This window comes from Halococcus sediminicola, from assembly GCF_000755245.1.
GTDB lineage: Archaea > Halobacteriota > Halobacteria > Halobacteriales > Halococcaceae > Halococcus > Halococcus sediminicola.
Genome location: NZ_BBMP01000024.1, coordinates 56,457 through 114,127, shown reverse-complemented (window position 1 = coordinate 114,127; position 57,671 = coordinate 56,457). Strand labels below are relative to the sequence as shown.

Genomic DNA, 57,671 nt, shown 5'->3' with positions numbered 1-57,671 from the left:
TGGGTCCGGCTGCGAGACCTCCCAAGAACACTCCTCGCTTCCAGTCTCTAACACGAGGAATTCGGGGTTCTGTAGGGTAACGGTCGGGGCGTTATCTAATACTCTCGTCACCTGTCCCGCCCACATCATTACTCGATCTGTTCGGATCACCGACGCAGGGTGCCAACATCCGATTCGTTCGGGGACTGCGTCGGCCGTTTCATCCCATTCTACATGCTCACGTAATCGCCACAGATCGAATGCATCATCGTATTCTTCGTATGGAAAAGTACGCTCGTATGCAGAGAAACAATACAAGCGATTTGCTCGCCGTCCCATGGCAGCGGAGTGGAACACGACCGGATCTTCCCAGGAGAGACTCGCGAGCGCGTGGCGAACAGCGTCTGAAGCCGTACAATCGACTATGACATCTGCTTCGGAAAGATAGGCGGGCATCGGAGTGTTCGGCGCAAACGCCTCATCAATTCCTGTGACCTGCGCATACGGTGCGATTGACTCAAGCCGGTCGGACAGTGCCGTTGCTTTGCCCTGACCGATATCAGCAAGAGAGAGGGTGTGTCTCGCTAAGTTCCCGATCTCGACATCATCCGGGTCAATAACCGTGAGGTAGCGGCAGCCAGCCCGAACCAGATTTTCTGCAACGGCACTACCGAGTGCTCCCGCGCCGATGAGAACGATCTGGCAATCGAAGAACCACTCGTTCATGTGGCCACGACGGGTAAGCTGGTCATGTGACCAATTATCGGACTCTAGCCATTGTATCCTTTCGTCGCTGTCCCTGAACCTTTCGGCGAGTTCACGACCGCGAGAGTTTCTTCGGTGGCTTCCAGGAAGGTCTTGAGGGTCTTCGAATGAGGGTATCTCGATTGGCTTCCAGTGAATGATCTCTGACTCGCCGTCAACTACCTGAGGAATTGGGAAGCCAAGTAACACGATTTTATGCGATTCGTCTTCCAGTACCGGTTGGATACTCGCTCGCAACTCATGTGCTTCGACTGCAGTTCCGCTAAGTAGGGAATCTAACTCTCCCCAACACTCAGGTGTCTCCCAAGGGAACGAAATTGGTATCTCCTCGAGAAGGACCCAAGCAGCGGTGAGCCGGTCAGTAGAATTTTCTCCTACGTATCCTCCCCAGTCGGAGTCGTGCACAACCTCATCATCTCTTTCGAAGTTGTGAGTGGCGTATGTGTTTTCCGAGGTCGGAATATGTCGTAGCTCTACCGTCCCCCACTGCCCGTATTCGCCGTTCCAAGTGTCAAGTCCTGCCTGGCTTTCATTGAAAGCAATTGTCGGTCCTGAGCTACTGATAGTGTTGAAAAAGGGGACCTCAAACGGGTCATCCGGTTCGCGAAGTTCGCCTTTTGAAGCAGCCTGTAACCACTCCAGTGCGCGCTCCATATGCCAACACAGCCGTTCATCCGGTTCAGTAGGTTCGGCGACGGCTCCGACCTGATTGAGGGTATGACCATACCGAGCCACACAGATATCTCCAGTTCTCCACGGGCACTCATCAATTGTAGACGAGTTCAGTCTCTGATGGGGGAACGTCGCTGTGATCGTATTCTCTTCCTGATCCGCTGGGCAAATACCGATACTACCCGCTGGGTACGTTTCTTGCAAGAGAATGTACCAGATCGTCTCCTCGGGCACGTTTGGGTGGTCTGCAAGACCATCAGGATGAAGGTTTACTTTAACGGCCCATTTCCCTCTGTCTTGGTAGTGCTCTGACTCGCTCAGAACCTCAACTCCGGAAAGGCAATCGATTGCATCTACGGCCTCTGTGATTTGTGAGTGGGGCATATTCGATCGAAGAATTCAGCCGAATTGATGATTCGAGGCGTTGTTGACGCCTGACCTCGACCCCACGGATGATGCTTTCTCGCCATCATCATCGGAATCGTCGTTCCCGTGGTACTCTGGGAACATATCTCCGAATAGCTCATGCCAGAGATCCCGGGAATCACTCTTGCTTTGTTCGTCTAACGCTTCCCGCGCCTGAGTAGCGGCGTCGTCGACTTCGCTGTGGAATGCGCTGAATTCCTCACCGGTGTAGTGTTTCAGTACATCATTTTCGGGGTCTGCTGGCAAGCCACGCGCCTGAAGATACGGTACATTATTGTGGTCGGCTTGGACTCTATATCTGTTCGCGATATTCTCTAGCGTCCGTGTCACGCCTTCCGCAACGGTATCGATGTCGTCGGGGCAACAATCACCGATGACATGTTCGAGTGGATAACTGGTGGGTCCTTCGACATCGGGTGTTTTCGTTCGACGCCACCACTTGAGAGCTTTGACGACGTTCACGTAGTGGCCGTCTGTGGCACTATTCTTCTCTAAGGTGAACGCAATTGTCTCGAGAGGATGTGTACTTTCCCACTTGTTATCCTCTCTATCCGGAATCTCAAGTGGTTCATCTCTCCACTCGTCTTCGTCCGAGTTCGCAGACAGGTCAAGTGTTTCAGATATTTCGGATGAATTATTGGATCTTAGACCTGTATCGATATCTAAGGACCCCAAGTTTTCAAGCGTCTCTCGGGTTTCTTCACTGGGTACGGAAGTCAACACGAGGTCTATTTCGACGAGGTCTTCTTCGATCTTGTAAGAGTGGGCATTGGGAGACCACTTGCCCTCGTAGTGTTCATCCAAAAATGGCTCACACTTTGATAGAGCCTCTTTAGCCTCCACACCGTTATCGAGTTCACTTACAAAGACGACGTCGACATCGGATTTCTCGTCTTGTTGTGGCTTTACTGCCGTCCACCGTCGATAGCTGCCTTGCAGAAAGTCCGTGATGTAGATCTCGTCGATCTTATCTGAGTTTCGGAGGTGCTCGCGAAGCGTTTCGTGACCATCTATGTAATCCTCTTTTTGCTTCGTAGGCCGAATTTTCTTCAGAAACCCATCGAACTTTGAGGGTAGCGCTGTCATGGCAGGATCTAACACAATTAGGATGTAAAAGCTTCCGCGAGCGGGGTGAAAGTGAAGCCGGTTCTCCACCCTGATTTCTTTATACTAAAGCGGTGCTAAGCAGCGTGTTATTCGATCCAAATCCACTGCGCTATTCACCAGAGGATTCACTCGTTCTGCACTGTGTCCGAATTTTGATCGGCTTCTTCGAAGGCGTCGGTCATCTGTTTTGCGAGATCACCGGCTTCGATGTGTGAGTAGTGCTCGCGGACTACTTCTTCGGAGTTATCAAGAGCTCGGGCAGCGGCTGCATGCCCTGAAGTGCGGACGAGAACTTCACCTGCACCGCGGCGAGCACCGTGTGGCATCAGATACTCATCGTCATCATCGAGTTCGATGCCTGCCAGGTCACAGAGTCGCTTGAGAACGTGCCGTCCTGCGTCAGTTGTGATGGATGGTGGCGCGACGTCAGCTTTGACGCAAGTCTCGATGAGTGACTGGTCTTCTTTGGTCTCCTCGATTTCCGTCTCGGTGTAGCCACGCTCGGTGAGCGTCTCGGTAATCCGTTGGGAGAGCGTCGGGCGGTGGAAAGAGGGGAAGACCGGCCAATTCGGACTGGGAGCGTCGAGAACGCGCTGGTACGCCTTGAAAGGATAGATCACCGGACCGGGGAGGCCTCGGTCGTCGAGACGCTGCTTTTTCGCGAATACCGTCACGTAGCGGTCCTCGAGGTGAACATCCTCCCAACGGAGTCCTTGCCGGCGCTCATCGCTCTTATCACGGAGAACCTCGGCTCCCCGAACTCCGGAGTACGAAAGGAGATAGACGAGAGCGCGGTCGCGACAGGCCTTGATCGCGGCCTCTCGGTCCTCACCGACGTTGTCGATAGCTTCGCGTGCCTGCTTGTCGACGTAAGAGGTGAGCCGTTGGCGGTCGTCGGCAGACCAAGCCTGCTGGTCACCGCTCTTGTGACCGCCATCATCAGGGATAGGCTCGGTGGCATTACGCCGCTGGGCGACGTTCTCGGCGAGATGCCCTTCACGAACCGCCCAGCCACAGAACGCCGAAACATAGGCGTAGTAGGTCCGGACTGTGCCTGTCGCCCAGCCCTGCCGGGTGAGATGCCGTGCATATTCGCGGAGATGGCCCGACTCTAAGTCCTCGAACGTCGTCACGGCATCCTCGTGCTGAGCAAGGAACTCGACGAAGCGATCGAGCTCTCTACTAGCGTCACTTCGATAGTTCCCGCTCTTCCCACCCTGCCCCTTCCCTTTGTCCGTCAGGAAGTCCTCAGTGACCGCATCGATACGAACCATTCTACACATCTCTCCATTCAATGACCCCAATGCAGTTCTCAGCCTGCGTAACCAGGGTTCTGGCTATTGTCATCGCGTTGGCTGTGGCAGAGGGCGGGGTGGTGGGTAAGTTTACTGGTCCTTATTCAACTAAGCACGAGTAACTATCTATAGATCTAATTCCGCCGATCTCAGCAGTCTGGAGCTTTATAGCGTATGAAACAGCATATATAAACTTCATAATGCAATACAGAATTTTGGCTTGTGGAAGTTGAGACTACAGCAGGTATAGAGGGGCTGTAATGCACGATACCAGAGGAGTAGTTGATTTTTCTAGTAGTCTTAGACCGTAGGGCGCTAAGGAAACAAATACGTAGAAGGAGTATGTCAGTTGATTCCATGCCTGATCGCAACTCAGCGGTCTCAGTCTCAGATAAAAATGCTGTAGTCATCGGTGGAACTACCGGAATTGGACGAGGAATAGCTCACACATTTGCAATGGATGGAGCAAACGTAATCGCAACTAGCCGGTCACCAGAATCAGTCCAAGAAATAACTAATGAGCTGCGGGGCCTCGGTGCTGAAACAGCAGAGGTCACATGCAATGTCCGCGAGCGTCGCTCCATAGAAAATCTGCGAGACGTAGCGTTCGATACGTTTGATACAGTCGATATTGTCGTGAACTCTGCTGGTGACACAGACCATGCATCTTTACTTGAAATGGATGACGCTCAATGGGAGTATGGAATTGATGTATTCTTATCAGGTGTGTTCCGCTCCTGTCAGGTATTCGGCAGAGCAATGGATCAAGGCTCGATCATAAACTCGGCTCTGCACGTTTATATACCCCTTCAAACACTGACGTTACAGACCGTGAATCGGCAATTTCCCGCCATCATCTGTTGTTCGCCTGATTCTCGTGGGACTCGAAACCAACCCAGATCAGACGATTCCCGGCTAACTGAGCTGGATACCATCAGTAATCGAGGAGAGAAACAAGCGCTTCATGGCCTCTGTTCCGCGTTCTGAGCGGTGCTTATAAACGTGCAGAGCCGAGTCATAAACATATCATCGATGTCTGGCCGACAAATCCGTAAAAATCGGCCGGCCTACTGCGCCGCAAAAAGTGGCGTAAATGGACTCACGCGAGCTGCTGCCGAAGACCTCTCACCCGATGTGAGAGTGAACGCTATTGCTCCAGGGTTTGTGAAAACCGAACTGTCTGGTGAAAGGCTAGCAGAAGGGTCATCCATTCGAGAAACCATTGACGAGCGGACACCACTCAATCGAGTTGCTGAACCCGATGAAATCGCAGGTGCTGCTGTGTATTTGGCAAGCGATACCTCTTCTTTCACAACTGGAGAAATAATGACCATTGACGGAGGATATGACAGAGGAGCACTTTGAGGCAGCAACTAGGAGAACTCTTCTACAGAATCAGCGAGGCTGCAGCAGATCGTAGAAGACCACGCTTTATCGATAGCACCTGACGCGGCAAGTATCAACCGTACACTAGCATCTCTTGAGATATTTCCCCCATCTTTGTCGTTTCTCAAAGTTGGTGTTGCCTTGTCCGGATCCCCAATTCAGTGGAGAAATGATCCGCTGGCTAGGGTTCGAGCAGGACTTTGGTGACGCCTTCCTCGCGGTTGTCGAAGCGCTCGTACATCTCGGGGGCCTCGTCGAGGCCCACGCGGTGGGAGACGAGGAAGCTCGGGTCGGCGCGGCCCTCGATGATGAGGTCGCGGAGCTGGCGGTTGTAGGATTTCACGTCACACTGACCGGTACCGAGCTTCTGACCCTTCTCGAACAGCAGGCCGAAGTCGATGCCGAGGCGGCCCTGGGCGGCCATCTCGTCGGGCGCGCCGGGGTCCTCGGGGACGTAGAGCCCGACGATGCCGAGTTGACCCGTGGGGCGCACGGTTCGGATCAGGTTGTTGAGCACGTTCGCGGGGCTCTCGCGGGCGGGATCGTAGGCCCCGTCGGCCTCCTTGTCCGGGTCCACCGCCTGATAGCCCACCGCATCGACGCCCTTGTCGACGCCACCGCCGTGGATCTCCTTGATCTGCTCGACTGGGTTACCCTCCTCGAAGTTGATCGGCGTAGCATCGCAGTGCTCGCGGGCGAGGTCCAGTCGACTGGGTACGCGGTCGACCACGTAGATCTCCGAAGCACCCTGGATCTTCGCGCTGTAGGCGGCCATCAGTCCCACTGGTCCCGCGCCGTAGACCACGATGGACTCGCCCGGTTGGAGGTCGGCAAGTCGGGTGGCGTGCCAGCCCGTCGGGAAGATGTCCGCGAGCAGCGCGAACGAGTCCTCGTTGCTCCCACCCTCGGGAAGTTTGAGCGCGTTGAAGTCGGCGTAGGGAACTCTGAGTTTTTCGGCCTGGCCGCCCTTGTAGGGCCCCATCGCCACGTATCCGTAGGCCCCGCCGGCGAAGCCGGGGTTGACGTTGGTACAGAACCCGGTCTTCCCGTTCTCGCAGTTCCGGCAGTGGCCACAGGCCACGTTGAACGGGAGGACTATCCGGTCGCCTTCTTCGAGGGTGTCGACGCCCTCGCCAACCTCCTCGACGATCCCCATGTTCTCGTGGCCGAAGACGATCCCCGGTTCGGCGGCGGTTCGCCCCTCGTACATATGGAGGTCCGAGCCACAGATACACGAGGTCGTGATGTCGATCACCACGTCGTTCGGGTGTTCGATTTCCGGTTCGTCGACGTCTTCCACTGCAACGTCGTGTGCGCCCTGGTAAACGACTGCTCTCATTGACATTTGTATTACCTCGCTCAGAACGACAAACCGAGTAATAATGGGGCTTTGGTTTCCCATCGATTCAATTATATCTTGATGTGTCCTCGTCTCGACTGCTCTACTAAAGAGTGAGGAAGACTTTTGTTCGCTGGAGAAAAACGATTAGTCGAGCGATCCATGGTAGCAACCATACCCCTCGACGATGCGACGGAGATCATTGCTGCGGCAGAAGAAAAGGCCGAGGAGATCGGCGTCCCATCAGTGGTCACAGTGGCCAACGAGGAAGGAAACCTGATCGCCCAGCACCGCATGGACGGAGCGTGGCTCCCGAGCGTGAACATCTCAACCGACAAGGCCTACACCGCGGCGGGGCTCGAAATGCCCACCCACGAACTCGCCGAAGCCTGCCAACCTGGTGGCTCGCTATACGGCCTTCAGACCACCGATGACGACCAGATCGTGATTTTTGGCGGTGGGTATCCACTCACTATTGACGATGAAGTCGTTGGTGCGATCGGCTCCAGTGGCGGACAGGTTGACGAGGATATGGAGGTCGCGCGCGCTGGTATCGAGAAGTTCGAGGAACTCTTTGAGTAGGTCGACCCGGAGATTCCTCTCGAATTATCGGTGTTCGAGCAGTACCAGCCATCGGACAGTTCATATCAAAGGCTCTCGACCGACTACGGGCGAGGGTAGTTGTTTTCTGCGTTTTCGAGGCGAGTCAGTATCTCGAAACGCTTGCCCAAGGTATCTAGCGTGCTATCCGGCTCCGGATATCGATTGACTCACCCTCTGCGTGTTCGGATGACTCGCTGAGTAAGCCAGTTATGATTCATCTGGAGGGGTGAATTCCGAGAGAACATCCGGGTTTGCGAGATACTCGGGGTCTCGTCCATCAAGCAGCGACGCAATATCGTCGGTTACCATCTCGGCTCCGCGCGCAGGCACTTCCTCGGCTGCGCCCGCGATATGTGGGGTCGTGACGACGTTTTCCATGTCGAGCAGCGAGTGGTCTTCAGGGAGGGGTTCGCCGTCGTAGACGTCGAGTGCCGCGCCTCGCAGTCCGCCCGATTCGAGCTCGGCGACCAGTGCGCGCTGGTCGGTGAGCGCCGCACGGGCGGTATTGACGAAGTACGCGGAGTCTTGCATCATCCCGAACTCCCGTTCGCCGATCATCCCGCGCGTCTCGTCGGTCACGGGGCTGTGGACCGTGATAAAGTCGCTGGTCGTAAGGAGGTCGTCGAGTTCCACTTTTTCGGTATCATACTCCGCCATCGTCTCGGCGTCGATGAACGGGTCGTAGGCGACACAGTCCATGCCGAAGGCCGTTGCACGCGTTGCGACCAGCTGACCGATTGCTCCGAGACCGACGATCCCCAGCCGTTTCCCAGCGAGCTCCGGCCCTTTGAGGTCCATGTACGGTGTTCCTTTTGCGATCCCCCACGTCACGTCCTCGCGCTCACCACCACCCGCAGCGTCGGCCTCGGATTCGCCCGTGTAGACGCCCTCGTGAAGGAGATGATGAGCATGGGGAATACTGCGTGCCACACCAAGGATCATTCCCAACGTCATATCCGCGACACTGATGGCGTTCCGACCCGGCGCGTACACTACGGGGATCCCACGCTCGGTGGCGGCCGCGATGTCGATGTTGGCGTCGGGTCCACCGCGTAACTCACAATAGAGATCTCAGTAGCTATCCGTTGGCCCGAGCCGCCAGAGTTACCCCACGAACCTAACTTTCCGAACACGTGGGGTGACTTTGAGCAGTCAAAGCAGGGTCATGAAACGAAGCTATTCGATTTCTTAGCGATAGCTGTACGGCTGGTGAGGAAATCGAAGTCATTTAGCGAATGGTAGCGGAGTAGTGCTATGGTCACGAAACACGATATCCGGAACGGGATTCGTGGGGGTGTTGGACGATTTAAGCGCGAGGTGACAGCATCGTTCACGAAGGAGGAACTTGGAGCGCTGTGTGCGACACTAGAGATTGCAGATACTACTGACCCAGTTACATCGACGGCGACGATGCGTCAGCAGATCCGCGTTACCGTCGGGCTTGCCGATAGCCGAGAGGATGCGGCCGATGATGCATTTTCGAAGTCTGAACTAAAAGCGATTTCTTCAGCGATTGGGGTTGAGCCTGTTAGTGGCGACGAACCGGATACACTGTTTTGATATCGGCAGGAAGAACAGACAGTTAAGGTCGAGACGATTGCCAGATGCCCGTCAGACTGGGCCATGTTCTATGCATTGAGAGCGCTAGTCTCAACTTCCATCGACTCTGCAAGATGAGACTACAGCAGGTATAGAGAGCCTACAGTGGGCGAAATCTGGGGTATAGTGGATTAAGGAAGTCGACGAATCAGAGTTGAGCGTTCAATTCGTGTTGTTGATCTGGTTAGAATCCCATCTGAGAGGCACGCTGGCGAGAGCTGTGGCTCAAACCACGGCTTCCGACCGAACTACAGAGCGCTATCCGACCCCGGTTCGCTTCTGCAACAATGTTAGTGTATTCTGCGTCGTCGTTGTCGGTGAGCGTCCGTATCCGTCGGTCAGAGCCACCTGTATGAGGAGATAACCGCCCGCCAGATCAGGGATAGCAGACAAGTAAACGCGAAATAGAAAAACCGCAACACGGGATTTTTGAGGTGGGGACAGCCAAAGCTTCCTGATAGACTTAGATCAGGTCGTACTCTTTTTATGACTGTGATACTCGCGAACAGCACTTGCTAGCGCGTTCGGCGCAGTACAGATACCACCAAAAAGTAAATTAGGGTTGGTCTCGATTACAAACCATGGTAGAGGATGACGATAGAAAACTCGCTGATGACCGCCATCCTGAAGAAGTAAAATGTCAACAGTGTAGTCAAGAGTTCGATTGGCAGCTGGACAGGTGCCCGGAGTGCGGCTGGGAAAAGACGGAATGGATTGAAAGTGGGCGATACGGTCTGGGTGGTTCCTACGGAATTGAGAATTCCACTTAATCGCCTTTTAGCTTTCTGGCCTTGTTGAGCCCCTCGCAGATAGCACCTTGCCCAGACACAGTCGCGCCTGTCAGCCGCGCCCGGCGCTGTTCACGGTCGAGTTCGTCAGCTACAATGGGGTCTTCCTCGACGGTAGCGAAAACCCGGTCAGTCGGCCCTTCGACGATTCCGACCTCGGTTGCTTTTTTGAGGTAGTCGGCGAGCGGGTCAGCCGACACGGATACCGCGAAGGAGTCGTCGGCGAGATACACCGACGCCTCGCCCTCCATTCCGTCTGGAAGGTCGATCGCCTCATGAGTGAGATTGACGATCTGCTCCGCGTCAAGGCCGGCATCGAGCAACGTATCGATGGCGTGGTACTGACGACTCATGCGCGCCTTCTCCGCGAGTGTCCGGCGAACCGCTTCGATATCGTCCTCAGCCTCCTCGAAGACCATTTCGAAGTCGAGCCGTTCGTTGACGCCACGATTTATTTCAGTCGCGTGCATGTGGTCTTCGAGTGTGATTGTCGCGGTATCCACTTCCGAGAGGGCTTCGAGCTCATCGCGCGCGCCAGTTGCCATCATCCAAGCGAAGGCTGGTGAACACCATGCGGTCGGCAATACGAGCGTTACCGATACCTTCGAGCCGTCGATCGTAAGGTCGTGAATATACTCGAGATCGACGATCGACTCGTCGAGCTCAGGGTCATCGACACTCTCGAGCCGAGCACGCACGTCATCAGTAGTTGGTTGTTTAGTGGTGGTAGCCATTAGTCTGCGGTGGCACCCCCATACTGATCCTCAAGATCGAATTCAGCGCTAATGGCATCATTGGCCAATTTTTCTTTTTGCTCCTCAATATCGATATCGTAGAGTTCGGCCGCGTTTTCGCCGATGATCTTTTTCTTGACGTCGTGCGTGAGTTCGAGGCCGAACTCGTCGCGCTGTTCAGGGGTAAGTTCAGCCTCCATTACGGCCTCGACGACCCATTCGGGTTCCCAAAGTGCGTAGTCACTTCCAAATAGGAGGTTGTCCTCGCCAACCCAGAAGAGAAGTTCACCGATGATCTCGCCGAATTTCCGGGGGCGGGCGCGAGCCATTGGTGCAACGACCGCTAACCCACCGTAGACGTTGGTCTCCTCGGCTCCGATGTGAGCGAAGTCGTCGAACCGGGGGAAACCGACGTGCTCAACAATGAAATTGAGTTCGGGAAATGAGGTAGCGGCATCGTCGATGTCCCGGACGTCGAATGCGTCACGGTTCAGTGGGCGGATCGTCGGACCTTTGTGGGCGTGTATGTTCTTTATACCGAGTTCAGCACACTTCTCCAGATATTCGAACGAGTCTTCTGAATCAAGCCGCCAGCCCTTCGAGTCACCCTTCCACTCAGCAGTGTAGAGCTTGACCCCTGTGATGTCGTGTTCTTCTTTCTGGCGTTCGAGTTCTTGGAGTCCTGCTTCGCCTTCTCGTGAGTCAAACCGACCATTAAGCACGAACCGGTCTTCGTATTTTTCAGAGAGATCTGCAATGCTCTCGATAGTGTTGAACCCATTCTCGTAAAATTCGTTGAGATACGTGGGCTGAAAGATGGCCATATCGGCGTGGCCATCACGGAACAAGTCCTGAACCATCCGCTCGTCGCTGTACTTTCGGTATTCTTCAATAGTCCACTGTCGTTCTTCGGGAGTGAACGCGGTGTGGTAGTCGTGGAAGCATTGGATGAACTGTTCACCGCCTTCGTGGATGATATTCTCTGGGGTTGCGTCCCAGTCATGAATGTGTGCATCGACGACGAATACGTCCTCTCCGTTATGCTTATACATGGCAGCCCAAATTTCTCCCTTAACGATTATTAGACTTTTGGTGGCTGCAGTGACTACCTACAACTCAAGAATACACTTGGCACCAACTGAAATCTCAGATATCGCTTGCTACTTATTCATACCCTGATAGTAGCTCTAAAGACATGTAATTAGTATTTTAATTACATGTATACTATGATTCGGAGAGTAATGTCTGCCTATTCAGCTGAATTAGCGCGATCGACGAGCAATTCACCGTGTACAGGGAACTGACAGTCGAAGTTACGACCTGAAATGAGTTGACTCAATTAGGCTAACATTTATACTCTTTCTCTATCAATCGTTCATTTGCGATGAAAGCAGCTAGACTCCATGAGTATACTGAGGAGATGAGTAACGCACTTTCAATCGATGATGTTGACGAACCACAAGCCAACACTGCCGATGGAGTGATAGTAGAGGTAGAAGGAGCTGGATGGTGTCAGACGGATAATCACGTTGTCGAAGGTATGTGGGAGCAATATATGCCACAGGACCTTCCGATGACGCTTGGCCATGAAAACGCCGGCCAAGTGGTTGAGGTGGGTGAGGATGTCTCAACTGTCTCAGAAGGTGATTCGGTGATCTGTCATACTGTAATGACATGCGGGACGTGTCGACCCTGTCGGTTAGGAAATGACATGCATTGTAAGAATCTCGCATTTCCTGGGCTCTCAACCGACGGTGGATTTGCCGAATACCTTCGGACTAACGATCGTGCGGTAATTCCGCTCCCAGATGGTGTTGACACTACTGACATAGCTCCTCATGCCGACGCAGGTATCACAGCGTATCATGCAGTAAAGCTCGCCAGTCGCGAACTGAATCCTGGCGACCATGCGGTAGTAGTCGGTGTTGGTGGTCTTGGTCACATCGGACTACAGTGCCTCAACGCAATGAGTCCTGTCAGTATTACTGCAGTTGATATCAAAGAATCAGCGCGTTCACTGGCCAGTGACCTTGGTGCACATCATACTATCGACCCAAGTCAAGAGGACGTTGCTAACATAGTTAATACGCTCACTGATGATGTGGGTGCACACGCAGTACTGGACTTTGTTGGCTCCGACGAAACCACTGGTCTTGGTCCGGAGATCGTTGCTCCTGGTGGAAATCACTACGTTGTGGGCTATGGTGGACATGTTCATCAACCATCTCAAGCACTTGTGAACGGTGACTTTGGATATAAAGGGACACTTGTCGGAAATTACACAGAGTTGCAAGAACTTGTTGCACTTGTTGACCGTGGTGACGTCAACCTTCGCACATCCCGCTATAGCTTAGACGAAATCAATAACGTTGCAGCAAGCCTAGAGCGCGGCGAAATAGAGGGGCGGGCAGTTATCACTCCTTAACAAAATACTCGGCTCTGCACGTTTAAGTCGGAACGCGACGTAGCCGGCAGTGACGGCCGATGCTTCCGATTACGGACTTCCTGTCCTGCACCGATCCGCTGGACGAGTTCGACTCGCTGTCGTATCACCAGACTCATCACGCCAAAACGTACGTGACAGGTCTTGCTGCGGCCCGCAGCAAGACCGTGACCGGGATCGCACGTGAAGTCCTTCCGGCTCAAGGCGACCGAGCACTCAACAAATTCCTCACCGAGTACGACTGGGACGAAGACCGGCTCAACCACGAGCGGTTAGAGGAACTGCAAAAACACGGCGAAACGCGCTGGTCACAGGATGGCTACATCGTCATCGATGACTCGGTGTTCCAGCGAACCGGGAAGGAACTTCCCGGTGCTGGAAAGTTCTACGATCACACCGAGGGAGAACCCGTCTGGGGACAGGACCTCGTCTATGCGTTCTACACCGATGACAAAACCTCCTATCCACTCGCATTTCGCCAGTACGAGAAATCCGACGACGAAGACCAGGACGACGAGGACGAGACGAAGTACGACCTCGCCCGCGAGATGATCTCGGAATTGGAAGAAGAGGTAGGTGTGCCTGCGGACACCTACCTCTTTGACTCGTGGTTCGCCCACGATTCGGACCTGATCAAGCACGTCGAATCCTACGGCAAGGACTGGATCGGACCACTGCGGAGCAACCGGCAGGTGACCTTCGATAACGAGGAGATGCGCGTCGATGCGCTGGAAGAGCGCATCGACAAGGTAGAGCGTGGGATCGACGAAGAAACGTACAAGATCTGGACGAAGACGCTGCCGGTCTCGAAGTTAGGTGAGGTACGACTGGCAATCGCTGAGAAAATCACAGATGACGACGAAGACAATCCGGTCAAGTACCTCGCAACGAACAAGGTCGACGCCCCTACAGCCCATATCATCCGGAGCTATTGCTATCGGTGGCGAATCGAGACATTCTTCGAGGACTCGAAGCGGGATCTCGGCCTTGGAGGCTGCGAGGTTCGTGATTCTGACGGTGCCAGTCGCCACTGGCACCTTCAGATGCTGACCTACAGTCTCCTTCGTCTTGGTCCCGAATCGAGCGTCCCGGAGCGACTCGTCTCGAAAGCCTCGTCGCTCCGAGCACAGCTCGAATACGGCCTCAAAGAGGCGATCTACAACATGTTCTCGTGGGTGCGCGACCAGCCAGATCGTGATCTCGACGGACTGATGGAGGAAATCGACCATCTCTTCCTCCACTCAGAGGGGAGTTTATGAACGTGCAGAGGTGAGCAAAATATTCAGGAAAGAGGACCGCATTGGCCGTATTTCAGAATATGCATCACAGCAACGGTTCGAAATTCTGCACCAGCACTTAGAGTTATGACTGCTCAGGGTCAAAACAATACGAGATAGCACCCACTGAATGGTTAGGAGAGAAGGAGCCTATCTAACGACATTTATAGTCATTCCGCCGTCGACATTCACTGCTTGGCCAGTCACGTTTTCACTCGTGGCGAAATACACGGCAAGTTCTCCCATGTCCTTAGGAGTCTGGTCACGACCAAGCGGCATGAGATTTTGAATGGTTTCATCATAGGGTTCATCTCTACTCGGTGTTAGGACATCCGTCCACATCGGAGTTTCAACAATCCCGGGGCAAATCGCATTGACCGTAATGTCATCCGGTGCTAACTCAAGGGCAAGTGTTTGAGTAAGGCCAATGGAGGCGTATTTTGACGCACAGTAGTGCGCGAGATCACGGAATGGTACCTTACCTGCCACGGAAGCAGTGTTGATAATCGCGCCGTCCTCTTGACTTTTCATTTGTGGGATAACTGCCTGGGCACATAGAAGCTGCCCTTTGACATTCACATCCATTACTGCGTCCCACTCATCCTCATCCATGTCCTCAACTGACGACGCGGTGATTATGCCGGCGTTGGCCGCTAGTATATCTATGCTCCCAAACTCGTTGACCACCGTTTCAGCCATCTGTTGAGTTTGTTCACTATCTGTGACATCACATTCAACAGAAATCACGTTTTGGCCGATTTCTTCGATTTTGTCGATGACCGACTGAGAGCTCTCGTAGCCACCAATGTCAGACGAGCCAGCTTGGTTATGTTCACTTTCGAGTGAATCGACGTCAGCCACTGCAATATCTGCTCCGTGTTGAGCCAATTCGGTAGCGATTCCGGTCCCGATGTCTCCGCCACCACCAGTGATCAGTGCAACCTGTCCTTCTAGGTCGTTTGCATTGCTCGACATAGCAACACCAAAATCTGCCTATAGATATCTGCTCACTTCGAACTTTGGTAATTATCTTAGCCCTGTACTTCGTGATTGGCGTTGTGATGTGCAACGTGTGGCAGCTGACAATCTCTTGTTTCGTGAGACTGTAGACGTTCATCTCGGAGAGCGACCGTCAATCTCAGCCGGCGTGTCTATCGAGATCCATGCGTTCTGCATCGTGCCGGGCGATTGATGGGGACCACTCCGTTGTTGCGTTCATCGCGTTCTCGATAGCTGCGGGACGCGCCTGCTGACCCTACTCTTAGCTATTTTCACCGGCTAAGCACCAGACATGCATTGAATAGCAGATCGCATTCGCTCTAATCGCGGTTTTCATTGGCGAGAAAGGTCACCGTCCGTCGATTTCGCTTGTAGAATCACTCATCCTCCAGTATCTCCAAGTTTGGTTCTATACCAATCCTCCTAGACTGAATTTTTCTTGAAGCCTGATGTTGAGCATGTGGATTCCCCATGCCCAGTAGGCAGCTAGACCAGAGATAATCGCTTTGACTACCAGTCATCCCCGTTCAGATCGCGATAAGAACAAGCCGATTACGCAGGACGGCGCAAATATTACATCATATCCCGCTATATAACTCAGTCAGCTGCTATTCTGGTTCCCCGAAATTTGTACATGAGAAGACCGTTAACCAGCGAATTGCTACTATCGTCATTCATAGTACCTGAAGTCAGGCAGGTAGTTTGCTCATGCACGGCTAGGTTCGAAATCAATACCGAGAGCCTACATCTCACAGATGGCCGTGTATGACAAATTTCGGTAGCCGCTCTCTGGTTACTATCGAAAACACCGGATTGGCTGGAGAAACACCCGGGTCAGCGTGAACTACTGGTCCTCGTCAGCATCCGTTGTCCGGCACCGATAGCAGAGGCCATCTTCGATGTACGCCGACAACATTGATTTCCCGCAATTGTTGCACTCTTCAATCACCTTCGAGTTCTCAGTGATCTCGGATTCTCTCTGACTCATTTGAGGATGAATTCTGTTCTGACGAGGTTTTCGTATGCACGGCGGAATCGCTCCGAAAGCGCCTGATGAGTGATGCCGAGGTGGTTGGCAACTTCATCGCTCGTAGCGCTTCGCGGGATGTCGTAATAACCCATCTCGAACGCCGTGATGAGCGTTTCGTACTGCTGGGCTGTCATCGGGGTGTAGGCCGACGGCTCGCTCCCACTATCGACGCTGGTGATGCTTCGACATTCGGGAGTACAGCCGATCTCCTCCAATGCATCGTATGCGTGAGAAAGTGCGCTCCTGTCGGGCGAGAGCAATCGTAGCTTCCAGCGATCCGAGTTCCCCTCCGCGTTCAAGAGCATGACATCTTCGGTAAGAAGTCGCTGTATCACCTGTCGGGCACGGCCCGTCCACGTCACCCGGTAACGCCACCCCTCTTCGTATGCACCAAATGCCTCGACTCCCGCGACCGTGGAATCGGCCTCAAGTGCGCGTTCGAGCGTGTCTCGGCCGTGTCCCTCTGTTCGAACAACCACGAGTGCATGATCGTCGGGATTTGCGACCGCGGGTTCGAGCATGACTCGTGCATCCGACACGCGCTCGAATATCTCGGCGAGCGCGAACTCCGCGGCCGAGAGTGTGAGCCGTGTGCTGCTCGCGTCAGTGGATATTGGCGACTGTGGGGTTGCCTGACCAACGGCCTGTGTACTGTTGCTCATTGGTTGGTGTGGCGCGGTGAGTGCGCATCGCGGACCTCGCCCCTCTCACGCAGTTTATCCTTGCAGTTCGGACATACCCGAACGGTTTCCATCCCGGTTGGGGCGAACACGCGAACGTACTGGTCGGTGATGAATCCGCCGCAGTTATTGCAAGTTGGCATGAATGATAGTCACTCCCGGTTCTATCGAGACATGGCCGACGCGTAATCATCGAGGTTGGACCTCCAAGGCGACCGCGCTATTCCGGCTCGGGGTGGTCGGCGGTGTCGACCTCGTCACTAACGAGGAGTGACGTGAACACGGTGGTCTGGCCCCGGCGGAGGCGTTCGCTCACGGCCTGATCCGAGACGCCCAACTCGTCGGCGAGTTCCTCGGCAGTAATCCGGCGCGGGATGGCGAAATAGCCCGCTTCGAGCGCGGTAGTGAGGGTCTCGCGCTGGGTCGGCGTCAGTCCCGACGTGTCGAGTTCCGGCTCGTCGGGATGGTAGAGTCGTTTGAGGTCGAGCGTGACGCCCGCACGCTCGCAGTCGGCGCTGAACGCGCCGATGTCGACCTCGTCGGGGAAGCGAAGCTGGAACTCCCAGCGCTCGGTGGTTCCGACCGCTTCGAGGACCGTGGCTCCGTACTCGGTGATCGTTTGGACGAATCCATTGCTGTCGGCGGGCCAATCGATCCGAAAGAGGGCCTGTCCGTCGAACTCGTCGAGCAGTTTGATATCGTAAATGGTCTCGTCTTCGGCGAGCGTCGCTTCGAGCGCGGTGGCGTCGGCGTCGTGAGTCCAAAAGAAGGGAATTATCCGGTCGGTGGTCGGCACCATCCGTTCGAGTTCGAAGTGGGCGTCCTCACCGGCGGCTTGGAGGGAGCGACCGAGACCGAAATCGCTCGCCGGAACCATGATTTCGACGATGACACTCACGGTGACCTCCTGTCGGCACGACGGTCGCGCCGGAACCCCGACGAACCGAGTCCGTTCGTAATAATTGCTGTCATGGTGGTTTCAGTCGATCCCGGCGTCGGCCTATCGGAGTTCGCCCGAACCGTCGAGTCCCGCCGAGAGGAGCCGCCGGGCGATCACTAACAATCCGTTGCCGACGCCCTCGCTCCAGAGCGCCGACTCGCGGTGGGGGTGCTGTTCGAGCGAACTCAAAAGAAGCATGTCGCGATCGACCAACAGCAATCGTCCGATCGCCTCGTCCTCCTCGCCCGCCTGTGGCTGGAGCCAGTCGAGTTCGGATTCGAACACCGCTGCATCAGGCACGGTCTCCTTGAGGCGCTCGTGAACCGACTCTGAGAGCGTCCCGAGATAGATCGCCGCCCCGCGTTCGTGGGCCGCACGCAGCCTGTTGAGCAATCGTTTGGAGACGACCTGCTCGCTTTTGACGATCAGGATGACCTCCTCGTCCGCTTGGTCGATGAACCCGATCGCGCGCCGCGTGATCGTCTCGGTCCCGGTGGTCGTCCAGACGTTCGAGTCGTTTTGAACCGTGTCCTCATCGAGCGATTCGAGGGCTTGGAGATTGCTCTGGAGGGTCGTAAATCGCTCGTCGAAGCGCTGGCGCAACAGCGCCGTCGCCTCGTTTATCGCTACCGCGCGGAACTTCTTCGGGTTCGAGTGCTGGACGTCCACTAATCCCACTTCCTGTAACTCCTCGACCGCATCGTACACTCGCGTTCGGGGGACGTCGGCGATCTCGCTTACCTCCTTTGCGGTCGCGGCCGTAACCCGCGTGAGCGCGGCGAAACACTCCGCCTCGTATTTCTTCAATCCGAGGTCGCCTAACACATCCACGGCGTTCGTTTGAGCGGTCTCGTGGTCCATTGGGTATCACTTCCCGATGATCCGCGATATTCACCGGCGTTGGGTGACTATACAGCTGTTTTGTGGCCAGCCCACATAGCTCCCGTGGTCTGTAACGACAACTGAAACAACATCATAATATCAAAATTCCATTCATCCTTTCCGGGGTTGCTATCGCCCGCTCGACAGACACCAGTTCACTAACTTCCTCACAAAGACGTTCGTCGCCAGTCATCAGGTGATTAACTCAGAAATTCACAAAACACACAAGTACGGGGGCGAAGTAGGGTTCGAGAGTACGTGATCCTGCTTGCCACGTGTTCATGACTAATGACTGATTCTTCACCGGAACGAACCGCCGCCGACGCCGCCGAGCTGTTCGAGCACCTCGGATTGAGTCAGTACGAAGCCCGAAGTTACATCGCCCTCCTCCGACTCGGGTCTGGGACCGCCCGCGAGATCAGCAACACCACCGACGTGCCGCGCACCCGGATCTACGATGCGGTCGAGTCGTTGGAAAATTGGGGACTGGTCGACGTCCAGCACGCCTCGCCCAAGCGATTTCAACCCGTTTCGCGCGAGACGGCGCTGCGGATCTTCCGACGCGAATATGATTTGACGTTCAGCGGTCTCTCCGAACGCCTCGCCGCACTCGAACCCGCCGACCGCTCGCGCGAACAGCCGGGCGTCTGGTCGCTCACCGGGCGCGATGCGGTCGATACTCGGGTTGTCGAACTGATCGGCGACGCTCAAGACGACCTCATCTTCATGACCGTTTCGGAGTTGCTCACCGACGACGTCCTCGACGAACTGGCGGCGGCCGCAGACCGGGACGTGTCCTTGATGGTGGCCGACAGAACCGCCGCGACACACGAACGGGTGGCCGCTGCGGTTCCCGAAGTCGAGTTCGTCGACCCGCCCTGGGAATGGCATGCTACCCCGACGGGGCGGCTGGTGATGGCCGACGGCGAGACGATTCTGATGAGCACGCTCGACGACGGGACGTCACCTACGGAGACCGCGATCTGGGGAACTGGCAGTCAGAACAGCCTCGTGGTCGTTCTCAAGGCGATCTTCGCGTGGTGGCTCGACGACCCCGATCGGTTCCCGCTCTCGGACGAGTCGGAGTGAGCGCCTCGGAATTTCGATCCCGTGTGTCGACACCGAACGGGTCGAGGATTCGAGTGCCTCGATCGATACGAATATTTGGGGGCGTCTCTCTATACACGAGAATAGTGCGACATGGCCCGTTTACAGAGATTACCCCAGATCCTCACAAAAAGCTTTTTGGAGTGTAGGTGCTATTCAGTACCATGAGTCGTGTCAAGGAAAACTATTGCACCGAGTGTGGGTGGTCCGTTAGTAGTGCAGATCACATGGTCTCCGAACGAACACAGCTCGCGATCGAGCACGCGGTCACTACGGGTCACGACATCGACTGTCTCTTCGACACTGACGAGCCACCGACTGACGGGTTCGCCACGGATCTCACGAGACAGTCGACAGACTGAAGATTGCGGCCAGTCGGGCAGCAACTATCTTTTCTCGTTTCCTCTCGCTTCGGATTTCCTCTTATCGTCCGGAGAAATCAGCATCGGTCGATAGCCGGCCGTCGGCCTCGTGTATGCGTTCGATATCGACGGGTACTCCCTGTTTGGTCCAGTGTTCGTGTGCTGTTAGGAGGTACTCCCGGTGTGGATAGAGCAGCCGGAATCGCCAGTGTCCGTGCTGGCCGCAGATATCGAGGAGCCTGCCGTCCGCTGCGGTAAGCGTATCCAGTGCCCGATAAACGTCGTCGCTCCAGTCCACTCGGTAGGAGTGTGTATCCCCCTTCTCTTGATGACGGAGCGCCGATGTACACGCGACGCTCGGATCAGCCGCGAAGGCGTCGGCGAGCGCAGTACGGTCGCCCCCACGCACGCAAACCACGGGAATCGCCGTCTCGCCGTCGGATTCGACGATCGGATCGACCGTGACTTTTACGTCGGGGAGTGCTCCGAACGTCGTAGATAGCGCGAATTCGGCGATTGGAACTCGCGCCGTGACAACAGTCTTCATCTGTTATCGGTTTTTTCTACCCGACGAATAACGGTGTTGTGAGAGATGTAGTGAAAATATCGCAGTTCACGATGATACTCGGAATCCCAATCCGGGTCGACCACGGCTGTACTGTGCGATCGGATGGGTGAGGTGAAATCACTCGGAAAAACAGCCGGTGGATTCGTCGTCGATCTGTTCCGATTCGAATCACAGCAGGGCTTTTTCCGTCATTTGCGTTGTGAGTATGTTCGTCAGATGACGGACCGACGTTCTTTCATTCGCAAGGGTATTTCGCCGTTCATGGCTTCGATCGCAGAGTTCGTTATTCCGGCCGAGGAGTTCGCGCTCCGGGAAACACTCGAACGCCGGCCCGAACTCGTCTGTGAAGTCGAGCGCGTGGTTGCCCACGACACGACCCACATCATCCCGTTTATCTGGGTCTCCGGTGGAGAACTCGACGACCTCACGCAACTACTCGATACCGATCCAAGTGTCAACGACATCGAACTGCTCTCCGACACCGACGGCGAGCGCTTGTATCGGCTTTCATGGGCCGACGAGGCCCGCGTTATCGGTCATATGGTCTCTGAATGTCAGGCGACCGTCCACCAAGCCGTTGCCGCGGACGGTCAGTGGACTCTGCGGGTGCTGTTTCCCGACCGAGACGTCATCTCGGAGGTAAACGAGTTCGCTCGTGAGCACGAATTGTCTCTCGACCTTCGCCGGCTCTACGAAGTCGATAACGTTGAGCGGGCGCGCTTTGGTCTCACTGAAAGCCAACAGGAAGCGCTGACCGAAGGTTACGAGCACGGGTATTACGAGGTCCCGCGGGATATCGATATGGGCGCTCTCGCCACAACGCTCGACATCTCGCATCAAGCACTTTCCGAGCGGTTGCGCCGCGCAACAGGGAATCTCATCGAGAATACGCTCTTGGTTGATGAGACTGAAGACGAGTGAGTCACTGGGATGGTGTGCTTTCAGTTACTGTCGAGACCGTCGAATGGTTATAATATTTCTGATTCGTTGGAAACGAGGCCGTAGCTATCTTCCCATGGATTTGGTCGGTATGACAGGCGATGTATGAGATACTGAGTCGGAGTCTTCGGCTCAGAATTAGAGAACCGAATAACATTCTGTGCGACGACGAAAAACAGTAGCTTTCCATATCGATACGAAAACCCCTACTCTTTATATACTAAATCGCGGTACGAATAGGGTGTCCGAACACACCATGCAGATCGCCGCCTACGTCCGCGTCTCGACCGACGACCAGAACGAGGATCGCCAGATGCGTGCGATCCGCCAGAAGTACAGCGAGGAGGAGACCTCGAACCAGATCGAGTGGTTCTGCGACCTCGGCGAGAGCGGGGCCTCGACCTCCCGGCAGGAGTATCAGCGCCTCCGCGAGCACGTCGCCGAGTACGACGTGGTGGTTGCTCACGAACTCGATCGGCTCGGTCGGTCGTTCGCCGACCTCGCTGGCTTTGTCGAGGACCTCCGCGAGAAGAGCGTCGACATCGACCTCGTGAACCAGCCGATTGGGACGGTCGGCGAGGACGACTGGATGGCCGAGATGATGCTCAACATGATGATGGTGTTCGCCGACGCCGAGCGAAAGATGATCCGCTCGCGCGTCCAGGAGGGTATCGACGCCGCCATCGCCGACGGGAAGCGCGTTGGCCGCCCACCTTTCGGCTACACCGTCGAGGACGGCTTCCTCCAGCAGATTCCCGCCGAGTACGTCCGCACCCAAACGTTCATCCGCGAGGTTCGCAAGGGCCGCGAGAAACACGCCACCGCCGCCTTCTTCGAAATCCCCGATTCAGCGGTCCAGAGCATCCTCGCACGGGCCGAGGCGAACTACGACGTCCCGTTCGACAACGACCAGTGGCGGCTCGAACGCGCAAAGGTCAGCGCTGGCGAGAAGGATCTCCCGGCGCTCGACGCCCAGAACGGCCACCCACCCATACCGACGAGAAGCCCAGAGCAGTAGCTGCTTGTCGGAATGCAAGCGTTCGGAGCCATCGGTGCCCCCCAGCGAAATCGACGTAACCATGATCCGGTGACAAACGGTCGTCCTCCCCGATAGAAACCGATGGAACAACACTCACCGCACTACGGGAGCCGCGTGTGAGCAGCGACCCCTCCGCTCAGTAGTCATCCGTCGGACAACTTGGAGGAGCGATTAGATATACGACATGGAGACGACGCCAACGCCAGAGTCGGACTCACCCGACACAGATGCATGTATCGACGCGAAATCATCCACCACAACCCCGCTGAACGACACTACGGAGATGGTTGCAGCGGCTCTCATCGCCGACGCCACCGGCTACAACGGCCAGTCCCAGTTTTTCGAGGGCGAATCCGACGGGAGTGGTGATGACCTCGACAGATTCATCGCGGATGTCACGACCATCGCGCAATCACAGTGCGAGCGATGGGAGACCTACGCCGACATCGAGACGCTGGTCTGCCACCTCCCGATCGATCATCTCACCTTTGCTGCGCACGACTCGCTAGCGCCGTATTCGGGACGGTATCCGATGCCGGTCCACGTTCGAGCCGGTCTGCTTAAGAAACTCAACGGCTGGGACGAAACTGCCCTCCACGACTACCTCCGAGCCCATCCCTCGCTCCGTCAAAAGCTCGGCTTTGAGTCGCTCCCGAATCAATCGACGTTCTGGCGTGCGTGGAACGAACGCTTCAGCGAACACCTGCGTGACGCCGTACAGGAGTGTGCCGATACGATTGTGAGGGCCGCACGCGCCTGCGAGGTGTCGCTTCCCGATCGGATCGAGACGCACGAACCGGCTGGCTCGGAGGACGACAGCCGTCCCGAACACCAGATCGTCGCCGTGAAGACCGACGAGGTCTGGCAGCAGGCCAAGCCGTTCGTGACCGACGCCTTCGCGCTTGACCGCGGCCAGAACTGGCAGATTCATGAGAGCGCCTTCTGGGAACAGCACGCCTACATGGGGATGCGCGAGGACATGTACGCGCGCAGCGGCCCCGCCTCGTTCTCGCTTGATACGACACGAGAGCGGATTCCCACGGGATCGACCCACCGCTACCAGATCGGGAAGCTCTCGATCGCGGAGATTCGGGAGATGCTGCGCAGCACCACGCGGATGTTGATCGCTCGCGCCCGCCAGAACGGTGAACTCGACGGGCCGGTCTTTGCGGCCATCGACGTGACCAAGGGCTTCCCGTTCACTGGCGACGAAGAGGGCCACGAAGACGATATCCTCGGGTACAAGGACGGCAACGACTACTACCAGTGGGCGGTGCTCAAGATCGTCGGGATGGACGTCCCGCTCGTTCTCGACGCCATCCCGCGCGTGCGCGGACAGTCGAAAGACGAGATCGTCGAGAAGCTCCTATCGCAGGCGACCGAGATGGTGGATATCGACCTCGTGATGATGGACCGCGAGTTCGATAGCGATCCAGTGAAGAATACCTGCGAGGAGTACGATGTCCACTATCTGAATCCCACGCGCATCTTCGCCACTAGCGACGAAGCAGACACCATCGAGTGGATGTACCGTAACGGCGAACGGTTCCACGTCACGGAGGAGAAAGCCGACGATGGGACGCCCACCCGCAAGCAGGTCTACCTCCCGAAGCACTCGAACTCGGACGACGACGAGGATGAAGAAGACGATCTCTCAGCAGTGTGGACGGAGCTGTGCGGCGAGTGGGAGTTCGAGGACGTGGATAGCGAACCGAGCGAGGGGTTGTCGTTTTCGCGGTTGCTCGCGGACATCCAGCGCGAAGAGGCAGTCGAAGAGCGTAAGCAGAGAGCACAGGAGGGAGAGGTGGACACCGGCGAAACCGTGGTATTCGAAACGAATCATCCTTACGTAACCGCGGGTGACGCCGACGATCAGCAGATGGACGGCAAGGCGTTCGTCCACATGATCGAACGGCTGATTCGATGGTATCGGCACCGTTGGGGTATTGAGAACGGCTTCAAGAAGCAGAAACACTTCATGGTGCGAACCACCTCGACTGAACGCGACTATCGGTTCTTCAACTTCGCGTTCGCGTGCGTGCTCTACAACGTGTGGCGGCTGGTGGACCTCCTGGTGAAGATTGCTATCGACGGCGAGAACAGGTCCTACGCGCCGCGGGTAGACGCAAACCAGTTTCTGACCGTGGCGAAGCAGTATCACGGACTCGATCCGCCTGACTGAGCCCCGAACATCCCTGTGACTGCCCGGTCGTGAGCGTCGACTCTATTGAACGGTCGTTTGTTTCACACCTTGAGAAACTGATTCTGAAATTCCGGCCCGATTCCGTCGGTGGGTTCTTTGCTACGGCAAGAAATAGCCTGCAACGAATGTCTGTTCCGTGCATTCAGCACCGACCTAGCCGACATCAGATAGTACCTGAAGTCGGGCAGGTGGTTTGCTCATGCACAGCCAAACGTGAAATCTACACCACCAGTCTAAATTTCGCTGGAGGCTGTATATGACGAATCATCTAGCTAACCTCTGTTCTAGACTTGGCTTTTCTAACAAAGTCCGAGCAGACAGAACCTACTTACAATTGGCCGCCGTTGTCGTAACTGGTATGCATGCAGCTGTCCTCGAAGAGTACGGCGAACCGCTCGACATTCAGGACGTGGACGCACCCGATCCCGACCCGACGGGTGCGGTGGTCGAAATGGAGGCGTGTGGTATCTGTCGGAGCGATTGGCACGGCTGGCAGGGCGAGTGGGACTGGCTCGGCATCCAACCTGATGCGGGCCAAATCCTCGGTCACGAACCCGCGGGCAGAGTAATTGCGGTCGGCGACGAGGTCGAGAACGTGGCCGAGGGCGACCAAGTCACTGTTCCGTTCAACCTCGGCGATGGGACGTGTCCTCAGTGTCGCACCGGCCACGGCAATACGTGTGAGAACGTGCGTCCCCTCGGATTCGTGGAGTCAGCGCCCGGTGCGTTCGCTGAAGAACTCCACGTTCCGACGGCGGACCAAAACGCCATCCCGCTTCCCGATGGCGTTTCCTCGGTCGATATGGCCGGTCTCGGGTGTCGGTTCATGACCTCGTTTCACGCGCTCGCCCACCAAGCCGACATCTCGGGCGGTGACTGGGTCGCGGTCCACGGCTGTGGCGGCGTCGGTCTTTCGGCTGTCCACATCGCGAGTGCGCTCGGAGGGAACGTCGTCGCGGTCGATCTGAAGGACGAAAAACTCGACAAGGCCGAAGAAATCGGCGCGAGCGAGACGGTCAACGCGAGCGAGGTTGAGGATACCCCCGGCGAGGTGAAAGACATCACGAACGGTGGCGCGGCGGTCTCGGTCGACGCGCTCGGGGTCGCGACCACCTGCCAGAACTCCGTGATGAGCCTCGGCACCCGCGGCCAGCATGTTCAGGTCGGTCTCTCGACGCAGGACGAACAGGGCATGGTCGAACTGCCGACGGACATGATGGTGATGAATGAGATCGAGTTCATCGGCTCCTTTGGAATGGCCCCGACGAACTACGAAGAAATCTTTCGGATGGTCGACGACGGCAAACTCGACCCGAGCGCCGTAGTGTCCGGAACAGTGGATCTTGACGACGTTTCGGACCAGTTGGCGTCGATGAGCGACTTCGAGACGATGGGTATCCCCGTCATCGACAGTTTCTAGAGCTTACCATTTATTCCGTGTCCGATCCCGACTAGGTCGATTTGTCATCCACAGAATTCTGCGAAATTTAGGCCATCGGTTGATTCCAATGTTCATAGTGCATGAGAAAACCACCTGCCCGAGTTCAGGCTGAACTCGGCTAGGTCGATTTATCATGCATAGTCCTATATGGAATTTAGACCATCAATTGATTTCAATATCCATTGCATATGATAAAACTGCCTGACTTCATCTCTTCTGGAGTGCGCTCGTATTTTTGCTTTCGATGGAGGTGATCGCAGCGTACCCAGTCAACGTCCTCCTCATCAAATGGGGTGTGAAAGAAGGGATGGCAAATCCGGCAAGCATGGCGTCATAAGAAGTCGATTTTCGCGCTGTTATCGAACCTTCAGCGCGTACGTCCCTAGCTGGGTGACGTTCATCGTCCCTGCGACATCGCTTTGGTTCGGGTGGGCAACGATGACACAGCCCGCCCAGTCATCACTGAGGCTCGACGAGCCACAGACGGGACAGGTTTGCACGCTCGCCTCGTGGAGACTGTGACACTCCCGGCAGGCCACGTCGATCCGTCATTAGACTGCTGCCTCCGTCTCGGTGTATTCTCGCTGTTCAGCCTGCTGACGCTTCCCTTCGACTTCGAGTAGCTCTTGATATCGATTCCGGATCGTGACGGTGCTGACGCCGACCACCTCGCTGACTTCGTCCTGCGTCAGTCGGTTGTTCGTCAGGATACCAGCAGCGTACAGCGCAGCGCCGGCGAGGCCGACGGGACTCTTGCCGGAGTGTGCTCCTTCCTCCATCACCGTTTGAATGAGTTCACGAGCACGGCCTTCGGTCTCGTCGTTCACATTGAGGTCGGACGCGAACCGCGGCAGGTACTGGTCGGGAGCCGGCGGCCCGACTTCGAGGCTGAGTTCCTGATTGATGTAGCGGTAGGCGCGCTTGAACTCCATCTCGTCCACGCGCGACACCGCTCCGACCTCCTCGACGCTTCGGGGAAGTCCCATCTGGCGAATCGCGGCGTACAGCGCGGCGGTCGTGACGCCCTCGATGGAGCGCCCTGGCAGGAGATCCTCCGAGAGCGCCCGTCGGTAGATGACGCTCGCGGTCTTGCGGACGTCCTCCGGGACGCCGAGCGCGCTCCCCATGCGCTCGATTTCGGCGAGCGCCTGTTTGAGATTGCGTTCCTTCGAGTTGCGAGTGCGAAAGCGCTCGTCCCACGTGCGGAGGCGACTCATCTGCTGGCGCTTGCGCGAACTCAGGGCGTTGCCGTAGGCGTCCTTGTTCTGCCAGCCGATCTGGCTCGACAGCCCCTTGTCGTGCATCAGCTTCGTGGTGGGTGCGCCGGTGCGTTTCTTTCGATCGCGTTCGGCCGAGTCGAACGCGCGCCACTCGGGGCCGTGATCGATCTCGTCCTCCTTGACAACGAGACCACACTCGGCGCAGGTGGTTTCGCCGTGCTCGGCGTCGTTCACGAGTCGGCCACCGCACTCGGGGCAGACGCGTTCGGTTTCGCCAGTGGTTTCTTCGCGTGTGTCTTCAGTGGTTTGTTCGTTCGATTCGTGCGTACGGATGCGGGTTGTGTTGCCTTCCAAGATAACGTATGAGTGAGCGGATACTCAATGGGTCGGTTGCGACGGCGATACAACGAGCTGCTACATCAGTATGTAGGAACCGAAGCTATTTAAACCCTCGTCTGAAGCACGACGAAATCGGCTTATAGATACGTTATACTCGCCGATTTCGGCCGTTTCGCTGAAGCGTCTCGCGCTCCAGACCTCAATCGAAAGGAACTCACGGACCCGACCCTCCCAAGCCTGGTGTTGATTGACGCCGAAACCGGATTCTTTCAAACAATTATCTGAGATATTGTCGGCGTGGCTGAGACGTAATTACCTACTTAGTTAGCATAAATTACTTAGATGTACTTATATCCAATCAGATTAGCCTGTGATATTCAATGTATGCGAGCGCTGCCGCTCCGAATGGAGCGGCCAGCGCGGCCGAATCGTGTTCAGCCAGCTTCGAGATCGCGGCTCCAGAGATAGCGCTGCTTCGTCTCCGTGAACAGGTCCGTTACCTCGTCCAAATCAAGGGCGGGAAAGAGCTCGCGCGCCAGCGCGAGCGATGTCTCTCTGGAAACCAACCCGTGTTTGACCGTCCGCACGGTCATCTGCGTCTTCAGGAAGGAGCGAGCGCCCTCGATCGAACGAAACCGACGCGGATGAAGCGTCGGTTTCGTGTGCCCGAAGTAGCGTTCACAGTTGTTGGTTGTGCTCGGGACCCACTCATCCCGGAGATGCACCAGGAACTTGTCGAAGTTCTCCATCACCTCCTCGACGTATGTCCGTATCGCTGACGGCAGATGCTCGACCTTGTCGAGCACTGCCTCGAACCGCCGCAGAGCCGCTGTATACGAGGGAGCAGCGAATACACTCTTGAATTCGCTCCAGACGATTGCAGCGTGAAGTTTCTCCGCGTCCGAATGGCGGATGCTCCGGAACACGGCGTTCCGGAGCTTCTTCTCACCATTTCGCAGGAAATGAAAGTGACACCGATGGTGGAACGCGCCGATGTCGTCTTCGACGATCTCGGCGTACTCGTCACGGCCGTCGGTGGTGATTACGTAGGCGGGCTTGTCGTCAAGGAGTTCCGTGAGAAAGTCACGAACGGCGTCCTTGGTAAGCCGGTCGGCGACGCATTCGCCGACCGGCGCATCCATCAGATCGTCGTAGAGAACGAATCGATAGGCACGCTCACCGTCAATGCGGAGATACTGCTCATCGTAGGTGTACACACCCGAATACTGCGGGAGATCGTTCTCGACGATCTCCCTCGTATTTTCCGTGATCCAGTTACACAGCTGCTGATCGGACGGACGGACACCAAAGTGAACGGTACAGATGTCCTGGAGGTTTTCGAGAGACGCGTCGGTGAACGCATTCACGACGCGTCCTAATCGCTTGACCTCGGACGGATACTTGTGGCCGTCTTCGACGTACAAGAGGCTCGGTGAGAAAGTTCCACTGCAGATCGGACACAGATAGCGCTGCACCCGCACGGGCGGAGTGATCAGCGAAACATTTGAACCCCTCCTAGGACACCGACGAACCTCATAAGAATCGTTAGACTGCGCTGGAATGAAGCGGTGGTGATCCTCCTCTTCACTCAAGTGTTCAAAACTTCCGCAGACCACTCCGCGCGGCATCCGGGAAAGCCCGTATAGGTGCATCTCTGCTTCACGCACTGGCGTCCCGAGTCACCGGAGCGAGCAACTCGACAGCGACGATCGCGGTGTAACCGCGGCGACGAGGGAGCTGCGGGCCGCCGAGCGGGCGGCCCACAGTGGCCGGTCGAGGCCGTCGTGAAGCGACTGCTATCGCCCGACAGCGATCGCCCCACAGAGTCGTGCCGCCCCGCCGGTCGGCCGGGACCGCGGGACTGCACCGGGGGGCGTAATTATTTTGTCGTCAGCGGTGGATTGGTCAGCCAGCAGCGTTTCCATAGGTGAATACAGCGCGCATATTCAGCGCCACCCCACTTAATGGGGATTTGCAGGTTGTACACACTACAACGTCACCTGGTTGTGTCGGATTCCTCCTCGGGTCCACCACCGTTTTCCGGTAACTGGATGCCCGGCCTCGGCGTTTCGAACGGGCGACCGCCTTTCAAACTAAATAGCATCTCCCGGGTCGACAGAACCCGAATCTCCGGATACCGGCGTTTCTCGGCTTGCGCGTAGCTCGCGAGCGCGACCAATACGACGCCACCAGTCGTGTTGCCAAGCAAGATCGGAAGCCAGAACTCATAAATCAGGGTGAGTACCCCCGGACTCGGCGTCTTGAGGAACACGACGAAGAGTGCTTCAGCGCCCGAACTCACGACGTGGTACAGGTTAAGAACGGGAATCGTGAAGAAGACGAGATAAGTGATTACGACACGCGAGATTGTGTCTCGCGTAGCCGTATGGAGCCACACCACGCCAGCAACAAGCCACCCCGCGAACAGGGCCTTGAAGAACAGGTCCCACCAGCCCAGTTCGAGGCCGTGCTGGAGGAATTCGGCTCCGACCTCCATCTCTGCCGGCGTAAGTACGTGCGTGTTTGCGAGGATGAACGCGCCGAACGCGGCACCGATGACATTCGCCAGCAGGACGACGCTCCACATGCGTAACAGCAAGGGGAGACTGGCCAACCGGGTTAGCACTAGCTTGACCGGTGGGAGAGTGGTCTCGGTGTACAGTTCGTACCGTCCGAGAATAATATACATGAACCCGATCGGATACAGCACCGCGGCGAGGAATCTATTGTTCGGGAACGTCGCGGTCCCGACCGTGTAGCCGATGAACGTCAAGACGATCGCGAAGCCGGCTGTGAAGCCGCTGAATAACAGTTCCGAGAGCGTGTTGTCGATCTCCTCGTCGGCGAACGCGAGCAGCCGTTGATGGATTTCATCCCACGAGAAGCGATCACCGAGTGCCCAGCCCGCTGTCGGGACGCCGGACGCAGCCCGGTCCCGGACGACTGGTGGCGAGTCCTCGGGTTCGTCGCTCATGAACGCACTCCAGACAGCAACTGCCGCGGTTCGACTGTATTCGGAGTCGGGTCCGCTCGTCGGACGTGAATAGTCCGGGATTCCGGACCGAGATGAAATGGTGGTACCATAATGTCTCTCCCCGAATATGGGTGACAATACGTGGCAGTATGAAGTTTATGTGCGGCGGGCGAGGACGGCTTCCGGCGCTCGGACGTATAGCGTTCCGTTATCACGTGCATGCGGGTTAGGGCTAACTGAGTGGTGACTAATTCCTCTGAAATATCATCACCCCGACTATATCCTTTGGATGACACCAGTGACAGCCGTCGCTAGCTGCCGACGGCTGTCGCCAAAACCGTGGTTTCTTCGCTCGTTGGACCTGAAACGACGTATCTCTCCATTCTGCTTCCATTTGCTCACAGCAGGCTGAGCTTGCGCCGTCTACACACCTCGGTTCAGTACCCCTCACAGAGGTCCCGCTCCCCGTGGCTTTATCAACTCAGAACGCCACAGGTAAATCGACACCATGACCGATGCGAACGTGGCGCTGCTCATTCGAATGGAGGCACAGTCCGGAAAAGAGTCGGATGTCGAGGAGTTCCTTCGCTCGGCGCTCCCGCTGGCCGAGGACGAACCCGACACCACCACGTGGTTCGCGCTCCGGATGGGCGAATCGACGTTCGGTATCTTCGATACTTTCCCGGACGAATCCGGCCGGGAAGCCCACCTCTCGGGCGAGATCGCCGGTGCGCTGGAGGAAAACGCGGACGAACTCCTCGCGGAACCGCCCCAGATAGAGGAAGTCGAGGTTCTGGAAGCGAAGCTTCCCTGATTCGAGGGACCGGAACTCGAACCTCCCGCTGTCGAGTTCCCCGGTCGATTCGGACGATCCTTTCCCCGCGCGAAGTTTTAATCCCGGCGGGACCGTAACGACCGACGGGATGGCACAGCAGACCGCCCGCATCGTGAAAGGCGAGGACGTGATGGGCGGCGAACCGCGCATCGAGGGCCGTCGCATCAGCGTCCGACAGGTCGCAGGCTGGGTCGAGAAGGGCGACCTGTCGGCGAAGACCGTCGCCGACCGCTATGACCTCGACATCGCGGACGTGTATCGCGCGCTGACGTACTACCACGAGAACCCCGCGAGATGGCCAAGGTGCGTCGCCGCCGCCGAGAGCAGATACGTGCCGCACGGGAGCGCGGGATGAAAACGCTGGCCGAACTCGAACGAGAAGCGCACAAGGAGTGAATGGTGTATCCTGTCCCGTTTCGACTATTTAAAGCCGGCGTGCGCCCGTCACACCCGGACTGATGGCAAGCACGGTCGAATCCCAGACGAGGCGGTCACCGAAGCCAACGGTCCCTGACGAGTCTCACTGATCACGGACCACTGTGAGTGAATTCTACTCGCTGCTCGAATTACTGCGATTTTCCACTTCTCAAAGACGATTGGCTCACCCGCAGATCAACACTCGACTTAGATGGGGCACGGACCCCATATCTATAAGATTCTGCATTGAGTAGCGACAGCGTATGACAAACGAACAGGTGATAGGGCTGCTCCGAAGCGCCTACAACGACGAGATCGAGACAGTGATGAATTACCTGACGAACGCGACCATCCTCGACGGGGTCAGCGCAGAAGAGGTCAAAGAGAGCCTCCGAGCCGACGCGAAGCAGGAAGAACTCATTCACGCTGAGCGAATCGGGAACCGACTGAAGGAACTCGATGCCCAGCCCCCGGCTTCATTCGAATTTGAGCCGGAACAAGAGGCACTCCAACCACCGGAAGACACGGCTGACGTGCTCTCGGTCATCGACGGGGTGATCGAGTACGAAGAAGACGCAATCGATACGTATCGGTCGCTCATGGAAGCTGCCAGAGAGGCGGACGACCCGGTCACCGAAGACCTCGCCATTGATATCCTCAGCGACGAGGAATCCCATCGGAGCGAGTTTCGCAGTTTCCGGAAAGGCTACGATTAAGTGACGATTACATGACCATCCTGTCTCGTGGGTGACAACAATATCGTTCAGGGGATAAAATGCTTCGTGAATCGTTATGATGACTACTGTTGGAGGATAGTTAGGAACGACTCCAGATTGAGTAAGAGCATCAGTAGTTGAGATAGACTGTTTTCGTGATCGTGAAAAATCGAGTCCCGAGTCCCCCTGTTCGCGGTAGGTCTCGCTTGAGGAGGCGTCTTCACAGTCCGGTAGTAGGTCACGCCCGCACCTGTTCATCGTTCGGGGATTACTCCTCTTAGTCATACAGTTCCCCCCAACCTGTGGCGGACGGACGGAAGCGGTAGGGACGAGTCTCGTTTGCGTTGGACAAGACGATTCTGGAACCTCGGTCATGCAGATTGATCACGCGCTTCGAGGCGGTCTTGGTGGTCTTCGACCGCGTCCTCGCGCGCTTGAGTGTCGGTCTCGTGACGGCCCGAGAGTTCCTGTAATCGGTCTTCCTGTCCGAACAATACGAGTGTGTCGTCAGGCTGTTTTTCCACATCGGGCCCCGGCACGCCGATATACGTGCCGTCGGCGCGCTCGACGGCCAGCGGGAGCACGCCTTCGGCGGGGAGGTCCAACTCGGCTATCGACCCCGCGGTGAGCCAGTCCTCCGCATCGACGTCGATCTCGGCGACGCGATAACCGTTCCGTAGCCCGAGCACCTGCGTATAATCACGCAGACGCAGGTCTGTCGTGCGGGCGAGCGTCCGCTCGATGAGGGGTGTGGTGACTCGTTCGACCCATCGACTGCGCGCGAACAGGTAGACCACGACAGCGCCACCGACGATGAGTGCAATCGTCCCGATGTTGTTGTTCCCGCTACCGGTAAACGAGAGCGTGAGCGAGGCGATACCGCTGATGATGCCGACGCTTCCGAGGCGGATGAGCCGTTGAGCGATCTTCCGGCGTCCGAGTGATTCCGTGATGACTTCCGCCTCGTCGGTCGTGAATCCCGCGCCCGAGTACGCCGACGCGGCTTGAAACGAGGCGACGTCCGACGACATCCCGGTCATCCTGAACGCGATCGACCCGATCCGGACGATCAGCGCCGAGAGCGCGAACACGATGAGGAGCGATAGGATGGGGTAGAGTGCGACCATCGTGTGACAGTGGTGGTCTATCGATATGACGGTATCCGTCTCGTCCATCGCCACATTCGGCGTCGATGGGCGCGTTCGCTCCCGTGGCATCGACCACCGGGTGTGTACCGGACGCCCTTATGGTGTCAACACCACCTTGATGCAGTCGTCCTCCTTGTCACGGAAGGTCTCGTAGAGGTCGGGACCGTTCTCCAGTGGCTCCTCGTGAGTGATGACGAACGACGGGTCGATATCGCCGGCCTCGATGCGCTCCAACAGCGGGTCGAGGTAGCGTTGGACGTGGGTTTGGCCCGTTTTCACCGTTATAGCTTTGTTCATTAGCGGGCCGATCGGGAAGTCGTCCATCATGTCGATATAGACGCCCGGCATCGAGAGCGTACCACCCTTGCGACAGGACTTGACCGCCTGCTGGAGCACGTATGGTCGGTCCATCCCACTATAATCCCCGTCGAGACCGTGGGCCTCCGACCCGACCGCGTCGATGCACCCGTCCGGCCCCCGATTTCCGGTCATGTCCATCAGACGGTCGTAGACGTCTTCGTCCTCGTAGTCGATGGTTTCGGCCTCGCCGTGTTCGCGTGCCATCTCCAGCCGTTCGGGCACGCGGTCGATGGCCACTACCCTGTCAGCGCCGAGCATGTGAGCACTCTGGATGGCGAACTGTCCGACTGGTCCACAGCCCCAGACCGCAACGGTATCACCCTCGTCGATATCGGCGTTTTCGGCACCCATGTACCCCGTCGGGAAAATATCCGAAAGGAAGAGTACCTGCTCGTCGGGCAGGTCCGAATCGATTTTGACCGGACCGACATCCGCATACGGCACGCGCAACTGCTCGGCCTGTCCGCCTGCAAAACCGCCCAGCATATGCGAGTACCCGAACAACCCGGCCGGTGAGTGGCCCATATTCTCGCGGGCCATCTCCGCGTTTGGATTCGACTCGTCACAGAGTGAGTAGAGGTCGTTCTCGCAGAACCAACACGAGCCACAGCTAATCGTAAAGGGGACGACCACGCGGTCGCCTTCTTCTATGGTTTCGACATCGCTGCCGACTTCGATTACTTCACCCATCGGCTCGTGACCCAGCACGTCGCCCTCTTGCATCGACGGCATATACCCATCATACAGGTGGAGGTCCGAGCCACAGATGGCGGTCGCTGTAACATCGATTATCGCGTCGGTCGGGTTCTCGATCTCGGGTTCGGGAACGTCATCGACGCGAACGTCCTCTTCGCCGTGCCACGCCAGTGCTCTCATTGGCTTCCCCCGTTTCTCTCGTTCCTCGGAGTCTCCACTCCCTGCCGTCTTCGTTTCGTGCGTATGTCCTCCATTGTATGGCCCTCGTTATCGAAGAACACACAGGTGTCACCTAAAGAGAGGGCCTGAACTTGCAAGGGGGTGCTTCGTTCGTACACACCATCGAACTTCAGATCGTGTTCTCAGTTCGGAAACGGAAAGCAGTCCGGTCGAACAACGGGAGACATCGTTCACCAACCACGAAATCCCTGAATTACGGACGGACGACGAGTTTGCCGACGTAGCCGCCCTCGGTGACGGCGCGGTGGGCCTCGCCGGCCCCCTCGAAATCGTAGGTCTCGGCGATTTCAGGGTTCAGGTCGCCGCGTTCCACGAGGCGCGCGATGCGACGGAGAACGGGCTGGCGATCAGGCGTGTTGGCGATGGCCATCCCTTTGATGGTGGGTTCCTTTGCTTGCAGCGGCGCGTCCTCAACCGCCGGAATGCCGCCCGTGATGGTGATGATGCGTCCATTCTGGGCAGCAACAGTCAAATCGAGACCGAGGTAGTCATCGAGGCGATGGTCGAGAATCACGTCAACGCCCTCGCCATCGGTCGCCTCGTGGATTTCATCTGCGAGCGTCTCGCTGTCGTAGTCGAACGCCGCGACTGCGCCGAGGTCGCGGACCTGTTCGCGCAGTTCCGCAGAGCCAGCGGTTGCGAGCACGTCAGCACCCATCGCCGCACTCAACTGGACAGCGGCGTGCCCGACGCCGCCGTTCCCGCCGTGGACGAGACAGTATTCGGTGGGTTTGAGACCCGCGTGTTCCACGAACGCCATCCACGCGGTCACGCCCACGTTCGGGATTGCACCACCAACCTCGAACGAGACGCTTTCGGGGAGATGTGCCACCTTCATTGCTGGAATCGTGGCGTATTCGGCGAAGGTCCCACCCTCACCGTGTCCCATCCCGCCGGCGAAAACCCGGTCGCCAGCCGCGAATTCCTCGACTCCATCGCCTACCTCCGCGACGACCCCTGCCGCGTCGCCGCCGGGAATCGCCGGGAGCGACACGTCGCCGTAGCTTCCCGACCGAAACCTCGCATCGACCGCGTTGACGCTCGCGGCCCGAACCTCCACGAGAACCTCATTTTCCTCGGGGGTCGGTCGGTCGATTTCGTCCACTTGCAGTACATCCGGCCCGCCGTGCTCGTGATACCGAACGGCTCGCATACGTGGCGGGTTCGGTGGCAGCGGATAAAAACGGTCGAGGTACCCGGTCCACGATCCTCTCCGTCAGCGATTCTGCTGGGATTTTCGTTTCAGAGAAACACGACTTGTTATCAGATGCGCTCTTCGTCTTCCTCGTCGCCGACGAATCGCCATTCGTCGTCCTGTTGTTCTACGTCCGGCAGCGCAACCAAGCCCGGACGGACGACTTGTTGCCACCAGCCGTCGTCCGGGGTTTCGTAGCCAGCGGGGTTGTCGGGAAACACCTCCGTCGTGATGTCCTCCTTCTGGGCGGTGGCACCCTCCCGAAGGTAGCGATACGCCGCCCGGAGCGCCGCGCGCCGGTCCTCCTGTTTGTCGGGCGTCCCCGGCAAGTCGATTGCTGCGATCAGGTCCGTGGTCGGTTCCTCCGCATCCCCGACCGATTCGTCCTCTCCCATCCCCACACCTCCAGACTGAGTATCCGTCCGGCGCGACGACGTTTCGAGGTCGGTGTCGCTTGCGGCCTGCGCCTCGACACTCGTTTCGGTTGCTTCGTCAGAGGGCGAGAGGTCGTCTTCGACGCCGGGCGCGATGGACCACACCGTCCCGCCCGGAACGCCCTCGCTGTCGAGGAGGCTGCGCTCGTAGAGGTCGTCGAGGCGGTCGTTCAGGTCGTCGCGCTCCATCGGCAGGTCCTCGGCCACCTCACGGGCGTGTAGGTCGGATTCGTCGCGCCGAACGAACACCGTCAGGATCGCCTCGTCGCTCACCTCCGGTTCGCGGTCGGGTGCTCCCATACTCGCCGTGGGACCGGGATAGTATTGAACCTCCGGTCTGCGTCGGCGGGTCGATAGCTTCGTACTCGCATCGATGCGTGACAGCGCACAGAAACCCGATCATCACCAAATGCGGACGGTGTACTCACCGGGACTGTCTTTAACCTTTAGAATCAGCCAGCAAGCTGCAACCTGCGATTACTGCTACACTGAGCAGCAGTGTTAACTTAGGCAAGCGTTCCAGACCCGGCCGAACGTGCCGAAGAATTCGTCGGTCGGCGCTCGTTTTCACCGATTCAAACGTCTTCGGTCTCGCGGTCCTCGTGTGGGCCTTCTTCGATTTCCTCGACCACTTTGTCACAGAAGGCATCGAGGTCGTTGGGGTTGCGGCTGGTCACCAGCCCCTCGTCCACGACGACTTCCTCATCGACCCACTCGCCGCCCGCGTTGCGGATGTCGGTTTCGAGGCTGTGAAAGGAGGTCAGCGTCCGGCCATCCACCACGTCGGCCTCGACCAACGTCCACGGACCGTGACAGATGACACACAACGGTTTCTCGGTCTCGAAAAAGTCGTGGACGAACCCCACCGCGTCGTCGTCGGCCCGGAGCTGGTCCGCGCCCACACAACCGCCCGGAACCACGAGACCGTCGTAGTCCTCGACGGAGACCTCGGAAAACGTCCTCTCGACCTCGTATAAGCCACCGGGATTGATGTCGCCGTTGACGGTTTCGACGTCGCCGGTCTCGGCTCCGACCACATCGACGCTCGCCCCGGCGTCCTCGACGGCTTCTTTTGGGTCGGTGAATTCGACCTCTTCTGTGCCCATCGGTGCGAGAAAGACCGCGACGCTCTTGCCTTCGAGTGAATCTGTCATTGTTTGTCCTCATCCCTACCGACGCATACGTTCTCAATAAAACGAACGCCTGATTTTGCAACGCCGGAATTCGTTCTTTGAGGAGCGCCGAATCGGCGGTTCGCTACGCCGCTTGACTGACCGGGTTTTCATGTATCGAATCGTCGTTTTCCCTTCATCAAGGTGTCAGCACAACCTTGATGCAGTCGTCGTCCTTGTCGCGGAAGGTCTCGTACATCTCGGGTCCCTTCTGCAGTGGCTCCTCGTGGGTGACGGCGAATGACGGGTCGATATCGCCGGCCTCGATACGCTCCAACAGCGGGTCGAGGTAGCGCTGAACGTGTGTTTGACCCGTATTCACCGTCAGGGCTTTGTTCATCAGCGGACCTGCCGGGAAGTCGTCCATGGAATCGACATAGACGCCGGGAATCGGCGGCACTTCGGTGACTACTAAGGATTCGACACCGCCCTGAGGTCCTTCTGGTGTGCTCCGAAGCTCTCACCCCAAGGGTTATTACTCAATACACGAATCATGTATTGTATGTCGACAGCCAAAGGCGATCCCGAACGCGCCGTCGACGGGTTCATCGCGGTCGCAGATCTTCTCGACGAGCCGCGCCTCGCCCGTCTCTATACACACGTTCTTCGGAGCGACGACGTGACTATCGATGAGATCGTCGCGGACCTCGGCATTCCGCGAACGACGGCCTACTCCGACGCCGCGTCGCTCGTTGAACTGGGCGTGCTCACCCGCGATGAGACACAGAAAACCCATACCTACACCGCGCTGTCTGTCGTGCTCACGACGATTCTTGACGAGGATGAGTACACTATCACCCCGACACTCATCGACGCGATCGGCCGGGCCCCCCGAGACCCGGATCTCAGCCTCCTCGTCGAAAAGCATGGCATCGGCAAGCTCGCCGCCGCACTCACCTATGCGATTCCATATACAGAGGGCACAATGTCCGAACGCGTTGCTGCTCGCGAACTCGGTCTCCAGCCTGCGTTCGGGATCGCTGTCCTGCACGCTCTCCGAGAGGTCGTCCTCGACATGCAAGAGCACGATCCATACTTCGATCGGATCCGGAACGCGCGAGACAACCCACCCCGCGAGGACGGGTAAACGAGAACTCATCCTCGGATGACGGAACTCGACACGGCCAACGCCGGGAGTTCGGCGTGGATCGCCGATACCGGCCTGTTCATCGCGTGTGGACGCCAGCAGAACGATAAGTATACCGCACTGGCCCGCTTCGCACAACGGCACGACAGGACGTTCGTTATCCCCCACCGCGTCTACGATGAGCTGGGTGGGGCTCCCGAGCGAAGTACACCCGACGAAACACCGATCAACACTGCCATCGATGCTGGCTGGGTCCGGGTCGCTGATCCCCTCGACTACGCGAATCCCACAGTCGCGACGGTCATGGACGGCGTTCGCGGCTACATCGCGCGGGCCTCGAACCGTAACGAGGATACCATCGAAAAAGCCGATACAGCGCTCGCCGGTGTTGCCGTCCAGCTTCTCGACGCCGATGAGGCGGCGTATATCTACCTCGTCACGACCGACACCCATGCCGGAGAGGGAAGCGTTGCTGCTGTCGAAGACGCCGGATTCGACGGCCAGATCGAGGTCGTTGACGGCTTTGAACTCATCGAGGAGATCACGTCGTAGAAGCCGATTCTGGAGCAGCAGCGACCCGTAGCGACAGGGCTACTAAGCGTACTCCGAGAACGACGCGCCGAGGTGATTCACCGCTCTGTGATGACGGACTCAGAAACGGACGCTACGGCATATCTGGATCGCCGGTGACGATCCAGTTGACGATTCGATCAACAGTCCTGAACCCGCGTTTGTTCCACGCACCGCTTTCGTCCGGTGCCGGTTTCTCTGGATTCCGCGGGACGGAGGAGTTGCGTCTTGAACGATCAGTACTCTCGGTCGAACTCAAATCGATATTCACAACGCGGGCGACGAACCGCTCGGGGATAGTGAACCCATCTGGAGCCCCTGTACCACTCGCTCCCCGAGGGGGTTTCTCAGGGTCACGGTCGATTTTCCGGCTGGCTCTGGACATACCAGCCAAGAGGTGCTCCGTGGACTTAACTTGCTGTTATCCAGAGCACCTCTCACAAACAGTCGGTGTTGGGCTAATCGGCGTGAGCTTGGACGGAGTCGAGGATTTTTCGCTATTTCCCTTGTCGTCTAATCTATTGTTTCTGCCTCCGTCAGATATTGGTGGTTTTTTGCATCTTCTTATCATGATTCGGTGTCCGAAAATTGCTGAAGGAATTTCTGGACGTGCTGGGCATCGTGTTCTTCCATCGTAATGTTCGATATCCAGTTCGCATCAGCCGGTGATGACTCCAGCACGACTCTGCGTTCCCGATTCTGAATCGTCCGGACGATTTCCCGGCGTGATTGATACAACTCGACGAGTTCGTGCTCATTACCACTGAAACGACCGATCAGATAGCGGACGAAGCCGCACGCTACATCCAGACTGACGAATGACTGACGACATCCATTCATTTGATGACGGAGAGCAGCGACCGAACGACACCCAGCACGCGGTCGAAACCTGCAAGCACGCTACTGATGCGCTCGACCCCGCCCCGCAAGACTCGGCATAACAATTATCACTGACAACAAACGAGAGAAACGCATGGCTTCCGATCACTATACCGACCGTCAACCGAGCCAACGTGAGGAATGGCGGGCGACGAACCAGTACACTTCCCATGCACCCTCCCACCAAGAGGAACACAGAGAAAGGGCCTCGGAGCAGTCTGCCAACCGGCCCCCTCCCCACCACGAAAGGTGGAGACCCCGAGAGCAGTACAACCAGCCACCGGCTCAGCGGATGAAGCGCGAGAGCTTTCTGTCGCGTGCAAAGCGAAGGGCTGGGTTTTGGCTTGCCGCCATCCCCGGTATATTGGTGATTTTCGTTCTGGTCGCTGTGGTCTATGGGACCGCGGACAGCATGGGACTCATCGATGCAGACATGTGGATGGTGAATTTCGGAATGATCTGTGGATTGGTTGGAAGCTGGTGGCTCTATGGTCAGTTCCTCAAAAAGAAGTTCGGCTATCCATCTATATTCCGGTAGTCGCCTAATCGCCCGAGATGAGACTTTTCGCAGCCAGTATCACGAAGCCAAACAGCGAGACGAGGAAGAGAAAGCCGAGTGTCATGACCTGTGCGACACCAGCCGCCAATTGGCCGATCCAGTTGCCCTGATTCGGAGATCGCCGAGCGCCAGAGCCGGTGCCGCTGTAACTCACGTTCGGTGCCGGAAGTGAGCTAATATTCCCGCCCGAGCCGACCTTCCCCGGCTTACTCAAACCGCTGCCACTCGTACACTGCTTGCCGAAGCTCACTCCATCGCTGATTTGCGCCCCGCTGATACTGTCTGGCCCCGCATTCGGCAATTGAATGCACGTGCGCTGAATACGCGACTGTGGCCGACCCTGCATTTCCATCACACCACTCGGTGAACGTCCGTCGATGAGACACTGATCGACCAGAATGTTCGTCGCTGCTGGAGCCGACGGGTTCTCCCCGAGGAACACCGGGCGGTCGAGGTGGTTCGTAATGTGGCAGTTACGAACGATACCGGGACCGGAGGCGCTCTCCCAGTCGAATAGCGCCGCACCCTCGCGCATCGATTTAGCGACGACCTTGAGATTCTTGAACGTCGCCGGGTCAGTTTGGTTCCCGTGTTTTGCATCGACGCGGACAGCATAGACGCCTTGATGGCCGATCTTGAACGGTCCTTTGTCCGACCACTGGCGGTCATCGAGCAGCATCGACGCGCCATCGACGATTGACCCACCGCCGATTCTTGTTTGTGCGTTGAAGTTGTTGATGAACGTGCCACCGCGAACTTCGACGACACCCTTCGTTCGGCCCGAATACATCCCGTTCGACCACCCAGAAAGCGTGGGATTGACCATCTGAATCGTGCCTTGGTTTGAGCGGCCGACCCAGACGCCCATCGGCGCTCCGAGGCGGTTTTCCGGCGCGGATTCGGGGAGGTCCGCTTCATCGTGCGTGCCGGCGGCTGTTCCGCCGATTGCTTTGAAATTCGTCACGCGAACGACCGAATCCCCGGTCTTTGCGATAGGTGAGAACATCGCGTCAACGCTTGGATTGTTACCTGTCGGTCCGACGTTCGATTTGGCTGGTGCGTAGCCTTTGATGGTCACGTTTTTCGCGTGTACGACGCCGCTTTCGGCTTGGATGCCGAGTTCCTGGACGACACCCTTCGCGCTCTGGTCAATCGTAATGTCGCTAATGAGACTGCCCGACGGCAGCACGAAGATGAAGCTCTTGGTCTCCTTTCCCGCTGGAATCACGAACGAACAGCCATTCCCAGCGATCTCGATAGGCCCATTTGGTCGAACGGTGATTTGTTCTGTGAGTTGAAACGTTCCGTCGCTCGGAAACGTGATGCGGGCGTTCGAGAGACCTGAGAGCGCTTCACCAAGCTCCCCATTGACCGGTGTTTTCCCCGATGGGTCGAGTCCGATGTCTTTCACTGCATCGACGGTCTGCTCTATCGCCGGGCGCTGCTGCTGGAATCGGCGGCCAACGTCGGCTATCGCTCGCTGTCCTTCCGGTGAAATCTGCCCGCCCGTCCCGAGTGCTTGAAGTGAGTCCGAAGATGGGCGCGTGTCGGGCTGACGGCTGTCCGCTCCGCGAACGGTAGGCATACCTGTTGCGGCGGCTCCGACAGCTCCGCAACCAGCGAGGAACTGCCGACGCGAAAGCTGAATGTCAGCGTCGGACATCGCTCAGATCCGTTTGCGGAGGGTGAAGAGCGCCCAAATCAGTCCTGCGAAAATACTGACCAGTACGACGAGAAGTATGATGTCGGTGAGACTCAGCGATCCCCCTGAATCACTCTTTGCCGCTTGTGACTCAGAGTTGTTCGCATTCGCTGGGCCTGCCTCTCCAGTCGTCGTCATCGGTGTCAGCGGTGCGCCTTCCTCGACGATTCGTATCCGCTGGGTGTGATCGCCGACTTTGATCACGTATTCACCCGCCGCGTCGTACGAGTGGGTGAACGTCACTGTTCGACTTTCCTGCGCGAATAGTGCGACTTGCTGGGTCTCGACAGCTTCTCCCGCTGTGGCAAGCGCGAGTTCACCGTCGAGGCGTGAGTCGCGGGGGTTGGTGATTCGTGCCGTGACGGTCACTTCATCACCGACGTGTGCCGTTCGGTTGCTCACCGAGAGATTCGTGATCTTGAACGAGGTCGTGGTATCAACCGGTGTCGCGGTCGATGTTTCCCTGCTTTCAGTGGCACTCTCAGTACCTTCGACCGCAACATCCGCCATGTCGTTGACAATGACCGACTGGTTGCCCGTCCGGTTTTCGTAGGCCGTATCTTGGAATCCATCGCTGGCGATGTAGTCGTAGCGCTGATTGCCGTTCGTGTCGCGGTAGGGGACCGCGATTAGCTGCTGGTCTTCTTCAACGGCTCCGTCGAGCAGCGGGACGCTCACGCCGTTGTGCTGGCCGGCTTCGAGATACGACGTGACACCGACGGCGCTTTCGAGCGGGGCGCTTTCCGGTGGGAGATAGCTATCGTTGTGAACGACGAGGAACCCGCCGTCAGGCAGTCGAGCGCTTTCAATCGTCACTGAGTCACTTTGAACAGTCTGGTTGCGAACGCTCACCGACGCCTGCTCGCGGGTCTCGGTCGGGACCGTGACACCTGCCGAGTCAGCAACCGGGCTTCCGTCGATGGTGTAGGCCGTGTCGTTTGCACCGACCGACGCAATGAAATCCATCCGCTCGTTGCCATCCGTATCTCGGTGAATCATCGCCGTGAGCGGCTCCGAAGCGTTCAGCCGGGAGCGATTCAAGCCGGGATAGTTGCCCGGCGGTGCATTCGAGATGTCGATTGTGACGGTCGAGTAATTGCCCGGTTTGAGATACTTCGAGGTGGCGATGATTGAGGACTCAGCGGATGCTGCGCCGGTCGTGTAGCCGCTGCTGTGGATGGCAATGAACCCACCTTCGGGGAGTGTCACACTCTCGACGGTGACGTTCGTTCCATTCGACGTTTGATTGGCGAACGCGACGGAAGCGTTCGTCTCGTTGGCGCTCTGTCCAGCAGCGACACCGACGGGCGAGAGGTCAAACGATGGAACGCACTCATTGGGATGCGACGTGGATGGGCCACTGGCGAGCGGACATCCTTGCGGCACACCTATCCCGCTGCTGAGGACACCCGGCGCAGCCGTCACGACCACGACCACGAGCGCGAGAATGCCGAGACCGAAGAGCACACTATTCGCGGTCGGACTGTGCGAACGGAGTGGCGAGAGCGAGACGCGGCGTGACGAGACCGGCAGAAACGGTCTGATTCCGGCGACAGTGATAACGTCGCCAAGCAAGTGAACGAGGACACCGAACACGCCGACGGCGAAGCCGAGGCCAGCAAGCGCCTCGCTATCGAGAGTGTGAAACAGGCCGATAAGCTCTCCCACGATACTGTCATCGATTTGCATTGGGAGTGAAACGAGCGTGGCAACGGGACGAGCCAGCAGCCCGTTCAGTCCCGCTGCAAGAAGCCATCCACCCACGCCGAGGAGGCTGCCGACGACGAGCGCACCCAGCAACGAATGACTGATCCCACGATGTCGCAACCCCGGCAGCCAGAAATCGTTGTCAGGAACCGGTTCAACGCAAAGCACGCCGAGCAGTCCGCCGAGCGCGAGGGCCGGCTGTCCACCCCGGAGAAAGATGTACGCTACGGGCGCGTACGCGAGCATTGCAATTCCAGTGTGGCCGCGGCGATGCATTTCACTCATCCCCACTCTGAGAACAGCTATTTTCATTTGCGCCACCATCGGCAGCAAGTTCAGCCTCGATTTCGGTTTCGAGGGTTTCGATTTCAGCCCGGAGATGAGTGGTCCATTCGGTGAGTTGATCGTCGAGATACTGCTTCATCTCCTCGACGGGGGCAGGCTCATACACGTACCCCCGCCCACCGTTTTCGAGGGTTTGGTGCTCGCGTTCAGCAAGGTTGACCTCGTGGAGTCCGCGGAGTGAGCGGGCGACATAGCGTCGGTGCTGATCGAGTTCGTCTGCAAGCTGATCTGTCGAGCTATGTGGCTGGTCGGTGAGGGCAAAATATGCGCGTATCTCGCCCTGCTTGAGGCCGAAAATCGCTCGCACGACTTCTTGTGAAGTCTTGTTGGGCTGTGGAAACAGTTGGCTCAAGTCGGGATGGAGGTCTGCTAACGAGGCCGAGTCGCTTCCAGTATCGCACATACACCCCTCTCTTTTCCAATGCAGGATGTGAACTGTGCGTCGTGTATTTTGATATTGAATTTAAACTGGTATATCACCCCCCCCCCCCTTCAAAACAGTCAGAATAATATGTAGTTCAAAATACACTCGAACAGATTTTATCCTGTACTGGGAGAGAGGGGTGAACATCAACACCACCCGCAAGAAGGTGTCCAAGGAAACAACTATGTCAGACGAAAACACCCGCGAGCGCGTTGGACTGTCCGTCGAGAAGGCAAAAAAGCAGTATCCACGCCTCGCAGCACTCGCCGCACGTCTCGCAGCGATGTATCACCGCACGCCGGTTGATGCTGACCGCGAAGCAACGCTCCGTCGGTACGTTCGCGTGCCCGGACTCGTAGTGATCGGCCTGTCGATGCTGGCGGTGCCGGCGGCGGCCCAACTCGATCAGGTCGGTCAAGCGCTCTGTAACAACGGCATCGGTCAGATTCTCTCAATCGTGTTCGCCGCCGCGACCCTCTATTTCCTCTTCAAAGCCATCTTCAGAGGGATGTCCGGGCTGGACAAGAAAGGGTCGAAGAAGCCCCAAACCCAGCAGGAGGGCGACAACCAGTTGATGGGAGCGCTCTATTCGGGTGCAGCCGCGTTCGCCCCGCCGATCTTCGCAGCCATCCTCGAAATCATCGGCGTCAGCACGATCTCGTGTTTCGACTTCAACGTCGGCGTGTTCGGCGGCGGGGCCGGGATGATCATGCCACTGCCGGTCAGCGGCACGCCGCTCGATCCGGTGATCGCTGCTGTCGGCCCGATGGGAGCGCAGGGTCTCTCGTTCGCAGCGCTCGCTGCCGTCGGCTACGTCCGCGCCTAACCAACTCGTTCTCTCACCAATCCAGATGTTAGAGTCAGATTCGTGTCGGTCGGCAGTGCAGGTATCCGCCCTCCTCGTAGTGCTCTGTGTCGTTCTCGGTGTTGCCGGCGGTGTAGTGTTCGTTGATCCGGTAAGCGCACAGGCTGGGAACGGAACGAACACGACGAATACCACATCCACTCCCACCTCCGGTGAGCAACTGAGCCGTCTCAATGGGTCGAATACGACCGGAGGAGGTGCTAACCAGACGACACCGCTTGATGCGTCGAACCAACGTAACCAGACCTCACCCGGTGCTGGTGGAGCGAATGCCGGACTGACGGGCGGAAACGTCAGCGAGAGTGTTTCTGGAAACGGAAGTAGCAGCGGTGGGGGCGGTGGGAAGTGCGGTGTGACGAATCCCGGCGCGTGCATACCCGGACCCGGTGAAATGCTCAGCGGGTTCGTGAATTTCATCGAGGATTCGGTCACGAAGAATGTGAAGAAGTTGATCGGCGGATTCAATGATATTTTTGTCGGCATTCCGGCTCCGGGCGATGTCGGCGATCCAAGCACGTGGGCCAGCCCGGAGAACGGCTGGTGGCCGGACATCTACGAAACGTACTACATCTTCATGACGTTCGCTGCGGCCGCTCTGCTCCCTGCGATTATGATTGCGATGGACCGGGCCGATCCATACCGCCGTGAGAAGGAATTGAAGCGCCTTGCCGGTCATGGCGTGATGATTCTCCTCGGAGCCTTGCTCGTCATGCCGGCTTCGCTGCATCTCTTCGACGCGGTTTCGACATCACTCGCACCATCTGCGGGTGAGTTCCTTGATTCAGCGGCCGGCGCTGGGAAGCTCAGCGTTGGCGTCATCCTTACTGGTGCGTTATCGCTCACACAGTCAACGCTTGTCCTGATCGGTCTTGCGATCATCGTCATGATCTACGTGGCGATTCACATTCTCGCGGCGTTCTGGCCGATCTTCTGGGTCGCCCGCCTCGCACCAGTCTCGTCCATCAAGTGGGTTGGCAACGCCGGCATCGCCAGCTTCTACGGACTGTGTTTCTTGCGCGTGTTGCAGTCGGGGATGCTGCGATTCCTCTTCGGTCTCTCATGGGACCCCATTGAGGCTGGTATAGCGACGGCATTCGGGTCGGTGCTGCTCACCATTGTCGGACTGATTTTCGTCTTCATCATCTTCCCGAAGGCGTTCGTTCGGAAGGGCGTCCCGGCGTCAGCGATGATTTCGGGCGGGTCGCAGGCGATGAAGAAAGCGCCCGAGCGCTACGAAAACTCCCGTGAACGCATCGGCAACGTCAAACAGCGATTAGAGAACGTTCGCGGTGGAGGCGATGACGGGAGTACCACCAATGGCAGTACCTCTAGCGGAAGTACGACACAGGTCGGATCGGTCGGTTCGACAGCAGCGTCGAACGACCATCATAGCGCCACTGTTCGGCGCGTTGGCGAGGTAACGAGCGACAAACTCCGCGGTGGCGTCGATGCATCGCAGGTTGAGCGCCGCCGCCACGACATCCACGATCAGTTGGATTAATCATAGAAATCATACCAATGAGCAAAGCAGTTCAGAACTCAGACGAAGAAGAAACGAACCGGAGTCCGGCACAGATCATTCCACAGCACGTTGATACCGCGATGAAGATCAACGGGTATCCGGTGAAGAAGTTCTTTATCGGTTTCCTTCCGGCGATCCTCTGTGCGCTCGCAGGCGTTCTCACGGTGCTCATGAGTGGCCCGTTGCTGCTCGCGGGGGTGTTCGTGTTGGTGTTCGCGCCGATAGCGCTCGTTCTCGGCGGCTGGGTCGTCATCAAGTCGAACTGGCATACGCCACCGCGTGAGCGCTTGCGAAACTGGCGGCGCTACCGCCGACTCCGGCGGTCGATGCCGTGGAATCATTCCGAGACGGTCGCTCACGACCTTGCTGGCCTTGCAGAGATTTATGATGATGGGACGGCCCGGATGACCGACGGTCGTGTCGTTGGGCTTGCTGACATCAGTGGGCGGGCAACCGACCGAATGACCGGCTTTGACGCGAACGAGATCGTGAACCAACTCGGTGGGCAGATCGATGAGACGATCAAGAATTTCGGCTTTCGCTTCTACACGACTACGCTGCATACATCGGACGCGGACGCGCTCACGAAGCCGTATCACGAGGCTGCACGGAGTGAGCGCCTTGAGGGTCGTGTGTGGACGTACGTGCGCGCGATCTGTCGATCACTCGCGCAGTGGCGAAGCACCACTGACGATCCTGCATGGGACGCACCCGAGCGTCGGCATTACATCGTCGTCGAGGCGACAGCTGACGACGCCCGCTCATTACCTTCGCCGTCGATACGCGCTCGGCTGAGTCCGTTCCGTTCGTCAGAGGACGTGACCGAGCGCCAGCGCCGCCGCGCTGCTAAGCGTGAATTGCTCTCGCGGCTCTCGAAAGTCGAGGGGGCCATCAGTAATGTCGAGGGACTCTCGGCCGAGCGTATCTCGCCGGACGAGCACGCGCAGATACTCCTTGATTATTGGACTGGCGAGAATCACGCTCCCGACGACGAACTCGAACGCGTCTTCCGCCGTGAGCATACCGGACCGACTGTCTGGCCCCCTGCACGGACCCAGAACACGCCGAATAGTGACATTCCCATGCCGGGGGATGAGCGTGAGGACGCTACTGATATGGCTCAGAGCGAACCCGGCGATGCAGACGACGATCAAGAGGGCGAAACGCTGCGTGCTCCGGGCAATCGAACCGCCCGCGAGCGCTTGTTTGGACTGTTCGATGGGGTTGCCAGCAGCGACGAGGCGAACGGTGCCGACAGCACTGGTCTATCATCTGACGACGAGACGCCGGCTCAGCGGTTGCTCGCCCCCGGTATCTACGACGTGACCCGCGATTACGTGCGCGTCGGCGACCAACTCTGTCGCACCTACTGGATCAGTGAATGGCCGGACGAACCCGATTCACTTTACTGGAAACCCATCTACACGCTGTTCGGTGCGGAACTCGATGGGGGCGACCTCAATCCCGAGACAGACATTCCGGTCGATTTGGACGTGTCTATCCACGTCGAACCGGAGGACCGGGACGCCGTGATGAAGGAACTCTCGAAGCAGTGGGGGTCAATCGGTGCAGAAGGCGTCCAGCGTTCCGAGGGCGGGGGTGATGTGACCGCTATCGGCGTCGATGCTGATCAGGACATCTACACCCAGATGTACGAACTGCTGCGAACGACGAACGTCCAGCCGTGGCGCGTCAGCGCCTACGTGACTGTCCGTGCCGGACAGAAGCAGGCCATCGAGCAGTTCGAAGACACGCTCCGCGACTATGCCTCGCTGGATGCTGCGAAACAGGACGCACTTCGCGTGCGCTCTGAGCAGATTACCGACCTGCTCGAAGCCGCGCCGACGAACTGCTATCCCGTGATGGCCGGCGATCTCCACCATGCAGCGTTCGAGGCAGGGTCGCCGACCGGCCGCAACACCTTCGCACAGATCGGCCGCCGCGACCTCAAAACCCAGTGGATGCTCGGCGATGGCGTGGCAGCCCTGTTCCCACCATGCTCTGATACCATCCAAGAGGAGGAGGGCATCGAGTGGGGGCGCAATGAGCAGGACGGACAGGTTATCAAAGCCAATCCGTTCGAGCGCGGTCTCGCGCCGCACATCATCACTATCGGGACCTCTCGATCAGGGAAGTCCTACTCGGCACAGAAAGCGTGCCAGCGCTGGTATTCCGAGGACGAAGACCGGACGCTCATCGTCCTCGACACGCAGGGCGAGTTCGACGGCTTGACGAAGGCGTTGAATGGCAAGCACATCGTACTCGGTGGGCGGGATGCGGTCAACCCGTTCTATACGGAAGCGCCGCCGGAGCACGCCAGCCACTCGGGCGGGCAGATGAGTCCGTTTACGATGAAGGCCGACAGCATTGTGCAGTTCATCAAGGCACTCGTCCGTACACAAGGGTACGACCCGTCGATCTTCCACAACACGATTGAACAACTCGTGCGTCGGACGTTGATCGAGGCGGGAGCCGACCCGCGAGACCCGTCATCGCTTGCCGAAGCGGACGCGACCATGCGTGATTTCATCGAACTGTCCGAGAAAGTGATGGACGAGCCGAGTTCGCTTACACTCGGCACTCACGACAAAGAACTCGGCAAGAAAGCCGACAAGATCGCCGAATTACGTGACGCGCTCGGCGGGTTCATGGAGGGTCAGAAATACGAATATCTGCTCGATGAGGACGCGACCGGCCTCATGGATGACGACGTGGACATGGCGTACCTCGACCTTCGGCAATTCCGGGATTCGAGTTCGGCAGAGAAGTCGGCCATGTTCCGGCTCATGCTGGATCAGGTCAACCAGAAGGTCAAGCGCACGTCCGGTGAGACGATCTTCCTCATCGACGAGGCGCACTTCTTGCTCCACTCCGAAGAGATGGTGAACTGGTTGCAGAAAGCCGCCCGTGAGTGGGCACGCTACGATGCTTGCTTGTGGTTTTGCTCGCAATCGCCGCGCGAGTTCATCGCACAGACGACGGGCGGTGCTGGCGAGAACAAACGCCGGACGATCTATGAGCAGTGTTCGACGGTCCAGTTCTTCCGCACGCGAGGCCTCGATACTGACGACGAGGCAGACGACATCCTGCCGAAGTTCGGCTTGAACGAGAAGCAGGTGAACCACGTCAAGAAGGGGATGCACCCCGGCAAGGAAGGCGACTACTCACAATCACTCATCCAGTTTGACGACCGCCCTGAAAGCTGGTTCCCACTGCATATCGAAGCATCGCCGGTCGAGGATGCTGTCTGTACGTACACGCCACGCGAGGACGGCGACTTCGCGGCGTACATGGAGGCACAATGTGGTATCGAGCCGCCGGAGGAGAGCGGCTATACGCCGCCAGCAACTGCTGTTCCAGTTGTTCCCGGCCCAGCAGAGGTTGATGAGGAGTCATCACCAGCGGCTACAACCGCTCAGACGGCAACCGCGGACGGTGGGACGCTGACTGGCCCAGTCGGCAACAGTACGAGCGAGAGCGGTATCAACGGCCGGCGAGCCAGCGATACAGACGCGGCCCATGATTTGCTCACTGTGGACCCGAGCACTCTCGGCGAGCGCTCTGGGTCAAACGGACACAGTAGAACGAGCGTCGAGCGGATAGAAGCGCCAACGTATGACGACAACGACAACGCAAACGACAACAGTGCGCCCGCCAACGCCGGCAATGATACTCTCTCCGAAACCTACGAAGGATCGGATTGGGTGGATGATGCTGCTCTGTACGATGCACACGCTGAGTCTGAGCCAGAGGACGACGTCATGGCATCCACGGGAGCCACGGCGGCTGAAACTCCCGCTCCGACGCCCGGCGCTATCGAAACAGCGGAGACGAGTGACGCAGGTACACGAGAGGAACCAGCCACAGAAACGGAGAGCAAGCAGGACCCAGACCCGGATGAGTCCGAGGAAGAGAACCCGGCTGTAGAGGTTGAGTTCTCACCGGAGGGCGCATCTGAGAATGGCAGCGATCCAAGTGGGCACCGTGAAGAAGAGGGTGCGACTGTTGACGAATCGGACTGGGAAGGTGAGGTGAGTCGGCGAGGGCTACTGAGCCGGTTCAGAGGCAGCATCAGTTCTGCTTTCGATCATCCGGCCGCCGGGAAAGCCCAACCAGAGCTTACTGACATCGGTATCGTGGATACGGAGAAAGCCACCGCGTTGCGTGAAGCCGGCTTCGAGACGGTTACAGAGGTCTATACGGCCGAACCGACCACGCTCGCAGCGGTCGAGGGTATTGATGAGACGAATGCGGCCTACATACAGGACGTGGCCGAGCAAGCGCTGGAGTCTTCGGAAGCGTCTGTGCCCACGACCGCAGATGAGACTGCCGATGCTGGTGAGGCCCACACGGAGGACTCTCACGGTTCTGAAACCGGCGAGAGCAGTGAGCAGTCAGTCGAGGAAACACAGCCATCGGATGCTTCCGACGGCGATGAGAGCGCCGATGCAACCGAGCCAACGTCCGAGAGCACCGACGGTCAACCTGTGCTCACGGACATCCAGCAGGTCGGCGGCAACCGAGCCAATATACTCCGCGAAGCAGGCTATGGGTCAATCAGAGACGTGGCCGCAGCCGGTCAATCTGCCTTGACCGATGTCGAAGGTATCGGCGAGGCGCGGGCCGAGACGATCACCGAGAGCGCGATCAGCCTTCTTGACGAGTCGGCGGAATCCGACGAGGGACCTGCAACAGCCGATCATGACTGAGGACAATCGACGATCTACGACTGACGACGCATCGGACGAACAAACATTCGAGAGCACCGTTTCCGACGCTACTGAGTTCATCAAAGAGATGTACGACAACGACGAAACGACAGTCACGTTTTTCGATCCGAAAGGTGTCCCTGATAATCACCACGAGCAGGACGAACAGGTCAGTACGACCGACCCGTTCGACCGTGATCTCCCGCCACACATCACTCTCGGAGAATCACGAAGCGGGGTGACTCATTCGACCACTCAGGACGACTCTCCCACGGAAGGTGGCGAATAATGCAACTGTGTGCCTATTGTGGCGGAGAGGTTGGTGAAAGACCCTATCGCCGTCATGACATTGCTGGCGTGTTCTGCAACCGAACGTGCGCTAACCGCTATCAGGGGTAACGGGGATGCAGACACTCACGCGGTCGAGAAAGGTATGTCTCGCTCAATTGGCGGATGAAGAGATCACGAACGAACACGAAAATGGGCGATACTGATAGCAACATTGGTGACCCGAGTAGTTACGCCGGAGGTGCCGACACTGGCGGTCTCAGCAAGTCCTATTCTGCCACGGACTACGCAGCCAGTGAAATCACCCCCGAAATGGCCGCAGAGTTTGCCCCGCCGGACGACGTAGAGCAGGCCATCTCCGTGCGTCCCCACCGTGATAACGGCGGCATCGAGGCGATGATCGAAGTCCTGGAATCGCTGCACACGGTCGAAACCACGACGAAGGGTCTCCGCCGCCGCACGGTCAACGTCTCGCCCGCCCACGCAGCCGAGATACGGTACACCGCCGACGAGAGCGGCGAGAGATCGCTGTCGCTTCAGTACGTTCCCGGCAGCCAGTCGCTCGCCGGTACCTTCGAGGGACAGCTGCAGACGCGCTACGATGAATCACTGTTCGACCGAACCGATCCCGCACTCTTGCCGGTCGAGCAAGCCACTGCTGCCGACGAATCCGGCGCTACCGACGGTGAGTCAGTCTATATCTCAGGTGCGACACTCGCGCTTCGCAAATACACGCTCTTTCCGATCAAGAATATCTCGCTGCCGGGCTTCCGCTCCGATCCGACCGGCGCGATCATGCAGGAAATGGTCGATTCACAGGATGATGTAGCACCGGATGCGGATGTCGTGGTTCAAATCATGTTCCGCCCCGAAGACCGTGGGTGGCGACAGGGCGTGTCCGGCGGTCACGGGCTTACCGACGAGGATGACCCGAACATCACGGGTGAGCTGTCGCTTCAGGAACTCTCGTTCAACCTCAACCAGCCGACTATCAAGAAAGAGCGGATGACGTTCACCAAGGAGAAAGTCGAGTATCCCGCTTCGAAGGTAGACAAGAAGATCGCCAACCTTCTCGAAGAACAGCAAGGAGAGAAGGGCTGGCATCTGTGCTTGCGCGTGTTCGCGCTCTCGGAAGACCCCGAGGTAGCGAAACGGCGCGCATCTAAGACTGCCGGAATGTTCGAGAACTTCTACGAAGCCAATAGCGAACAGACGTTCATCCCTCAGCCGATTAGCCAGCGCAATCTCACCAACGAGTACGCTGACGCGGCCGCACGAGAATTTGAGGAGACAGGTATCGTCAAGGCACAAGGCGAGATCGCCGGTCTCGTAAACATTCCCGAAGCGAAGGACATTGCGACGAACAAGATGCGGTGGTCACTGGCGAAACCCGGCGACGGTGTGCCACCGAAAACCCCGCGGTTCCCGTTCGATGACTACGGGGTCGTTAGTGCGAGCGACCACCTCAAAGAGACCACGATCTTCGACGCCAGCAGTCCGGGCGACCCGTTTTACTTCGGGTGGGGAGCAAAGCACGGTACCGAGGCCGGCATCTTTTCGAAGTTTTTGGATGCTCACATGTTCATCGCCGGCCGCACTCGATATGGGAAAACCGTGCTCACCGAGCATTTCTGCTCACAGGTATTCGAGCGCGAGCAGGGCGCTCTGGTCATTGATCCGAAGGGCGACGACGCGGAGGATTTCATTCGAGAGTGGCCTGAACACCGCGATGAAGAGGACCTGATCGTAATGGACCTTGGGCTGGGTCCTGACGATGAACCCTACGAGAACATTCCCCGGTTCAACTTCATGGAGATACCACCGGGGTATGACCCTGACTCACGGTTCGCGGCGACGATGATCGAAGCTCTCGCTGACGATATCGCCGCGATGGTCGCCCAGTCCGGTGGCTCAGAGAAGTACCTCGGTGCGCTGATGAAGCGCGTAACCAAGACCGTATCGAGAGGGTTGCTGCGGTCCGGACGCGGGGTGAGCCTGCTCGATCTGGCCTGCGCGTGTTCATCGCAGACTGGTCTCTCGGAGTTCTCGCGCTGGATGGACGACGAGCGCATTACGTTCATCCGAGAGACTGCCAAGCGATTCGAGGAGAAAGAGGACACCGACCTCGAACCGCTCGCCGGCCGGATGGACGAGTGGATTCACAACGACGCCATCCGCGATCTCATTTCCGCCCGTGACCCGTCGTTTTCGATTCACGAAGCGGTCGAGGAGGGAAAGGTCATCGTGCTCCGCTTCGCCAAAGGCGCAGGTGAGACCGAGCGCCGGCTGCTCACCACGGCACTCATCCGACGAACGTACGCGAGTAAGCGTGTCTGTGACAACGAAGAACCGTTCTACCTCGTGTGCGACGAGTTCGATAAGATAGCCACTGAGGAATCCAACCTCCACACGATTCTCTCGGAAGCGGGTGGACACAACTATCGCTGCGTGATGGCCTGTCAGGCTCCCGGCAACCAACTTCCCGAACGGCTGAAAAATGCCGTCGGCAATCAGTGTGATACGTTTCTCTCATTCAATCCCGGCACGAAAAATGCTGATTACGTCGCCGAGCACCACTCGGTCGATGCTGAGACGCTTCGAGAGATGCCCCGATACAAATGCTACCTCCGTACCCACACCTCTACCGACGATAACACCCACTCGTATCTGGTCAATGCTTTTGAGCCGATTCAAGAGGTGCGAGAGAGCGCGACCGGCGAGACGGGCATGAGCGACGAGGAGGTCGAAGCGCTCAAAATCCAATCGATGAAGCGCTATGGCGAACCCATCGAGTCGGCAGAGGAACAGCAACAGTCGTCGGCATTCTACTTGGAAGACGGTGAGCCAGTTTTCGAGGATGGAGAGGAACCAGAGCCGGCGGCGGCCGGACAGACATCAACACAGCGCCTCTACGAAGCGGCTCACACAGTGCAAATTCGCCGCGATGCAGTCGGTGAGTCTGTTCCTTACGAAGAGGTCGTTGCGGAGCTTCGCCGGATAGCGAGCAGTGATCTCGGCTCAGACAACAAAGTCGCCAATCTAATCGAGGAGACGCCGGATACCGAACTCGAAAAAGGCAAGCGAGAGGGCGAGCGCGTCCTGACGCTGACTACCGAAGGGTTGCGGAACGCAGGTCTCACACAGGATACAGGCTCCGCCGAGAACGGCGGGGGGTTCGATCATCGGCTTGTCCTTGCGAAAGCGAAAGCTGCGTTCGTCAAGCTCAGCTATGCGACGTGGCTTCCAACGCAGGATAGCAACGAAGCCGCTGACGGGATGGCCGATCTCCCGGTTGATCCAATGGCGACGAACGATCCGACCGAGCGCCGCAAGCGCGAACAGCGGTTGAAAAACGACTTTCCCCATGTTTGGGAGTTCGCTGGTGAATACAACGTCTCGATTGAAGCCGAGACGAGTACGATGGACGCCCCCGAACAGACGCTTACCAACCTGCGGAAAGCGATTAACTCCGGGCGATTTTGCGTGTTCGCGCTGAAAGACGAGATGTTCGGCGATCCTGAGCAGTTCGACCATTGGCGCGAGCGCGGCGAGAAGATCATCTACGACACCTACCGCGAAGGTGGCGAGGTGAAAATCGACTACAACACGCTGACGTTTGCGAACGAAACCGACGAGAACGGCAACCGCTGGTTCTACAACGAGAAAAAGAACCATCTGAAAATCGAAGAGGGCGTGTACGCGCTTCGGACCGTCCGCGAGGAAGGCAGCACGCAAATCCGCTGGGAAGAAGAGTACGGCGAGGTCGTCCTGCGGGATACAGGTGTGAAGGAAGACCGCGAAGAGATCGCGCCGCCACAGGAGTACATGCGCTTCGACAGTCCTGAGGCAGTGGCAAACGTCGAGCGCGAAGATACAGCAGCGTACTACGAGTACGACCAGAGCAAGGGTGTCTATGTCGTTCGCACCAAGGATGGAGGCCGTGAAGAGTACGAGACGAAGGGGGCAATGAAGCAGAACTGGCGGCGCATCTACGCACCGTTTATCCCGGAAAACGAGTACCGACGTACCCCGACGCCGGACGATTTCTGCTTTGTCGTATTCCCCGACGTGGACAACCCCGAGTATGACGAGCCGCAGATTGCAGCGAAAGGTGAGTTCGAGCCGCTGTTGCCCGACGAGATCACGCTGCCGGAGACGCCAGAAGGATTAGCTGAAGAGGGTGACGATGAAGACGAGAGGAGCGACAAAAGCGAAGGCGAGCCCGAAGCCGTCGATGGTGAGGTCGAGGATGGGCGGCCAGAGAAAACCGAATTCATTGAGATAGTCGCAAGCGAGATCGCAGCTAAAGGGGTGCCGAAAGCACGAGCGGCCGAGCGAACCCGTCAAGTGCTCACCGGAGTCGACCCAACGCAGCTGACCAAAGAGCGAGCAGTCACGATGGTCGCACCACTGTTCGATGCTACTCTGTCGAATCCGACCAAGAGAGAAGAACCATCGAGCACTAGTGAGGATGGTGAGATCACTGCTCCGCGTGTGCCACCCGAGGCGAAGGGATCACCCGACGCCAACGACGAAACTGAAAGCGAGGATTCCTCTAAATCCGATGACGATCAGCCACAGAAAACCACGAATCAAAGCGAAAGCAGCGAGGATGCAGATGAGAGCGATCACGGATTCATGGGCCTCTCGCCGTAAGTGTGAGCG

At 57.7% G+C, this 57,671-nt stretch carries 48 protein-coding genes and 2 pseudogenes (1 of these 50 only partly in view); 24 read left to right on the top strand and 26 right to left on the bottom strand.

Annotation, left to right across the window (positions count from 1 at the left end):
* From ACP97_RS15710 to ACP97_RS15700, 3 genes are all read right to left on the bottom strand, one after another.
* Positions 1 to 1,800, bottom strand: the 5' portion of a protein-coding gene (locus ACP97_RS15710) for a ThiF family adenylyltransferase (protein WP_202593642.1). 537 nt of this gene lie to the left of the window's left edge; only the first 1,800 of its 2,337 coding nucleotides appear in the window; its start codon is at positions 1,798 to 1,800; its stop codon lies off the left edge, out of view.
* A gap of 15 nt (positions 1,801 to 1,815) precedes the next feature.
* On the bottom strand, positions 1,816 to 2,928 hold the full coding sequence (locus tag ACP97_RS15705) for an SMODS domain-containing nucleotidyltransferase (RefSeq protein WP_049998783.1): 1,113 nt from the start codon (positions 2,926 to 2,928) through the stop codon (positions 1,816 to 1,818).
* 146 nt (positions 2,929 to 3,074) lie between these two features.
* The gene (locus tag ACP97_RS15700) at positions 3,075 to 4,223 is read right to left on the bottom strand and encodes a tyrosine-type recombinase/integrase (RefSeq protein WP_049998782.1); all 1,149 of its coding nucleotides are present in this window, start codon (positions 4,221 to 4,223) and stop codon (positions 3,075 to 3,077) included.
* Between the two features lie 378 nt (positions 4,224 to 4,601).
* Between ACP97_RS15700 and ACP97_RS19325 the strand changes: the two genes are divergently transcribed.
* The gene (locus tag ACP97_RS19325) at positions 4,602 to 5,231 is read left to right on the top strand and encodes an SDR family NAD(P)-dependent oxidoreductase (protein WP_237561209.1); all 630 of its coding nucleotides are present in this window, start codon (positions 4,602 to 4,604) and stop codon (positions 5,229 to 5,231) included.
* A gap of 27 nt (positions 5,232 to 5,258) precedes the next feature.
* Positions 5,259 to 5,609, top strand: a pseudogene (locus tag ACP97_RS19320) (SDR family NAD(P)-dependent oxidoreductase); the annotation flags it as partial.
* Between the two features lie 202 nt (positions 5,610 to 5,811).
* Here ACP97_RS19320 and ACP97_RS15695 read toward each other — a convergent pair.
* Positions 5,812 to 6,969: a glutathione-independent formaldehyde dehydrogenase gene (locus ACP97_RS15695; protein WP_049998781.1), complete on the bottom strand. Its 1,158-nt coding sequence runs from the start codon at positions 6,967 to 6,969 to the stop codon at positions 5,812 to 5,814.
* Positions 6,970 to 7,131: 162 nt separating this feature from the next.
* Here ACP97_RS15695 and ACP97_RS15690 point away from each other — a divergent pair, with 162 nt between their 5' ends.
* Positions 7,132 to 7,551 carry a GlcG/HbpS family heme-binding protein gene (locus ACP97_RS15690; RefSeq protein ID WP_049998780.1) on the top strand — a complete coding sequence of 140 codons (420 nt, stop codon included), beginning with the start codon at positions 7,132 to 7,134 and terminating at the stop codon, positions 7,549 to 7,551.
* Positions 7,552 to 7,779: 228 nt separating this feature from the next.
* On the opposite strand, the gene ACP97_RS15685 is transcribed toward ACP97_RS15690, so the two are convergent.
* Entirely contained in the window at positions 7,780 to 8,598 is an 819-nt protein-coding gene (locus ACP97_RS15685) for an NAD(P)-dependent oxidoreductase (protein WP_272913459.1), read from the bottom strand.
* 228 nt (positions 8,599 to 8,826) lie between these two features.
* Here ACP97_RS15685 and ACP97_RS15680 point away from each other — a divergent pair, with 228 nt between their 5' ends.
* Positions 8,827 to 9,132 carry a hypothetical protein gene (locus tag ACP97_RS15680; protein ID WP_049998778.1) on the top strand — a complete coding sequence of 102 codons (306 nt, stop codon included), beginning with the start codon at positions 8,827 to 8,829 and terminating at the stop codon, positions 9,130 to 9,132.
* Between the two features lie 805 nt (positions 9,133 to 9,937).
* On the opposite strand, the gene ACP97_RS15675 is transcribed toward ACP97_RS15680, so the two are convergent.
* Both ACP97_RS15675 and ACP97_RS15670 read right to left on the bottom strand, forming a co-directional pair.
* Positions 9,938 to 10,693, bottom strand: coding sequence for an iron-sulfur cluster assembly protein (locus ACP97_RS15675; RefSeq protein ID WP_049998777.1), 756 nt, complete (start codon positions 10,691 to 10,693; stop codon positions 9,938 to 9,940).
* On the bottom strand, positions 10,693 to 11,745 hold the full coding sequence (locus tag ACP97_RS15670) for an amidohydrolase family protein (protein WP_049998776.1): 1,053 nt from the start codon (positions 11,743 to 11,745) through the stop codon (positions 10,693 to 10,695). The genes ACP97_RS15675 and ACP97_RS15670 overlap by 1 nt, the downstream gene beginning before the upstream one ends.
* Before the next feature lie 332 nt (positions 11,746 to 12,077).
* On the opposite strand from ACP97_RS15670, the gene ACP97_RS19305 reads away from it, so the two are divergent.
* Positions 12,078 to 13,118: an NAD(P)-dependent alcohol dehydrogenase gene (locus ACP97_RS19305; RefSeq protein ID WP_079977677.1), complete on the top strand. Its 1,041-nt coding sequence runs from the start codon at positions 12,078 to 12,080 to the stop codon at positions 13,116 to 13,118.
* 59 nt (positions 13,119 to 13,177) lie between these two features.
* The gene (locus ACP97_RS15655; protein WP_049998773.1) at positions 13,178 to 14,395 is read left to right on the top strand and encodes an IS701 family transposase; all 1,218 of its coding nucleotides are present in this window, start codon (positions 13,178 to 13,180) and stop codon (positions 14,393 to 14,395) included.
* Between the two features lie 168 nt (positions 14,396 to 14,563).
* Here the strand turns inward: ACP97_RS15655 and ACP97_RS15650 are convergent, their stop codons facing one another.
* The 5 genes from ACP97_RS15650 to ACP97_RS15635 all read right to left on the bottom strand — a co-directional run bounded on the left by ACP97_RS15650 (position 14,564) and on the right by ACP97_RS15635 (position 18,923).
* Positions 14,564 to 15,388: an SDR family NAD(P)-dependent oxidoreductase gene (locus ACP97_RS15650; protein WP_049998772.1), complete on the bottom strand. Its 825-nt coding sequence runs from the start codon at positions 15,386 to 15,388 to the stop codon at positions 14,564 to 14,566.
* Positions 15,389 to 16,396: 1,008 nt separating this feature from the next.
* Entirely contained in the window at positions 16,397 to 17,104 is a 708-nt protein-coding gene (locus tag ACP97_RS15645) for a helix-turn-helix domain-containing protein (protein ID WP_049998771.1), read from the bottom strand.
* Positions 17,101 to 17,265 (bottom strand): DUF7563 family protein, encoded by a 165-nt coding sequence (locus ACP97_RS21445; protein ID WP_449404925.1) that lies wholly within the window; start codon positions 17,263 to 17,265, stop codon positions 17,101 to 17,103. The genes ACP97_RS15645 and ACP97_RS21445 overlap by 4 nt, the downstream gene beginning before the upstream one ends.
* A gap of 77 nt (positions 17,266 to 17,342) precedes the next feature.
* Complete coding sequence (locus tag ACP97_RS15640; RefSeq protein ID WP_049998770.1) at positions 17,343 to 18,020, bottom strand: helix-turn-helix domain-containing protein; 678 nt, start codon at positions 18,018 to 18,020, stop codon at positions 17,343 to 17,345.
* A 102-nt stretch (positions 18,021 to 18,122) separates the two neighbouring features.
* A complete protein-coding gene (locus tag ACP97_RS15635; RefSeq protein WP_049998769.1) occupies positions 18,123 to 18,923 on the bottom strand; it encodes a TrmB family transcriptional regulator in 801 nt (266 codons plus the stop codon).
* 309 nt (positions 18,924 to 19,232) lie between these two features.
* On the opposite strand from ACP97_RS15635, the gene ACP97_RS15630 reads away from it, so the two are divergent.
* Positions 19,233 to 20,033: a TrmB family transcriptional regulator gene (locus ACP97_RS15630; RefSeq protein WP_049998768.1), complete on the top strand. Its 801-nt coding sequence runs from the start codon at positions 19,233 to 19,235 to the stop codon at positions 20,031 to 20,033.
* Between the two features lie 182 nt (positions 20,034 to 20,215).
* Positions 20,216 to 20,413, top strand: coding sequence for a hypothetical protein (locus tag ACP97_RS20540; protein ID WP_154020045.1), 198 nt, complete (start codon positions 20,216 to 20,218; stop codon positions 20,411 to 20,413).
* Positions 20,414 to 20,474: 61 nt separating this feature from the next.
* Here the strand turns inward: ACP97_RS20540 and ACP97_RS15625 are convergent, their stop codons facing one another.
* Positions 20,475 to 20,960 (bottom strand): hypothetical protein, encoded by a 486-nt coding sequence (locus ACP97_RS15625; protein WP_049998767.1) that lies wholly within the window; start codon positions 20,958 to 20,960, stop codon positions 20,475 to 20,477.
* A 282-nt stretch (positions 20,961 to 21,242) separates the two neighbouring features.
* Here ACP97_RS15625 and ACP97_RS15620 point away from each other — a divergent pair, with 282 nt between their 5' ends.
* The 4 genes from ACP97_RS15620 (at position 21,243) to ACP97_RS15605 (ending at position 26,582) form a co-directional block, all read left to right on the top strand.
* Positions 21,243 to 21,902, top strand: a complete 660-nt coding sequence (locus ACP97_RS15620; RefSeq protein WP_049998823.1) for a helix-turn-helix domain-containing protein — start codon at positions 21,243 to 21,245, stop codon at positions 21,900 to 21,902.
* Positions 21,903 to 22,176: 274 nt separating this feature from the next.
* On the top strand, positions 22,177 to 22,938 hold the full coding sequence (locus ACP97_RS19300; RefSeq protein ID WP_079977685.1) for a recombinase family protein: 762 nt from the start codon (positions 22,177 to 22,179) through the stop codon (positions 22,936 to 22,938).
* Between the two features lie 304 nt (positions 22,939 to 23,242).
* A complete protein-coding gene (locus ACP97_RS15610; RefSeq protein ID WP_049998821.1) occupies positions 23,243 to 25,141 on the top strand; it encodes a transposase in 1,899 nt (632 codons plus the stop codon).
* A gap of 379 nt (positions 25,142 to 25,520) precedes the next feature.
* Positions 25,521 to 26,582: a zinc-dependent alcohol dehydrogenase family protein gene (locus tag ACP97_RS15605; RefSeq protein WP_049998766.1), complete on the top strand. Its 1,062-nt coding sequence runs from the start codon at positions 25,521 to 25,523 to the stop codon at positions 26,580 to 26,582.
* 377 nt (positions 26,583 to 26,959) lie between these two features.
* On the opposite strand, the gene spt4 is transcribed toward ACP97_RS15605, so the two are convergent.
* From spt4 to ACP97_RS15590, 4 genes are all read right to left on the bottom strand, one after another.
* Positions 26,960 to 27,148, bottom strand: coding sequence for a transcription elongation factor subunit Spt4 (gene spt4 / locus ACP97_RS19290; RefSeq protein ID WP_079977676.1), 189 nt, complete (start codon positions 27,146 to 27,148; stop codon positions 26,960 to 26,962).
* Positions 27,149 to 27,154: 6 nt separating this feature from the next.
* Complete coding sequence (locus ACP97_RS15600) at positions 27,155 to 28,177, bottom strand: transcription initiation factor IIB (RefSeq protein ID WP_049998765.1); 1,023 nt, start codon at positions 28,175 to 28,177, stop codon at positions 27,155 to 27,157.
* Between the two features lie 419 nt (positions 28,178 to 28,596).
* Positions 28,597 to 29,586: a transposase gene (locus ACP97_RS15595; protein WP_049998820.1), complete on the bottom strand. Its 990-nt coding sequence runs from the start codon at positions 29,584 to 29,586 to the stop codon at positions 28,597 to 28,599.
* A gap of 572 nt (positions 29,587 to 30,158) precedes the next feature.
* Positions 30,159 to 31,136 carry a formate/nitrite transporter family protein gene (locus ACP97_RS15590; protein WP_049998764.1) on the bottom strand — a complete coding sequence of 326 codons (978 nt, stop codon included), beginning with the start codon at positions 31,134 to 31,136 and terminating at the stop codon, positions 30,159 to 30,161.
* 508 nt (positions 31,137 to 31,644) lie between these two features.
* Between ACP97_RS15590 and ACP97_RS15585 the strand changes: the two genes are divergently transcribed.
* The 3 genes from ACP97_RS15585 to ACP97_RS15575 all read left to right on the top strand — a co-directional run bounded on the left by ACP97_RS15585 (position 31,645) and on the right by ACP97_RS15575 (position 33,104).
* On the top strand, positions 31,645 to 31,950 hold the full coding sequence (locus tag ACP97_RS15585) for a putative quinol monooxygenase (RefSeq protein ID WP_005041122.1): 306 nt from the start codon (positions 31,645 to 31,647) through the stop codon (positions 31,948 to 31,950).
* A gap of 109 nt (positions 31,951 to 32,059) precedes the next feature.
* The gene (locus tag ACP97_RS15580) at positions 32,060 to 32,326 is read left to right on the top strand and encodes a DUF433 domain-containing protein (RefSeq protein ID WP_237561208.1); all 267 of its coding nucleotides are present in this window, start codon (positions 32,060 to 32,062) and stop codon (positions 32,324 to 32,326) included.
* A 325-nt stretch (positions 32,327 to 32,651) separates the two neighbouring features.
* Positions 32,652 to 33,104, top strand: a complete 453-nt coding sequence (locus ACP97_RS15575) for a ferritin-like domain-containing protein (protein WP_049998763.1) — start codon at positions 32,652 to 32,654, stop codon at positions 33,102 to 33,104.
* 371 nt (positions 33,105 to 33,475) lie between these two features.
* Here the strand turns inward: ACP97_RS15575 and ACP97_RS15570 are convergent, their stop codons facing one another.
* From ACP97_RS15570 to ACP97_RS15545, 6 genes and pseudogenes are all read right to left on the bottom strand, one after another.
* Positions 33,476 to 34,279 (bottom strand): TrkA C-terminal domain-containing protein, encoded by an 804-nt coding sequence (locus tag ACP97_RS15570; RefSeq protein ID WP_237561207.1) that lies wholly within the window; start codon positions 34,277 to 34,279, stop codon positions 33,476 to 33,478.
* 69 nt (positions 34,280 to 34,348) lie between these two features.
* Positions 34,349 to 35,488 carry a zinc-dependent alcohol dehydrogenase gene (locus ACP97_RS15565; protein ID WP_049998762.1) on the bottom strand — a complete coding sequence of 380 codons (1,140 nt, stop codon included), beginning with the start codon at positions 35,486 to 35,488 and terminating at the stop codon, positions 34,349 to 34,351.
* A gap of 253 nt (positions 35,489 to 35,741) precedes the next feature.
* On the bottom strand, positions 35,742 to 36,701 hold the full coding sequence (locus ACP97_RS15560; RefSeq protein WP_049998761.1) for an NADPH:quinone reductase: 960 nt from the start codon (positions 36,699 to 36,701) through the stop codon (positions 35,742 to 35,744).
* Positions 36,702 to 36,811: 110 nt separating this feature from the next.
* Entirely contained in the window at positions 36,812 to 37,477 is a 666-nt protein-coding gene (locus tag ACP97_RS15555; RefSeq protein WP_049998760.1) for a hypothetical protein, read from the bottom strand.
* Positions 37,478 to 37,752: 275 nt separating this feature from the next.
* Positions 37,753 to 38,331: a type 1 glutamine amidotransferase domain-containing protein gene (locus tag ACP97_RS15550; RefSeq protein WP_049998759.1), complete on the bottom strand. Its 579-nt coding sequence runs from the start codon at positions 38,329 to 38,331 to the stop codon at positions 37,753 to 37,755.
* A gap of 157 nt (positions 38,332 to 38,488) precedes the next feature.
* Positions 38,489 to 38,740, bottom strand: a pseudogene (locus tag ACP97_RS15545) (glutathione-dependent formaldehyde dehydrogenase); the annotation flags it as partial.
* 111 nt (positions 38,741 to 38,851) lie between these two features.
* On the opposite strand from ACP97_RS15545, the gene ACP97_RS15540 reads away from it, so the two are divergent.
* The 4 genes from ACP97_RS15540 to ACP97_RS20040 all read left to right on the top strand — a co-directional run bounded on the left by ACP97_RS15540 (position 38,852) and on the right by ACP97_RS20040 (position 41,423).
* Entirely contained in the window at positions 38,852 to 39,436 is a 585-nt protein-coding gene (locus ACP97_RS15540) for a DUF7437 domain-containing protein (protein ID WP_005041100.1), read from the top strand.
* Between the two features lie 18 nt (positions 39,437 to 39,454).
* Complete coding sequence (locus ACP97_RS15535; protein ID WP_049998757.1) at positions 39,455 to 39,988, top strand: hypothetical protein; 534 nt, start codon at positions 39,455 to 39,457, stop codon at positions 39,986 to 39,988.
* An 836-nt stretch (positions 39,989 to 40,824) separates the two neighbouring features.
* Positions 40,825 to 40,947, top strand: a complete 123-nt coding sequence (locus tag ACP97_RS21085; protein WP_272913457.1) for a hypothetical protein — start codon at positions 40,825 to 40,827, stop codon at positions 40,945 to 40,947.
* A gap of 230 nt (positions 40,948 to 41,177) precedes the next feature.
* A complete protein-coding gene (locus tag ACP97_RS20040; RefSeq protein ID WP_154020044.1) occupies positions 41,178 to 41,423 on the top strand; it encodes a hypothetical protein in 246 nt (81 codons plus the stop codon).
* Between the two features lie 4 nt (positions 41,424 to 41,427).
* On the opposite strand, the gene ACP97_RS15525 is transcribed toward ACP97_RS20040, so the two are convergent.
* The 3 genes from ACP97_RS15525 to ACP97_RS15515 form a co-directional block, all read right to left on the bottom strand.
* Positions 41,428 to 43,029 carry a hypothetical protein gene (locus tag ACP97_RS15525; RefSeq protein WP_237561206.1) on the bottom strand — a complete coding sequence of 534 codons (1,602 nt, stop codon included), beginning with the start codon at positions 43,027 to 43,029 and terminating at the stop codon, positions 41,428 to 41,430.
* Positions 43,030 to 43,110: 81 nt separating this feature from the next.
* Entirely contained in the window at positions 43,111 to 45,129 is a 2,019-nt protein-coding gene (locus ACP97_RS15520) for a DUF7282 domain-containing protein (protein ID WP_161782638.1), read from the bottom strand.
* A gap of 1 nt (position 45,130) precedes the next feature.
* The gene (locus ACP97_RS15515; protein WP_049998753.1) at positions 45,131 to 45,601 is read right to left on the bottom strand and encodes a helix-turn-helix domain-containing protein; all 471 of its coding nucleotides are present in this window, start codon (positions 45,599 to 45,601) and stop codon (positions 45,131 to 45,133) included.
* A gap of 205 nt (positions 45,602 to 45,806) precedes the next feature.
* Here ACP97_RS15515 and ACP97_RS15510 point away from each other — a divergent pair, with 205 nt between their 5' ends.
* The 5 genes from ACP97_RS15510 (at position 45,807) to ACP97_RS15490 (ending at position 57,662) form a co-directional block, all read left to right on the top strand.
* Positions 45,807 to 46,448, top strand: coding sequence for a hypothetical protein (locus ACP97_RS15510; RefSeq protein WP_154020042.1), 642 nt, complete (start codon positions 45,807 to 45,809; stop codon positions 46,446 to 46,448).
* Positions 46,449 to 46,878: 430 nt separating this feature from the next.
* On the top strand, positions 46,879 to 47,988 hold the full coding sequence (locus ACP97_RS15505) for a hypothetical protein (protein ID WP_049998751.1): 1,110 nt from the start codon (positions 46,879 to 46,881) through the stop codon (positions 47,986 to 47,988).
* Between the two features lie 17 nt (positions 47,989 to 48,005).
* Positions 48,006 to 52,718 (top strand): helix-hairpin-helix domain-containing protein, encoded by a 4,713-nt coding sequence (locus ACP97_RS15500; RefSeq protein ID WP_049998750.1) that lies wholly within the window; start codon positions 48,006 to 48,008, stop codon positions 52,716 to 52,718.
* Complete coding sequence (locus ACP97_RS15495) at positions 52,711 to 53,007, top strand: hypothetical protein (protein WP_049998749.1); 297 nt, start codon at positions 52,711 to 52,713, stop codon at positions 53,005 to 53,007. The genes ACP97_RS15500 and ACP97_RS15495 overlap by 8 nt, the downstream gene beginning before the upstream one ends.
* Positions 53,008 to 53,318: 311 nt before the next feature.
* Complete coding sequence (locus ACP97_RS15490; RefSeq protein ID WP_161782636.1) at positions 53,319 to 57,662, top strand: type IV secretory system conjugative DNA transfer family protein; 4,344 nt, start codon at positions 53,319 to 53,321, stop codon at positions 57,660 to 57,662.
* Positions 57,663 to 57,671 lie beyond the last annotated feature (9 nt).

Bases quoted from the DNA above. Each gene is read 5' to 3' on its own strand.
- ACP97_RS19325 (WP_237561209.1), top strand. From the start codon at position 4,602: ATGCCTGATCGCAACTCAGCGGTCTCAGTCTCAGATAAAAATGCTGTA.
- ACP97_RS15520 (WP_161782638.1), bottom strand. From the start codon at position 45,129: ATGCATCGCCGCGGCCACACTGGAATTGCAATGCTCGCGTACGCGCCC.
- ACP97_RS15590 (WP_049998764.1), bottom strand. From the start codon at position 31,136: ATGAGCGACGAACCCGAGGACTCGCCACCAGTCGTCCGGGACCGGGCT.
- ACP97_RS15680 (WP_049998778.1), top strand. From the start codon at position 8,827: ATGGTCACGAAACACGATATCCGGAACGGGATTCGTGGGGGTGTTGGA.
- ACP97_RS15705 (WP_049998783.1), bottom strand. From the start codon at position 2,928: ATGACAGCGCTACCCTCAAAGTTCGATGGGTTTCTGAAGAAAATTCGG.
- ACP97_RS15625 (WP_049998767.1), bottom strand. From the start codon at position 20,960: ATGAAGACTGTTGTCACGGCGCGAGTTCCAATCGCCGAATTCGCGCTA.
- ACP97_RS15555 (WP_049998760.1), bottom strand. From the start codon at position 37,477: ATGGGAGCACCCGACCGCGAACCGGAGGTGAGCGACGAGGCGATCCTG.
- ACP97_RS20040 (WP_154020044.1), top strand. From the start codon at position 41,178: ATGAAGCGCGAGAGCTTTCTGTCGCGTGCAAAGCGAAGGGCTGGGTTT.
- ACP97_RS15655 (WP_049998773.1), top strand. From the start codon at position 13,178: ATGCTTCCGATTACGGACTTCCTGTCCTGCACCGATCCGCTGGACGAG.
- ACP97_RS15670 (WP_049998776.1), bottom strand. From the start codon at position 11,745: ATGTATAAGCATAACGGAGAGGACGTATTCGTCGTCGATGCACACATT.
- ACP97_RS15560 (WP_049998761.1), bottom strand. From the start codon at position 36,701: ATGCGAGCCGTTCGGTATCACGAGCACGGCGGGCCGGATGTACTGCAA.
- ACP97_RS15565 (WP_049998762.1), bottom strand. From the start codon at position 35,488: ATGAGAGCACTGGCGTGGCACGGCGAAGAGGACGTTCGCGTCGATGAC.
- ACP97_RS20540 (WP_154020045.1), top strand. From the start codon at position 20,216: ATGAGTCGTGTCAAGGAAAACTATTGCACCGAGTGTGGGTGGTCCGTT.
- ACP97_RS15540 (WP_005041100.1), top strand. From the start codon at position 38,852: ATGTCGACAGCCAAAGGCGATCCCGAACGCGCCGTCGACGGGTTCATC.
- ACP97_RS15535 (WP_049998757.1), top strand. From the start codon at position 39,455: ATGACGGAACTCGACACGGCCAACGCCGGGAGTTCGGCGTGGATCGCC.
- ACP97_RS21085 (WP_272913457.1), top strand. From the start codon at position 40,825: ATGACTGACGACATCCATTCATTTGATGACGGAGAGCAGCGACCGAAC.
- ACP97_RS15580 (WP_237561208.1), top strand. From the start codon at position 32,060: ATGGCACAGCAGACCGCCCGCATCGTGAAAGGCGAGGACGTGATGGGC.
- ACP97_RS15510 (WP_154020042.1), top strand. From the start codon at position 45,807: ATGTCAGACGAAAACACCCGCGAGCGCGTTGGACTGTCCGTCGAGAAG.
- ACP97_RS15495 (WP_049998749.1), top strand. From the start codon at position 52,711: ATGACTGAGGACAATCGACGATCTACGACTGACGACGCATCGGACGAA.
- ACP97_RS15490 (WP_161782636.1), top strand. From the start codon at position 53,319: ATGGCCGCAGAGTTTGCCCCGCCGGACGACGTAGAGCAGGCCATCTCC.
- ACP97_RS15650 (WP_049998772.1), bottom strand. From the start codon at position 15,388: ATGTCGAGCAATGCAAACGACCTAGAAGGACAGGTTGCACTGATCACT.
- ACP97_RS15700 (WP_049998782.1), bottom strand. From the start codon at position 4,223: ATGGTTCGTATCGATGCGGTCACTGAGGACTTCCTGACGGACAAAGGG.
- ACP97_RS21445 (WP_449404925.1), bottom strand. From the start codon at position 17,265: ATGCCAACTTGCAATAACTGCGGCGGATTCATCACCGACCAGTACGTT.
- ACP97_RS15500 (WP_049998750.1), top strand. From the start codon at position 48,006: ATGAGCAAAGCAGTTCAGAACTCAGACGAAGAAGAAACGAACCGGAGT.
- ACP97_RS15695 (WP_049998781.1), bottom strand. From the start codon at position 6,969: ATGAGAGCAGTCGTTTACCAGGGCGCACACGACGTTGCAGTGGAAGAC.
- ACP97_RS15690 (WP_049998780.1), top strand. From the start codon at position 7,132: ATGGTAGCAACCATACCCCTCGACGATGCGACGGAGATCATTGCTGCG.
- ACP97_RS15570 (WP_237561207.1), bottom strand. From the start codon at position 34,279: ATGGACGAGACGGATACCGTCATATCGATAGACCACCACTGTCACACG.
- ACP97_RS15525 (WP_237561206.1), bottom strand. From the start codon at position 43,029: ATGCCTACCGTTCGCGGAGCGGACAGCCGTCAGCCCGACACGCGCCCA.
- ACP97_RS15550 (WP_049998759.1), bottom strand. From the start codon at position 38,331: ATGACAGATTCACTCGAAGGCAAGAGCGTCGCGGTCTTTCTCGCACCG.
- ACP97_RS19305 (WP_079977677.1), top strand. From the start codon at position 12,078: ATGAAAGCAGCTAGACTCCATGAGTATACTGAGGAGATGAGTAACGCA.
- ACP97_RS15585 (WP_005041122.1), top strand. From the start codon at position 31,645: ATGACCGATGCGAACGTGGCGCTGCTCATTCGAATGGAGGCACAGTCC.
- ACP97_RS15630 (WP_049998768.1), top strand. From the start codon at position 19,233: ATGACTGATTCTTCACCGGAACGAACCGCCGCCGACGCCGCCGAGCTG.
- ACP97_RS15505 (WP_049998751.1), top strand. From the start codon at position 46,879: ATGCTCAGCGGGTTCGTGAATTTCATCGAGGATTCGGTCACGAAGAAT.
- ACP97_RS15635 (WP_049998769.1), bottom strand. From the start codon at position 18,923: ATGGACCACGAGACCGCTCAAACGAACGCCGTGGATGTGTTAGGCGAC.
- ACP97_RS15610 (WP_049998821.1), top strand. From the start codon at position 23,243: ATGGTTGCAGCGGCTCTCATCGCCGACGCCACCGGCTACAACGGCCAG.
- ACP97_RS15605 (WP_049998766.1), top strand. From the start codon at position 25,521: ATGCATGCAGCTGTCCTCGAAGAGTACGGCGAACCGCTCGACATTCAG.
- ACP97_RS15675 (WP_049998777.1), bottom strand. From the start codon at position 10,693: ATGGCTACCACCACTAAACAACCAACTACTGATGACGTGCGTGCTCGG.
- ACP97_RS19300 (WP_079977685.1), top strand. From the start codon at position 22,177: ATGCAGATCGCCGCCTACGTCCGCGTCTCGACCGACGACCAGAACGAG.
- ACP97_RS15515 (WP_049998753.1), bottom strand. From the start codon at position 45,601: ATGTGCGATACTGGAAGCGACTCGGCCTCGTTAGCAGACCTCCATCCC.
- ACP97_RS15620 (WP_049998823.1), top strand. From the start codon at position 21,243: ATGGCTTCGATCGCAGAGTTCGTTATTCCGGCCGAGGAGTTCGCGCTC.
- ACP97_RS15575 (WP_049998763.1), top strand. From the start codon at position 32,652: ATGACAAACGAACAGGTGATAGGGCTGCTCCGAAGCGCCTACAACGAC.
- ACP97_RS15645 (WP_049998771.1), bottom strand. From the start codon at position 17,104: ATGAGCAACAGTACACAGGCCGTTGGTCAGGCAACCCCACAGTCGCCA.